Source organism: Specibacter cremeus (genome assembly GCF_003946885.1).
GTDB lineage: Bacteria > Actinomycetota > Actinomycetes > Actinomycetales > Micrococcaceae > Specibacter > Specibacter cremeus.
Genome location: NZ_RWKQ01000045.1, coordinates 235 through 41,058, shown reverse-complemented (window position 1 = coordinate 41,058; position 40,824 = coordinate 235). Strand labels below are relative to the sequence as shown.

Genomic DNA, 40,824 nt, shown 5'->3' with positions numbered 1-40,824 from the left:
TGCATGTATCCAGTCTTAACGACCAGGCGGCGAAGTCCAGCAGGCGCGCCTCAAGCCACCCACATTGTTCAGCACCGTCCTAGCACCGGCGGCTCAGCCCTTGAGCTTGCGCCAGCCGCCGGCCCGGTTGTTGGCGATGATCCGGCGGAACATGTCCGACAGCGCCGCGGCGTTCACCGGCTCACCCTGGTACACGGCGACGGTCCGGGCGGTCGTGTTCCCCTGCCCGCCCGTGATGATGCCCTCCGGATCGGGCACGATCGCCCCGTCGTACAGGAAGACGTTCACATGGTCCTTCGCCGCGAGCAGCGCACAGACGTTCCCGTCCAACACGAAGTAGGGCTGGACGGTGCGCTTGATGGTCTCGACCACGTCCGGGTCGGCCTCGTGGACCAGGTCGCGGACCTGCGCGCAGACCTGCCGCTGCCACGCCGGCAGCCCGGCGAGATAGGCGTCGACACGCGGATCACGGATGTAGTCCATGCGGTCAATCGTGCGCCGGGGACCACTCGAATGTCCATGGCAGCGCGCTGGTGTCGAGCCGGTGGCGGCCTCCCGCGGGCGCCTGCCGGCCCCCGGGCGGGTACGCCTCGTCCCCGGCCCACACGACGACCGCGCGCTCACGCCGGCCGTGCGGGCCGACGTCGTCCGTCAACTGGTAGCTGAGGTAGTCCACGACCGGCCCGGCCGCCGCGGCGGCCAGCGCCCGGGCCACGGTGGCGCTGCCGGCCAGGTGGTGCAGCGTGACCCAGGTGGGCGGGACGAGCAGCATGTCGCCGGCGGCGTGCCGGGCCAGTGCGCGGGCGGGCGCCAGCCACGCGGCAGCCTCATGCTCGCCGGAATTGAGGACGACGGCGGACCCGCTCGCCGCCGCGACGAAATACCAGGTGCGGAAGCGCCGATCGAGCCGGCGCATGGGCGTCCNAGTTCGACAGGTGCACCAAGGCCGAGGTGGGCACGTGCTGGCCCGTCTCCTCGGCCAGTTCCCGGGCCGCGGCCGTGCGGGCGGCCGCGAGGGCCGCGTCGGGTTCGGCGACAAGGTCGGCGGCCCGGTCGGCCGGGTCCACCTTGCCGCCGGGGAACACCCACGCCCCGGCGAACGAGCCATGGCCGGGCCGCTCGAGCATGAGGACCTCCAGCCCGGCGGTGCCGTCGCGCAGCAGCACCACGGTCGCGGCGTCCTCGAGCGGCGCCAGCTCCACGGGCACCAGAGGGGGGTTGTTGTCCATGGGCCAAGCCTATCGGCCGAGGGGCCCCGAGCGAGCGGAGCGAGTTCGGGGAGGCCGGTAGGCGCTATCGAGGTCGGGGAGGTTGCCGGGCCATCCAGGCGGCGGCGGCCGGCCANGTGCGGGCGCGTCGGGTCGATGGCGCCCATGTGGTCCAGTCCCGGGACGGCTCGGTAGTCAAGGCTGTCCCCGGCCTGCCGCGCGGCCGCGGCAAACGCCCGGGAGTGGTCCGCCGGCAACCAGATGTCGTCGTCGCCCTGGATGACGAGCAGGGGCCGGCCCAGCGGCAGCCGGCGAATGGGCGAGGCCCGGGCATACTCGGCCGGACGCTGCGCAGCGCGGGCACCCATGAATCCGAGTGCCGCGTCGTCGTCGATCCTCTCATCGTCGACCCGTACCACATCGGTGACCGGCGCCAGGCCGACGACCGCGTCCAGCAGGTCCGCGCACAGCAGCGCCAGCTGGCCTCCGGCGGAATGGCCGACGCCGACGACCGGACCGCGGGCCAGCTCCGGCCGCCGTGCCACGACCGCCGTGATGGCACCGCGGACGTCGGTGAGCGTGGCCGGCCAGCCCCCGCCATTGCCGACGCTGCGGTATTCGACGTTGGCGACGGCCCAGCCGCGGGCGTGCAGGTCGGCGGCCAGCGGGTCCATCAGCTCGGCCGTCCACCGGCAGCGCCAGTACCCGCCGTGGACGAGCACGGCCAGGCCGACCGGGTCCGGCCGCGGCGCGCGGATCTCGACAACCTGCGCGGCCGCGGCGCCATAGTGGAGCAGGTTGGCCGGCGGGGTGTCCATGCGTACTCCTCGTGGGGTCGGGGCCCGGCGGGCGCGCGTGTACGCGCCCGCCGGGCCGTCGTAGGGTTCAAGCATGAGCAACGAACCCACCGAACGCAACGAGTCCGGCGGCACGGCCGCCAACATCCGCGCCATCGAGGACACCGTGCAGACGGACTTCCGTGACAGGATGTCCTACGGGTCGTACCTGGACCTCGACCGCCTGTTGGCGGCCCAGCACCCGGTCAGCATGCCGGAGCACCACGACGAGATGCTGTTCATCATCCAGCACCAGACCAGCGAGTTGTGGCTGAAACTCGTGCTGCACGAGCTGGTGGAGGCGCGGCGCCTGATGGACGCCGACGAGTTGGGGCAGGCGCTCAAGTGCCTGGCCCGGGTCAAGGCGATCCTGCGCGTGCTGACCGAGCAGTGGAGCGTGCTGGCGACGTTGACGCCGCGCGAGTACGCCCAGTTCCGTGGCTCTCTGGGGTCCGCGTCCGGATTCCAGTCCTGCCAGTACCGGGCCGTGGAGTTCATCCTCGGCAACAAGCACCGCGGCATGTTGAAGGTGTTCGACGCCAACCCGGCCGAGCACGCCCTGCTCGCCGGCGTGCTCGCGGAGCCGACCGTGTACGACGCATTCCTGCGCCTGCTGGCGCGGGCCGGCTACCCCGTGCCGCGCGAGATCCTCGAGCGCGACGCCAGCGAACCGTGGACGTTCCGGCCGGCGCTCGTGCCCATCTTCGCGCAGATCTACGAATCGGAGGACACCGTATGGAGCCTGTACCAGGCGTGCGAGGACCTGGTGGACGTGGAGGACCTGTTCCAGGGCTGGCGGTTCCGGCACCTGCGCACCGTCCAGCGCACCATCGGATTCAAGCGGGGCACCGGCGGCTCCAGCGGCGTCGGGTTCCTCAGACGCGCCCTGGACCTGACGTTCTTCCCGGAGCTGTTCGCCGTGCGCACCGAGATCGGAGCGAGTTAGCGCGCCCTTGTCCGCCCGCGGCCGGCGGTGGCAGGGTGGGCTCATGGGAACCATGATCAAGGTCAACGGCAGCATCGACGCCTACCGGGCCGAACCGGACGGCGATATTCGCGGCACGGTCATCGTCATCCACGAGGTGTGGGGGCTCGTGGACCACATCAGGGACGTGGCGGACAGGTTCGCGGCGGCCGGCTACGTAGCCGTGGCCCCCGACCTGCTGACCCCGGCGGGGCTGGACCCGGCCGCGCTCGCGGACCTTGGGGCGGCGTTGGCCGACGAGGCGCGCCGGACCGAGGCCCAACCGCTCATGCGGGAGGCAACGGCGCCGTTGCAGGCGCCGGAGACGGCGGCGCGGGTCACGGCCGCCCTGTCCTCCGTGTTCGACGAGCTGGCGGCGACGCCCGAGGGCGACGGGCGCACCGCCGTCGTCGGTTTCTGTTTCGGCGGCACCTACGCCTACGCGCTGGCGGCCGCCGAACCACGCCTGGCCGCCGCGGTCCCGTTCTACGGGCAGGCCGGGTACACGGACGAGGAGGCGTCGGCCATTCACTGTCCGATCCTGGCGTTCTACGGGGTCGAGGACGCCAGGCTCAGGGCCGGGCTGCCGGCGCTGGACGCCCAGTTGACGCGTGCCGGCGTCGATTTCACGGCCGCGAGCTTCGACGGTGCCGGCCACGCGTTCTTCAACGACACGAACCCGATCACGTACCGGCCCGCGCAGGCCCAGATCGCCTGGGGGCAAACGCTCGAATTCCTCGCGGAGCACCTCGAATAGTGCGCCGGCCCGGACCGCTACCCGATGCGGACCAGGCGCAGCCGGCTCAGCAGGTAGACCAGCGCGCCGAAAACGAGTCCGACGGCGACAATGACGGCGCAGGTGATGGCCACGGCACCATACCCATTGGACGGGTCAAGGAACGGGTACGGCACCCAGCCGTCGGTGGCGCCGCGGATCAGCACCACCACCAGCCACACGGCCGGGTAGATCAGCACCGTCGGCAAGCGGCGGAACAGCAGCCGGGGCCGGTCGGCGAACAGGATCCAGTCGAGTGGGGCGTAGATCGGCAGCACGATGTGCAGCACGGTGTTCGCCCACGGGACGGGGGCCCCGCCAACGTCGCCGAGTGGCGCCAGCAGCGTCGCATAGACGATTCCGGTCACCATGATGTACGTCGTCGCGGCGGCCCGGAACTCGGTGCCGAGTGCACCGACGCGGACACGGCGCAGGCCCTCGAGGCCGGCCCACGCCAAGGCGAGGAGGATGAAGATGTTGGACTGGATGGTGAAGTACCCGAAGAAGTTGAACACGTTCGGCAGGCGGCCGGACGCGGTCATGGAGTGCTGGTACGTTGCGGCGATGGCCGCCACGGTCAGCGCGGCGAAGGCCAGCCGCAGCCAGGCCACACCCAGCCTCGCGCCCATGCGATTCGTTGCCTCCACAAGCTTCTCCCCTGCCGCCTGGCCGCCGCCCACATGATTGCCCACCTGCCAATAATGGCAGAGGCGGCCGCCTCCGGCGTGCATTTGACCGCTACCGTGGACTCAGACGGCACCCACTGGGCAAAACAGGGGGCCTGCGAGCACGGCACCAAGGAGGCCCCGGCATGCACATTTCGGTCATGCGCGGCGATATCACGGCATTGCAGGTTGATGCGATTGTCAATGCGGCCAATTCGTCCCTGCTCGGCGGCGGTGGCGTGGACGGGGCGATCCATGCGGCCGCCGGCCCCGATTTGCTGGCCGAGTGCCGCGAGTTGCGGCGGCACCGGTTCCCGGACGGGCTGCCGGCCGGGGATGCCGTGGCCACCGGTGCCGGGAACCTGCCCGCCCGGTGGGTGATCCACACGGTCGGCCCCGACCGGCACGCGGGACAAACGGACGCCGCCGTGCTGCGTTCCTGCTTCACCCGGAGCCTTGCGGTGGCCCGCGGGCTCGGCGCCGCCACGGTCGCGTTCCCGGCGATCGGCGGCGGCGCGTATGGGTGGTCGCCCGTCGACGTCGCGCAGGCCGCGTCGGAGGCGCTGTCCGCGTGGCGGGCCGACGTCCCGGACTCCGTCATCTTGGTCGCCTTCGACGCCGGCATGGAACGCGCGTTCCGCGGCATCGCCGCCCGACCGGCCGCCCGGCGTCGAACGTTCCCGTGATGGCCCCGCCCATTCGAAAGGCACGCAGTAGGATCGGCACATGATCCGACTACTGATCCGCGCCGGTATTTTCCTCGCCTCGGCGGCCCTCGGCCTGCTGGTCGCGTCTTGGGTTCTCGACGGATTCCGCCTGCGGGTGGGCGGGTTCGTCACGGCCATCGTGGTATTCGCCATTGCCCAGTCCGTCCTCGCGCCGTTCATTTTCACGATGGCGCGCAAATACGCTCCGGCAATGCTGGGCGGGATCGGCCTGGTCTCCACGTTCGTGGCCTTGCTGATTGCCTCGCTTTTCCCGGGTGGCCTTTCCATCGCGGGTGTCACGGCATGGATTCTCGGCACACTGATCGTCTGGCTCATCACGGCCCTGGGCGGCTGGATCCTGCCACTGGTCTTCCTCAAGGAGAAGGTGCGGCGCGCCGGCGAAAACAGTGCCGCGTAGCGTGCGTCCGGTGACGCTGCGCCCCGAGCACGACGGCGACGCCGTGGCCATACGTCGCGTCACCGTCGCGGCGTTCCCGACTTCCGGGGGCCGCGACGCACCAGATGCCGCACACCCTGGCTCAAGTCCCCAGATAATGCAGGTTTCACACCCGGAAACCTGCATTATCTGGGGAAACGAACGGCGGTGGCGGGGCGCGTCACCGGCCCACGACACGTTGGAAACCGGCACCACCTGGATTCTCGCCTACGCGCAGACGCGGGCGTGGTCCCTGACGACGTCGATCCATCTGTCCGCCACCAGCGACCACCGTTCCCGCAGTGCGGGCTCTGCTTCGACGAAGCGGGCGATGATGGCGGTTTCGGGGTCGATGCCGAGTCCGGCGAGCGTGTCACCACTCTCCAGGCTCCACTGGCGGGCCGTGCGTTCGACCGCCTCCAGGTGGAACTGCACACCCCACGCGTTCGGGCCGACCCGGAACGCCTGGTTGCGGCACCCGTCACTGGCGCACAATGAAACGGACCCTGCGGGCAGCGAGGTCACCTCGAGCCAGTGCCACTGGAGGGCCTGCAGCGGGCCGCCGATTCCGCCGAGCAGCGGGTCCGCGACGCCGTCGTCGGTCAGGCGCATGTCAACGAGTCCCACCTCCGGACCGGCGGCAATGGTGTCCACGGTCCCGCCGGCGACGTGCGCCAGCAGCTGCGCTCCGAGGCAGATCCCGAGCAGCGGCACGTTGTGCAGGAGCGCGTCCTGGATGAGCGTGCGCACGCCCGGCAGCCACGGGGCGCGGTCGTCGTCCACGGGGCCCGGCGAGCCGCCGAGGACGATGATTCCGTCGAATCCCGCGCTCGAGGCCGGCACCTCGCTGCCGGTCTCTGGCCCCACCAGCCGGGTCCGCACACCCGCCCTGGCGAGGCGTTCGCCGACCAGTGCGACGTCGGCGGTCCGTTCGTGTTCGACGATGAGGACGTTGAGTTTTGCCTCTTCGGCGGCGATCGCCACGCTAGAGCCTCCCTGCTTCGATGATTTTCTTGAGGAATTCCTTGGTCCGCTCCTGCGCCGGGTTGCCGAAGATCTGCTCGGGCGGGCCGATCTCGAGGACTTGTCCCTCATGCAGGAAGGCCACCCGGCTTGATACTTCCCGGGCGAATGACATCTCGTGCGTGGCCATGAGGATGGTCAGGCCGTCGTTGGCCAGGTCGCGGACTATGTTGAGGACTTCGGCCACCAGTTCTGGGTCCAGTGCCGAGGTGATCTCGTCCAGCAGCAGGACGTCCGGGTTCATGGCCAGCGCACGCACGATCGCCACGCGCTGCTGCTGGCCGCCCGATAGCTGGTCGGGGAACGCGCCCGCCTTGTGGTCGAGCCCGACCCGCTTGAGCAGTGCGAGCGCCTGCTCCTCCGCGTCCGCCCTGGACACGCCGAGCACCCGGATGGGCGAGAGCGTCACGTTGCCCAGCACGCTCATGTGCGGGAAGAGATTGAAACTCTGGAAGACGATCCCGACCTTGCGCCGCAGCGCGTTGACGTCGACCCCCTCGCCGGAGACGACGTCGTCCTCCAGGCGGATGTCGCCGTCGTTGATGCTTTCCAGGGCATTCACGCAACGCAGCAGCGTGGATTTGCCGCACCCCGAGGCACCGATGAGGCAGACGACCTCGTGCTTGTCGACGTGCAGGTCGATGCCGCGCAGGACGGTGTTCTCGCCATAGGACTTGACGACGTTGTTCAGTTCAAGAAAGGGCATGATTATCCTTGCAGCCTTTGCTTCTTCTCGTCTCGCTCCAAGAGCCGGTCAACGAACCGGGTCTGCGGGATCGTGATCAGGATGAAGAGAATCGCCACGACGGTGACGGAGGACAGGTTGAAATAGTTGCTCGCATACGTCTTGGCCTGGGTGAAGGCGTCCACCGTGCCGATGATCGTCACCAGTGCGGTGTCCTTCTGCAGGCCGATGAAGTCGTTGAGCAGCGGGGGGCTCACCCGCCGGAACGCCTGCGGGATGATGACGAAGCGCAGGGTCTTGCCGTGGCTGAGCCCCAGGGACCGGGCGGCCGAAACCTGCGACCAGTGGATGCTGGAGATGCCGGCCCGATAGACCTCGGCCACGTAGGCGCTGTAGGTCAGGGTGAGGGCGAAGATGGCCGCCCACATGGGGCTCATCCCGCTCAGGATGGGCACATTGGCCAGCGGCAGCCCGAACCCGACCAGGTAGATCACGATGATCGAGGGGACCGCGCGGAACACGTCCACGTAGGTCGTGGCAAGCCAGCGGATGGGCCGGCCCGCCTGTCCGGGGGCCATCCGGGCGATGGCGATGACCAGCCCGAAGACCAGCACGAACACCTCGGCGATGACGGCGATGATGATGTTGACGGTGAAGGCCTTCGACACGGCGCCGAGGCTCTTGGCCATGAAGGACACGTCAAAGAACGTGGATTGCACGGCATGGTTGTTCGCCAGCAGGAACAGCACGAAGACGCTCACGATGCTGACCGGCAGCGACGATCCGAGGGTGATCCACGCCGAGTTCGCTCCCCTGAACCGGAGCCGGCGGCCGCTGACCACGTCCCCGGAGGCCAGGGCCGCGGCCCCCGCCCGCGCGGCACGGTAGCCGCGGACCAGTGGAATGGCCGTGGCCAGTCCCAGCAGGATGAGCAGAAGTGCGACGGCGGCCAGCACTGCCGTCCACAGGCCCGGTTTGGCGGCGCTCACCAACAGGATCGCCGTGTACACGCAGAGGCTGGCAGCCAGCAGGAAGACGATGGTCGCGGCGAGCAGGACGGTGTTGGTGGCGTCCGCCGGTTTCGCGGCGGTTCCCCGTTCGCGGGCCGAGGGCGCCGGGGAGAGCAGCTGCGTCACTTGATGCTCCAAACCGGGATGGCGGCCGGGTCGACGCCGTAGGCCTGCGTGAGGTAGGTGGAGCTGAGCTTGTCGAGGGTTCCGTCCTTGCGCAGCTCCGTCAGGATCTCGTTGACCGTTGCAACGTTCTTCGAGCCCTTGGGGAACATGACGCCGTAGTGTTCATCCGTGGGGATCTGGCCGACGACCTTCAAGGCTCCCCCGGACTGCGCGGCCGCTCCCAGCACGATGCTCAGGTCCTGGATGCCGGCGTCGATCCTGCCCGCCGCGACGGCCGCCTGCTGCTCGGCGTCGCCGGGGAATACGGCGGGGGCTGTTTTGGGCTTGATCACGTCCGTGACGAGCATCTGGCCGACGGTGCCCTGCTTCACGCCGATCGAAGAACCGGCAAGCGTGCTCTCGGTGAGGGCGGAGTCCTTCTTGACCAGCACGCCGGCGGTGGACTGGAAGTACGGGTCGGAGAAGTCCATGACCTTCTTGCGCTCGTCGGTGATCGTGATCTGGTTGAGCGACATGTCGAAGGCGCCCGCCTTGCCGGCGACAAGACCGTCGAAGGACGAGTTCTGCAGCACGATGTTGGTGACGCCCGCCCGGTGGGCGATGTTGGCGAGCAGGCAGAAGTCAAAGCCGCTGCGAATGCTCTCCACGGTGTCGCCGTTGTACCAGCCGGGCGACGGGAGGTCCGCCTTGACGGTGATGGTTCCGTCCTTGATCAGGTCGAGCTTGTGGGTGCCGGCGGCCCCGGTCACCGCGCAATCGCCGTAGGAGGAGGGATTCCCGTTGGCGGAAGCGGCGCCATTGCCGCCGGAGCTGCAGGCGGCCAGACCAAGGGCGAGTGCCAGGGCGCCGGTCACGGCCACGGTTCGAGCGAGTCGCATGGTTGAGTCCTTTCGATGGCTACCTAAATCGATTTAAGTAGTTCGCATAGGATTCTATGAGAAGACACTAGGATCGTGTCAACTGGATCACACGAGGGAGAGATTTCCACCACATGAAGGAACCCGGGGAAGCCGGCCCAGAGTCGCCACGTGTCCGCATCAAGGACGTCGCGGTGGCCGCCGGCGTGTCGACGGCCACCGTGTCCCTCGCCTACAACAACAAGGGTGAGGTCGCGGCGGCAACGCGGAAAAAGGTCCTGGCCGTGGGCGAGGGCCTCGGATACCAGCCCAACCCGTCCGGGCGTGCGCTGCGGACGGGACAGACCCGGATACTTGGCGTCCTGGTCAGCTACCGCGACTCGCCGGTTTGGCAGGAGACGTACCTCCCCTACTACCGCGGCATCATCTCCGATGCCGCGATCGAGGCCATGGACCACGGCTACTCCGTGGTCGCCGCCTCACCCAAGCCGGGCAACCTCGCGGAGTCGATCGCGCAGCTAGACGGCGCCATCGTCGTCGACCCTCTCGACAACGACGCCATTGTTGACCATTGCGCCGCCCGCGGCATCCCGTTGGTTGCCGACGGCGGCTTCGTCGGAGGACGGCGCGCCGACAAGCAGATGGTGGTCCGTGGCGACGTCGAACGGTACGTGCACGACATCCTCGACCTCACCGCGCAACAGCACCACACCCGCACCGGCCGCCCCCTCGGCAGCGCCGCCCTCTTCACGGGATCCATCATCGACCGGTACACGGCGGACACCGAGGCGGCGTTCTCATCCTGGTGCGCGGCCAACGCCGTCGACGCGCGAGTCACCGCGCTCGAACCGGGCGGCGCGGTCACCGAAGTTGCCCGCCGGATCCTCGCCACGGACCGGCCAGAGGCCGTGTACTGCCTCAACGAGAGCTACTCCGGCGCCATCATCAGCGCGGCCAGGGCGCTCGAGCTGGGCATCCCCGACGACGTGCTGCTCTCCTCGGCCGCCACCTCGGAACAGGCGATCCGCGACCCACGCGTCAACTACGTGGAATCCGCCGATGCGGAGGGACCGGGACGGCGGGCCGTCCGCCTGCTCGTGAACTACCTGGAATCCGCGGTCCAGGAGGACGCAACGGTCGCGTTCCGGCTTCGACCGGCAGTTGCGCCGACCCCCTTGCGGTGACGGGGGGCACGGCGGGATCATTTTCCTAGTTTGCAAGCAGCCTTTGCAACGCACAATTTCACACGGCCAGGCCGCTCGTCGCTGGGTGGAGAGGTTTGACTCCAGGCATGCCGGCACCGCCGGCTCTTCCGTTGGGAGACACAGTGACCAGCTCCGTTTCCGCCGAGACCCACGAGGTCAGCGGCAAGGGCTTGAAGGGCGGGGCCCTCGGCCTCGTCTCCAGCGTCGTCGTGGGGGTGGCGTCGACGGCGCCGGCCTACAGCTTGGCCGCCAGCCTGGGCTTCATCGTCGTGGGCGGCAGCTTGGTGGCCGGGGTCAAGGCACCGGGCATCGTGCTGCTCGCGTTCATACCCATGTACCTGATCGCCGTCGCCTACGCCGAACTCAACAAGGCCGAGGCCGACTGCGGCACCACCTTCACCTGGGCGTCACGGGCGTTCGGTCCCGTCGCGGGATGGATGGGCGGTTGGGGCATCATCATCGCCGACGTCATCGTCATGTCCAACCTCGCGCAGATCGCCGGGGCGTACTCGTTCACGTTCGTCGGCGGGTTCGGGCTCCCCGCGGTCGCCGACCTGGCCGGCAACGTGCTGGCGACCACGATCGCCGGCCTGGCCTGGATCGCCTTGATGACCTGGATCTGTTACCGGGGCATCGAGATCTCGGCGCGCTTGCAGTATTTCCTGTTGTCGTTCGAGGTCATCATCCTGCTCTTCTTCGCCGCGTTCGCCCTGGTGCGGGTCTACTCCGGCAACGCCGAATCGTACTCGTTGATGCCGTCCTGGGATTGGCTGAATCCGTTCACGCTCGACTTCGGCCAGACCATCGCCCCGGCCATGCTGACCGGCATCTTCATCTACTGGGGGTGGGACACGGCCGTGTCCATCAATGAGGAGACGAAGGATCCGGACAAGACGCCCGGGCGTGCGGCCGTGATCAGCACCCTTCTCCTGCTGGCGACCTACGTGCTGGTGACGATCGCGACCGTCGCCTTTGCCGGCGTCGGCGACAAGGGCATCGGGCTGGCCAACCCGAACAACTCGGCCGACGTGTTCTCCGCCATCGGCCCCACCCTGTTCGGCGGCGGCGTGGTCGGGTCGATCCTGATGACGCTGCTGGGCTTCTCCATTCTCACCTCCGCGTCCGCGTCAACGCAGACAACGATCCTGCCCACCGCGCGCACGTCGCTGTCGATGGCCGCCCACAAGGCCATCCCGGAGCAATTCGCCCGCATGCACCCGAGGTTCCTGACACCCACGTGGTCCACCATCGGCATGGGCATCGTCTCCGCCGTGTTCTACCTCATCTTCACGTTCATCAGCCCGTCGCTGCTGCTGGCCCTGATCGGCTCCATCGGCCTGATGATCGCGTTCTACTACGGGCTCACCGGCTACACCTGCGCCTGGTACTACCGGAGGACCCTGACGGATTCCGTCCGGCACTTCATCATGCGCGGCCTGTTCCCGCTGGCCGGGGCGCTCATGCTGACCGCCGTCTTCATCTACGGCCTGTACAACTTCGCCCAACCCAACTGGCTGGTCGACGCGAACGGCAACAACGTGACGATCTTCGGCCTCGGCGCGGAGGCGGTCGTCGGGATCGGCGGCCTGGTGCTGGGCGTAATCCTGATGATCGTGTGGCGCATCCGCCGGCCGCATTTCTTCCGCGGCCAGACCCTGCCGAAGCGGGCACACGCCTGAGAGGTCTACCGCCCCACGGCGGCCAAGGCGCCGGCGAAGGCGGCCAGCACCTGATCCACGTGCGCCTGTTCGATGACCATCGGCGGGCGCATCTTGAGCACGTTGTCGTCCCGGCCGATCCGGCTGACCAGCACGCCATGCGCCTTCATGTGTTCGACGACGGCCGTCGCGTTCGCGGCCGACGGCGCGCCGTCGTCGTCGGTGATCTCCACGCCGAAGAACAGGCCCCGACCCTTGACGGGGCCGGCGATCGGCGATTCGTCGGCGATCTCCCGCAGCCGGTTCTGGATCAGGGGGCCGAGTGCGGCGGCGTTCTCGAGCAGCCCCTCCTCGGCCATGATGTCCAGCACGGCCTCCCCTGTAGCGGCCGAAACCGGGTTCCCCGCGAACGTGTTGAAGTACATGTTGTGGGAGCCGAACTCATCGAGCAGGGCGTCGGTGGTCACCACGCCGCCCAGCGGGTGGCCGTTGCCCATGGGCTTGCCCAGCGTCACCAGGTCCGGGGTGATGCCATGCAGGGCAAAGCCCCACATGGCGTCCCCGGAGCGCCCGAAGCCGGACTGCACCTCGTCGGCGATGACCAGGCCGCCGGCCGCGTGCACGCGATCGACCAGCCCCCGCACATAGCCGCGGGGAACCCTGGGCAGGCCTTCGGTGGAGAACAGCGGGTCAAACAGGACGGCCGAAAGCCCGTGTCCCTCGTCCTGTAGCGAGGCGATCGCCGCGTCGACCTGCCCGAGCGCCGCGGCGGTCAACTCCTCCTCAGCGCGGCCGTCCGCGTGCTCCAGGTCCGGGATGCGGATCGGGCGCACGTGGGCGCCCAGTCCCTCCCGCGTGGTCAGCCCCGTGGTCAGTTCGGCCAGGGAGGTGGTGTTGCCGTGGTAGCTGAAGTCGCTGACCAGCACACCGCGGGCCCCGGTGTGCTGGCGGGCGATGCGCAGGGCGAGTTCGTTGGACTCCGAGCCGGAGTTCGTGAAGAAGACCTTGTCCAGCCCCTCGGGGAACAGCGCCAGCAGCTTCTCGGCATAGGAGACCATGGGCTCGTTGAGGTAGCGGCTGTGCAGGTTCAGGGTGAGCGCCTGGGCGCGGGCGGCCTCGACGACGCGCGGATGGCAATGGCCCACGTGCGGGACGTTGTTGTAGGCGTCCAGGTAGCGCCGGCCGTCGGTGGCGGTGATCCACACGCCCCGGGCGGAGGCCAACGCCAGCGGCTCGCGGTAGAACAGGGGCGAGTACGTGCCAACCGTGGCCTGGCGGCGGGCAAGCAGGGAAGCGGCGTCGGAAGTCTGTGGCACGGTGGGTTCCTTCAGATAGGTGGCGGCGATGTCGAGGACCAGCGGCAGCACGTGATCGGCGATGAAGTCGGCGTCCGGCTGCCCCTCCCGGGCGGCGGCCCAGCCCAGGTAGCTGGCGCCCCGGGCGAGGCGCAGGGCAGGCCACAGCTCCAGATGCGCGGGGTCCAGCTCCCGCACCGACCGGTACCCGGCCAGCAGGGCGTCCGTGTACTCGGCGTACCGCGGGTGCGGCTGGTAGAAGAACAGCGCGGTGACAAGGTCGAACAGGTAATAGCCGGGGCCGAAGTCGTCGAAGTCGATGACCCGCAGCCCGTCCTCGCCGGCAAGCACGTTCTCCGGGGTGAAGTCGGCGTGGATGGCACCGTATCGGTCGGCCGCCGTGCCGAATGACTCGAGTTCGGCGCCGGCCGCGTCCAGGGCCCGGCGCAGCAACGCCCGTCCGGGGGCATCGAGGGCGTGCAAGGCCAGCGGGTCGCCCCAGAGCGGGGCCGGCCCGGTCAGTCCCGCGGCATCCCAGGCACCGCGCCCGGCACCGGCAGCGGGGCCGAGTTCCCGCGCCAGGTCGTGGAGTTCGGCGATCGCGACGCCCACGGCGTGAAACTGCTCCGGCTCCAGGGTGCTGGTGCCGGAGAGCCCGTCGTCGATCGCCCCGAGCGGTGCGGCGTTCTCGATCCACGCCTGGATGTCGATCTGGCCGGCCCGGCCCAGGCTGTCCGTGGTGCTGACGAAGAGCCGCCCATCCGTGGTTGCGAGGGCCCGCGGCACGGGCATCCCCCGCTCGGCGGCGGCGGCCAGGAACGCCATCTCCGCACCGATCGCGGCGTCGTCCCGAAGCCCGGGCCGGTGCAGGCGGACGGCCAGCGACCGGCCCGCCGCGTCCAGCCGGTAGACGAAGTTCTCCCGGTGCTTGACCAGTTCCAGCGTCACGCTGCCGGGATCGATGCCATAGGCCGGCAGTGCGGCCCGGACCAGGTCCCCGGCCTCGGCCGCCGTGATGCTGCGCAGCTCAGGTGCGGTGTCGATCAGGGCGTCCACGCCGGCAACTCGCTGTTGGCTCCGCACACTGGCTTCCTTCCGTCAATGGCCGCACGTCACCGTGCGGCGTGGGTTCAACTATAGGTAGCCCGGCAGGCGTTGAACTTGCATGTTAATGCACGGAGGTTGACGTTCCGCGCACCATCCAGTTGGACCCGGGGCGGTCAGCGTGCACTTGATGCACCCATGGCCTGCCTATCCCCTGCCGTTGCCGCTCCGATGGAACCCCGTTCCACCAGAACCGCCTTGAGCTCCTCGGGACTGGTCCGTGGCACTTGTCCGCGGATCCGCAGGATGACGGCGCGGGCGGCGGCGGCGCCGATGTCGTAAACGGGCTGTGCGATCACGCTCAGGGGTGGGCTGGTGAGCTTCGTCCAGGCAAAGTCGTCGTACATCAGGAACGACACATCGTCCGGAATGGACAGGCCAAGTCGCTGAATTGTCTCGATGACGGACAGTGCAATCAGCCCGTCCGAGGCCACGATCGCTGTGGCGCCGTCGGCAAGGACCTCCTCGGTGATGGCCGCGATTGACTCCGAATCGCCGGCGCCAAGACGTATCAGGTCCCGATTGAGGCACAGGCCAGCATGACGGAAGGCCAGATGCATGCCCAGGAGCCTTTCGGCGACCTGTGACGACGCCAACGGCATGCCCTCCCGATACGGTCCTTCGGCGTCGACCGTGGAGATGAAGGCGATACGCCGATGACCAACCGCGATCAGTTGTTCAGTCGATTCCCTGGCGACGTCGGTCATGTCTGGGGCGAACACATCGACATTGAGACCGTCCACCTTCCGGTCGAAGAGGACCAGCGGCCGACCGGCTTCGAGCACGCGCCCGAGATGTTCCGAGTCACCCCGGGACGCCGGGGCGACGATCAGCCCATCCACGCGCTTGTCCAAGAGCACCCGCACGGCATCGACTTCCGCCGCGACATCCTCGCTCGTGTTGATGAGGATGACGTCGAATCCAGCCGCCTTGGCGACATCCGAAATACCCCTCATGGCCAGGCCGAAGTGCGGGTTTTCGATGTCGCCGACGACAACCCCGAGTGTGTTGGACTTGCCCGTGTTCATGGTCCTGGCGAGTTCATTGGGGCGGTAGTTGAGATGCTCGGCGGCGGCCATGACGCGCTCCCGGACGTCGTCGCTGACTGCGCCGTATCCTCCAAGGGCCCGGGCGGCCTGGGCCTTGGACACGCGGGCTTCCCGTGCGACGTCGGCGACCGTGACGTCACGGCGCCTCGGTGTTGATTCGCTCATTCCTGCCTCTCATGGGGGTATTGACGCGCCTTGTGGCATCCATTACAGTTCTAGCAACCACTGTGAGTCCGGTCTCAATATTACAGGTTGAGACCGGACTCATCAAGGGACTTCGCAACTAGAGACCCCGCCCTGCCGGTCCGGCCCACGTGTTGCCGGCCGCCCCACCCCGTGATTGGAACACGCAGTGAAAACACCCCTCAAGCTCCGCTTCACCGCCCTGGCCGGTGCGGCCCTGGCGGCCGTGCTCGCCCTGTCCGCCTGCGGCGGCGGCGCGTCGTCGGCAACCTCCGCCGACAACCCGTACGGCCTCATCCAGGCGGGTACTGTCCGCGTTGCCAGCGTCGGCGATTCCAAGCCCTATACATTCACGGACGCCCAAGGGAATTTCACCGGCTTCGATGTGCAACTGTTCACCGATGTCGCGCACCGTGCCGGCATCAAGAATGTCGTCTTCACGGGCCAGGACTTCTCCTCGATCCTGCCGGCCGTCGCCAATGGCCAGTTCGACGTCGGGGCGGCCGCGATCGGCATCACCGACAAGCGCAAGCAAACGGTCGACTTCTCCAATGGCTACCTGGCCGGCTACCTGACTGTCATCACGACCAAGAACTCCGGCATCAAGGACGTCAACGGCCTGGCCGGCAAGCGCCTGGGCGTGGTCCAGGGCTCGCTCCAGGAGGCGTACGCCGTGAAGAACTTCCCCACGGCCAACCTGGTCCGGTTTCCCGACAACAACACGGCCATCGCGGCCCTCAACGCCGGCACCGTCGACGCGCACTTCCTCGACTACGAGGCCGCCAAGACATATGAGCAGCAGTTCGGGCTCGTCAGCGCCGCCGACATCCCCTCCTTCGACGCGCCGGCAGGCTTCGCCGTCGCCAAGGACAAGCCGGCCCTGCTCGCGGCCCTGAACAAGGGCCTGGCCGCCGCCATGGCGGACGGCACCTGGAAGACGCTCTACCAGAAGTGGTTCCCCGGCTCGCCCATGCCCAAGCAGTACCTCCCCAAGGCCGACCAGACGGCCACGGCCGCGCCCACCAAGTAGTGGCAGCGCGCGGGCCGGCCAAACCCACCGGCCGGCCCGCGCGCCCCTGCACCCAAGCCCCCTAATCCCTGAGAGCAACCCATGGACTGGCTCAACACGATCACCCGCACGTTCTTCGACTTCAAGGCCATGGCCGATGTATTCCCGCAACTCATCGGCACCGGCCTGCTCAACACCCTCATCATCTCGATTTCCGCGACCGTCATCGGCCTGGTGCTGGGCATGGTCGTGGCCGTGATGGGCATCTCCCCCTCGCGTTGGCTGCGCATCCCGGCCCGCATCTACACGGACCTGTTCCGCGGCCTGCCGGCCATCCTGACGATCCTGCTCATTGGGCAGGGCTTCGCCAAGCTCAGCCAGAGCATCTTCGGCCCCTCCCCCTACCCGCTCGGGATCATCGCGCTGAGCCTGATCGCCAGCTCCTATATCGGGGAGATCTTCCGCGCCGGCATCATGGGCGTCGACCGCGGCCAGCTTGAGGCCTGCCGCGCCCTGGGCATGAGCTACGCCAAGGCCATGGCCCTCGTGGTCGTCCCCCAGGGTATCCGCCGCGTCCTGCCCGCCCTGGTCAACCAGTTCATCGCCATCGTCAAGGACTCCTCCCTGGTCTACTTCCTGGGCCTGCTGGTGGGCGAGCGCGAACTGTTCCGGGTCGGCCAGGACGCCGCGGTCCTCTCCGGCAACCTGTCCCCGCTCGTCATGGCCGGCATCTTCTACCTGGCCATCACGGTGCCGCTGACCCACCTGGTGAACTACTTCGACAACCGGTTCCGCACCGGCCGCCGCCGCCCGTCCGCGCCCACCAGCGGGCTCAACGAAGTCAACGAACTGAACGCGGCCACGCCGCTGACCCCCGGGAGCAACACATGAGCACCACCACCCACACCCCCGTCGCAGGCCTGGACACCTACCGGGGGTCCAGCCTCGAGCTCCGGGATCTGACCATGGCCTACGGCGACATCGAGGTCCTGCGCAACGTCAGCATGACGATCGCCCCGGGCACGACGACCTGCATCATCGGCCCGTCCGGGTCGGGCAAGTCAACGTTGCTGCGCGGGATCAACCGCCTCCACGAGCCCAAGAGCGGGGACGTGCTGTTGGCCGGCGAAAGCGCCCTCGGGATCAAACCCGACATCCTGCGCCGACGGATCGGGATGGTCTTCCAGCACTTCAACCTCTTCCCCGACCACACGGCCCTGGACAACGTGGCGTTGTCCCTGCGCAAGGTCAAGGGCCTGTCGAAGGCAGAGGCAACCGCCCGGGCACGGGCGCGACTGGCCGAGGTTGGCCTGGCCGAACGCTCGGACCACCGCCCCCGTGACCTCTCCGGCGGCCAGCAACAGCGCGTCGCGATCGCACGGGCCCTGGCCATGGAGCCCGAGGTCATGCTCTTCGACGAGGCGACCAGCGCCCTGGACCCCGAACTGGTCAAGGGCGTCTTGAACCTGATGGCCGGCCTGGCCGCCCGCGGTATGACCATGGTCGTGGTGACCCATGAGATGGGCTTCGCCCGCAGGGTCGCCGACCAGGTCGTGTTCATGGACGAGGGAGAGGTCGTCGAGGCCGGCAAACCGGACCAACTCTTCGACCACCCCCAAAGCGACCGCCTCCGGCGGTTCCTGTCGGAGGTGCTCTGATGCCCACCCCCACCAACCGTGACCCGCAGACCCCGCTGCGTGCCGCCGTCGTCGGCTATGGGATCTCCGGACGCGTCTTCCACGCCCCATTGATCGCCGCGGACCCGCGCTACCGTCTGGCGGCCATTGTCACCGGCGATCCGGACCGTCGCCGCCAGGCCGCGAACAGGTACCCGAACACGCAGATCCTGGGCCGGCCCGGAGAGCTACTGGCCCAGGCCGGCGACTTTGACGTGGTCATCCTCGGCACGCCCCCGGCAACCCACTTCGAGCTTGCGGCCGCAGCGATCGAGGCCGGCCTGCACGTCGTGGTCGACAAGCCGTTCGTCGCCACCAGCACCGAAGGCCAGGAGTTGATCGCCCGGGCGGAGCGTGCCGGCGTGGTCCTTACGGTGTTCCAGAACCGGCGCTGGGACGCCGATTTCCTCACCCTCAAACGACTCCTGCGCGAAGGCGACCTCGGCGAGGTGCGCAGCTTCGAGTCTCGTTTTGAGTGGTGGCGGCCGGACGGGTTCGGCAACTGGCGCGATGAGGCAACGATCGCCCAGGGCGGCGGCATCCTGCACGACCTTGGCGCGCACCTGATCGACCAGGCCATCGACCTATTCGGGCCTGTGACCGGCAGCTACGGCGAGACGGACCGCGACACCCGGGAGCCGGCCGACGCAGACCGGGAGGCGTTCGTCTCGCTCCGGCACGCGTCCGGCGTCCGGTCACGGCTCTGGATGAACGGCCGGGCCGCCCAGGTGGGTGCGCGGTTCCACGTCCTCGGTTCCCGGGCCGGATACACGAAATGGGGGCTCGACGGGCAGGAACCGGCGCTGGACTCCGGCCTGACACCCGCCGACCCGGACTATGGCGTTGAACCCGAGGCCGCCTGGGGACGGATCGGCGTCGACGGGGCGACGACTCCCGTCCCGGCCGAACGGGGCGCATATCCGGAGTTCTACCGGCTGCTCGCCGACGCCGTCCTCGACGGGGGACCCCTTCCCGTCGATCCGGAAGAGTCCCTGGCCACACTCAGGATCATCGAGGCCATCCACCGCCACCCCTGACCATCCCGGCCCGGCCACATCGCCACGGGCCGCTTGGCCCAATTTCCACGAAAGAGAGCATCACCATGACTTCCGTTCCCGCCTCCACGCACGTCGCCATCATCGGCGGCGGCATCATGGGCGTGTCCACCGCCGTCCACCTGCTGCGCAACGGCGCCACCGTCACCCTGGTCACCGAGACCGAATTGGCCAGCGAGGCGACGGGCCGGTCCCTGTCCTGGCTGAACTCCGCCGGGCAACGCTCCCTGCCCTACCACAACCTGCGCATGGCCGGCGTCGACAGGTACCGGACGCTCTTTGCCTCCGACCCGGCCCGCGACTGGCTGCAGTTCGGTGGCGGCCTGTACTGGAGCACCGACAGCACCGGGATCGAAACCCGGCACCGCCACGACTACGAATCCGCGCACGGGTACGACTCCCAGCTCGTCTCCCCCGCCGAGATCCCCGTCGTTGCTCCGGCCGTCGCCCCCGTGGCCGTGCCGGCCGCGGCCATCTTCAATCCCGGCGAAGGCTGGGTCAGCCTGCCCGACCTGGTCGACTACCTCATGGACGAGTTCAAGGCCCGTGGCGGCGAACTCGTCCTCAACGCCGGCAAGGCCGCCGTCATCGTCACGGACGGGCGAGCCAGCGGCGTGTCGACAGCGGCCGGGCAGGTCTACACCGCCGACGCCGTCCTGGTCGCCTGCGGCGCCGCGACGCCCGAGGTGGTGGCCCCGCTCGGGGTGGGCATCGGCAACGCCTCCCCCGTCTCCATGCTCGTCATCACCGAGCCCGTGAACCACGGCATCACGGCCGTGATGAATACCCCCCGGGCCGCCGTGCGCCCCAATCCCGGCAGCACCCTGGCCCTCGACCATGACTGGTACGAGGACCGGTTCACCGAACACGAGGACGGCACGTTCAGCATCCCCGAGCAGGTCGTGCAGGAACTGGCCGACGAGGCCGGCAAACTGCTCGCCGGCAATCCCGGGCTCAAGCCGGCCAGTTGGAAGATCGGCCGCAAACCCATCCCCGGCGACGGCGAACCGGTCTTCGGAGAGCTTGAGAAGGTCCCCGGCTGCCACGTCGCGTTCACCCACTCCGGTGCAACCCTGGGCCTCATCGCCGGCGAACTGCTCGCCGGGGAGATCCTGACCGGGACCAAGCACCCCATGCTGGCCACGTTCCGGCCCGAGCGATTCGACCGCTGACGCGTAGCCAACGCCCAAACATGTAGGCCGGAGGGCGGCCTCGGACACGCCAGTGCCGAGGCCGCCCTCGTTCGTTTGCCCACGGATCGTGGCCTCCGGCACCGCTTTCACCGTGCACCGATCAATGAAAACCACCCAAAAAGTGCTTGCCTTCCAATTGCGGACGTGTCAGACTTGAGACATGTTGATACCGGTATCAGTCGGTATCACTTACCGAGAGGAAAAGAATTGCTTGACTTTGACGAAGATGAATTCTTCACCCAGACGAGCAGCACCGTGGCGCTGCGCCCGGCCATCGAGGAATTGGTCGCCAGGATCCAGGGAGGCGGCTACGAGAACATCTACTTCATTGGCGCCGGCGGCACGCATGCCGCGGTACTCCCCTACGAGCGCTTCTTCCAAACCCGTTCCACATTCCCGGCGCGGGCGGTAATCGGCAAGGAGTTCATCCTCGCCGCGGATCCGGGTTTCGGACCGACGTCGGTGGCCATCTTCGCCTCCGTTTCGGGCACCACGGAGGACATCCTGGAATCCATCGAATTCGCCCGCGACAGGGGTGCACTGACTGTCGGCTTCACCGGGTACGCGGAAAGCCCCTTTGCCGCCGCCGTCGAGGTTTCCCTCGTGTCCGAGCCGAAGGCGTGGCCCTTCGATGTCCAATTGCTGCTGTTCTCGGCGGCGTTCCTGTCCGCGCGGGGGGAGTTCGAGGGATACGAGAAGCTCGCCACGGAACTCCAGTCCTTGCCGGCCGCGCTTGTTGCCGTCGCCAAGAGTGCCGACGGCCGCGGCCAGGCTTTCGCACAGGCCCACGCGGCCACCGACTACCACTTCCTGGTCGGCTCCGGGAACCTCTGGGGTTTCACGTACCTGTATTCCATGTGCGTACTCGAGGAGATGCAGTGGCTGCGTACGACGCGTGTCCATGCGGCCGAGTTCTTCCACGGCTCGCTGGAACTCATTGAGAAGGACACCAGCCTCATCCTCTTCATCGGCGAGGATGAAACCCGGCCGCTGATGGAACGGGCCCGGGCCTTTGCGGAGCAGTACAGCGATTTCGTCACCGTTGTGGACACCCGCGACTTTGCGTTGCCGGGCATCAGCGAGGAGTTCCGTGGCCTACTCTCGCCCATCGTCGCGGACGCGGTCGTCGATCGGTTCAGCAAGCACCTGGCCCGGGCACGTGACCACTCGCTGGACATCCGCCGGTATTACCGGGTCGTGGCGTACTAGCAAGCGTCCCGACGGACCTGCGGCAACAATAATGGACAATCAACGGTGGGGAGGTGCCCGTGCGAGTGCTCGGGTTCGGGGACAACATTGTCGATCGATTCGTGGATCGGGGTATTGAGTATCCCGGGGGCAACTGTGTCAACTTTGCCGTCTACGCGCGGCAGCTGGGGGCCGAGGCCGCCTATCTGGGTGTGTTCGGCGACGACGAGCCCGGCCGGTTTGTCCGCTCGTGCATTGAGGCCGCCGGCGTGGGCACCGCCGAATGCGAGATCCGGCCCGGGCCCAATGGCCTCACCGAAATCCAGACCGTCGCCGGCGATCGGCGGTTCGTCCGGTGGAACGGCGGCGGGGTCACGGCCAGTGACCCCGTCCGCCTCCACGGCCTCGACTACGTCGCCACGTTTGACCACGTGCACTCCAGCGTCTACTCGGCCGTCGAGCCGGAATTGCGAACATTGCGCCAAACGAGGGGCCTGGTTTCCTTCGATTTCTCGACCGAGGAAGAATTCCGCACCGACGACTACCTCGGCGAGGTTTGTCCAGCCATTGACCTGGCGCTCGTCTCGTGCGGCGAGCTTGACCAGCAACGCCTCTGGTCGGAGCTTCGCCGCTTCAGGAGCCACGGCGCCGCACTGGTGCTGGGCACACTCGGCGAGCGGGGATCCGTGCTCTTTGACGGGAGGAAGTTCTTCCATTCCAGGGCCGCCCCGGTTGCCGGCACGTTCGTCGATACGATGGGGTGCGGCGATGCCTACCTCGCCGCGTTCGTCGTCGAGATGCTCGACGGCGGCTGGCGACGAGACATACTGCCCGGCACCTCGCTCATCCACCGGTCCATGAAGCGGGCCGCACGCTTTGCCGCGCGGCAATGCACCGTCGACGGCGCGTTCGGGTTCGGCCGCCAGGTGACACCCGAACCCGCGGCCTGAACTGCACGGACCGGGTCGGCCGATCTGCGAAGATGGGCACACTATGAGTGAACAGAACCGGGCCCCGTCCTCACCGACCATTTCCGAGGTTGCCGACGCGGCCGGCGTCGGCCGGGCGACCGTGGCGCGCACGTTGGGCGGCTACGGTTCGGTCAGTGGGCCGACCCGGGAGCGGGTCCTGCGTGCGGCCAAGCAGCTCGGCTACCGGCCCAATGCCATCGCCCGCAGCATGACCACCGGTGAAACCAAGACGCTCGGAGTGGTTCTCGCGGACGTCGGGAACCCGTTCTTCGCCGGCGTCCTCAAGGCATTCACCGACACCGTTCACCGGCACGGCTACGACGTTCTCGTCCTGAGCACCGACGAGAACCTGGCCAAGGAAGCCGACGCCGTCGGTGTGCTCGTCGACAAGCAGGTCGACGGTATTGTCCTGGCCTCCGCCGCGGGCCGCGACGCCCCGCCGGCACATCTTGAGCTGGTCCAGTCCCGTGGCATCCCGCTCGTCCTCGTCGACAGGCTGTTTGACGGCACCGACCTGGACACGGTGGTCATCAACAACCGTGAAGCCGCCTTCGAAGCGGTCTCCGAGTTGATCGGCAACGGTCACCAGCGCATCGGCTTCGTCTGGGGACCCGTGACGGTGGAGCCGGCAACGGGCCCCCGCCAAATGGAGGCGATCATCGCCCGCTCGCTCTCGAGCGACGGCGAACGCCTCCGCGGGTACCTTGACGCACTGGACAAGGCCGGCATCGAGTTTGACACGTCGCTGGTCACCCACGTCCTCAAGAACGAACAACAGGCGACCCGTGCCGTCTTGGGCATGCTGGCCCTCGTGGACCCGCCCACGGCGATCTTCGCCACGGAGTCCGACGCCCTGGTCGGAACGCTGCTGGCCCTGCGGCAGCGCGGCCTGACATACCCGGACGACGTGTCCCTGATCGGTTTTGACGACAGCAGTTGGGCCACCGTGATGTCACCGCCACTGTCCATGGTCGCCCAACCACTGGAACAGCTGGGCACCGTCACCGCCGAATGCCTGCTCGAACGGATCGCCGCCGACACGGCACCGGTGGCCACACACGTCCTGGAGGCAACGTTCGTGCCGCGCGCCAGTGTCGCCGCCCCCCGCCGCTAGTCCGGACGGACGGTCAACCCGGAACCGAAATCGCTTCAACCGGTCAATTCACATTCGCAGTGGAAACTCCTTCTGAAACTATTGATACCGGTACCACATATCGCTATAGTCGTTACAACTTGCCGGCGCGACTACCGGCTCAAACGATCCAACGGCGGGTCAGGAACCCTGGTTCCGGCGGACATGGAACTCCGCGCCCGACGATCATGACGGGAGATTAACGTGCGAAAATTCACACTGGCAGCGGCCTCGGCAACGTTGGCGCTCGCGCTTGCAGGGTGCTCCTCATCGGGGGGCGGCACCCAATCAGCCGATCTGGGCAGCGCACCTGACTACACCGGCTCGATCAGCATCCTCACGGCCTTCGCCGGGCAGCCCATGGGCAGCTACTTCGAGAACGTCATCAAGGCATACAAGGCCGAACACCCCAAGGTGCAGATCACCCTGTCCCAGGAGACGGACGACAACGCGGTCAAGGACAAGGAAAAGGTCCTGATCGCCTCGCAATCCCTGCCCGACATCTACTTCAGCTATGCGGGGAACTGGGGCCAGAACTTCGCCGAGAACGGCCTCGCCGCCGACCTGAGCGCCCAGATCGCACCGTCGACGACCTGGGGCAAGACGTTCGGCGCAGGGGCCCTCAACGCGTTCAAGTACAACGGCAAGTACTACGGCGTACCCCTGTACAACGATGCGAAGTTCATGGGGTACAACAAGGCGATCTTCACGAAGCTCGGACTCACCGTCCCCAGCAGCTTCGAGGAGTTGATCAGTGATTGCACGACCATCAAGGCCGCCGGCTACACGCCGATCGCCTTCGGCAACAAGGACGGCTGGCCCGGCCTGCACTACCTCCAACAGCTCTTCGCGTACAACGTCCCCCGGGCGACACTCGACAAGGACCTGCTGCCCAAGACAGCCACGTGGAGCGATCCCGGCTATGTCACCGCCATGAAGCAATTCAACGAACTCATCACCTCCTGCACCGGGGACGGCACCAATTCCAATGGCGTCACCTACACGACCGCCCAGCAGCAACAACAAGGCGGCAAGGCGGCCATGTACTACCAGGAGCTGGTGGAGTTCGACTCCGTCAACACCGGAGGCAGCCGATTGAACAAGGACGGCTTCGGAATCTTCCCGCTGCCGGCTCCGGCCGATGCCAAGGGTGACCCGACGACGCTGGAGGCCGCCCCCGAGGGGTACATGATCAACAACAAGAGCAAGAATGCCGCCCTGGCCCTCGACTTCATGAAGTTCGCCACCGGCCAGAAGAATGCCGCCGTCCTCTCCTCCCCGCCGTACGGGCAACCGAGTGCCGTCATCGGCGCCGTGACGGCGACCACATCCAGCGCAGCGGTCGCCGAAGGCAGTGCAGCCGTCAACAAGGCCCCGTCGACCGTCGTGTGGCTCGACATGGCCACCGTGCCCACGGTCGGGGACGCCTGGGTGTCGGCCAGCGAAGGACTCGTCTCCGGCGGGCTCAGCCCCGCAGATGCGTTGAAGGCCGTGCGGGCCGCGTCGGAGAAGGCCAAGTGACCACCGCACCAGCGTCCATCCGGCCGGCCGTCGCGCGCGACGTGAAGCCGGTGCGAAACCGCCAGCCGGTGCATTCCAGGGAGCGGTGGCGCAACATCGTGTGGCTCATCCCCGCACTGGCCGTGCTGGCCGTGTTCGTGTACTGGCCGCTGCTGCAGAACATCGTGTTCAGCTTCCTGAAGTGGAACATCTACAGCGGTGAGCAAACGTTTGTCGGAGGGGCCAATTACGCCGAGTTGGCGACCGACCCGATCTTCGGCAAGGCGCTGCTCAACAACGCCTGGTACGCCCTGATTTCCATCGTGGTCCAGGTGTTCGGAGCCCTGGCCCTGGCCGCCATCGTCGAGAGCGTCAGGAGCGAGCGGATGCGCAAGGCGTTCCGTTCCATCTACTTCATCCCGTCGGCCATCTCCCTGACCGTCGCCGGACTGTTGTTCTACTTCATCTACCAACCCCAGTCCGGCATGCTCGACGCGTTTCTCACCAGCATGGGCCTGGGCCAGTACGCACAGGCGTGGCTGGGTCATGAGAGCACTGCCATCTTCGCGATCATCGCGATGAGCCAGTGGCAGGGATTCGGCTACAGCGTTCTCCTGTTCTCCGTAGCCCTCCAGCGCATTCCCGTCGAGCTCTACGAGGCGTCGGCGATCGACGGGGTCGGACCGATCCGCCGGTTCTTCAGCATCTCCATGCCGCTGGTGCGGGAAATGACCGGCCTGATGATGATCGTGACGATCTCCGGGGCCTTCCAGGTGTTCAACGAGGTCATGGTCATGACCAGCGGCGGCCCGAACAACTCATCACAGGTCTTGGGGACGTGGCTCTACCACGCCGGGTTCCTCAATAACGACTTCGGATACGCCGCAGCCATCGGGGTGGCGATCTTCGTGATCACGCTCATCCTGGCCATCCTGCAATTGTGGATGTCCCGCAGCAGGAGGGTGGAATGGTGAGCGCGTCAGTGGCGGGCCGGCTGGTGCGCTCTGCCCTCGTCTGGATTGTCCTGGTCGGGCTGGCCGTCGTCGTGCTGTACCCGCTGATCTGGATGTTCCTCAATGGATTCAAGACCAACACCGAGCTTTTCGACAAGCCGTTCGCGTTGCCGTCCCGGTTCGGGTGGGAGAATTTCGTCGCCGCCTGGCAACAAGGCGTCGGCAAGTTCGTCCTCACGAGCGTCAGCCTCACCGTCCTTGCCACATTCTTCACGGAAGCCATCGGCGCGTGGGCGGCCTACGGACTCACCCGCGTGCGGATCCCGCTCAACCGCACGTTCACCGTCGTCGTCCTGGCCGGCCTCATGCTGGCGCCGACCGTGGCACTGGTTCCCCTCGTCAAGATGTTCCAGGGCTGGGGCCTGTATAACACGTTCCTTGGCCTGCTGATCCTGTACACCGCGTTCCGGGTACCCTTCACCGTGTTCCTGATGCGCGCCTACATGATGGACCTGCCGCTGGAGGTCGACGAGGCGGCCGCCATCGATGGGGCCTCCAGGGCCGCCGCCTTCTGGCGAATCACCCTGCCCATGAGCAAGCCCATCATCATCACCACCATCGTCCTGAACGTGCTGACCAACTGGAACGAATACCTTTTCGCCATGGTCTTCACCAGCGGCACCGGACTCCAGACGCTACCCGTGGGCCTGGCCGACCTGATGTCGAAAAACGGGACCCAGTACCCGCTCGTGTTCGCCGGCATGACGATGGCCGCCGTGCCGATGGTCATCCTCTTCTTCGTCTGCCAACGCTACTTCGTCCGCGGACTGGCCGGCGGCGTAGGGAAGTGAATGCCTGCACCTGCCGGTCCGGGCATGATCAAGGGAATGGCGCATGACCGCCCCGGAGTCGCGGTGCGCTCACCCTGCCCGCAGCAGCGGGATCTCCATCCGTGCCGCAAGCTCCTCAAAGGTGAGCCCAAAGGTTTCGCGGACGCGGACGCCGTCGTCGTCGATCAGGAACACCGCCTCATTGGTGTAGACGCGGGTCACGCAGCCCACGCCGGTGAGCGGGTAGGTGCACGCGGGAACCAGCTTGGCCGTCCCGTCCCGGGTGAACAAGGACATCATGACGTACACGTCCTTGGCCCCGGTCGCCAGGTCCATGGCCCCGCCGACCGCGGGTATCGCGTCGGGGGCGCCGGTGTGCCAGTTGGCCAGGTCGCCCGTGGTGGAAACCTGGAACGCGCCCAGGACGCACACGTCCAGGTGGCCGCCGCGCATGATGGCGAACGAGTCGGCGTGATGGAAGTATGACGCTCCGGGCAGTTCGGTGACCGGGATCTTGCCGGCGTTGATCAGGTCCGGATCGATCTGGTCCCCCACGGCCTCGGGGCCCATGCCGAGCATGCCGTTCTCGGTGTGCAGGGTGACGTGCTGGGCGGGCGTCAGGAAGTTCGACACCATCGTGGGCTGGCCGATGCCCAGGTTCACGAACGAACCGGGCGCGATGTCGCCGGCCACCAGCCGGGCGAGCTGCTCCCTGCTGAGAGTGGTGGTCATTGGTTTTCCTCCATGGTCGCCGGTTCCGGGTGTCCTGTATTGATTTGCACGATGGTGTTGACGTAGATGCCCGGGGTGACCACGTTCTCCGGGTCCAGCCGGCCGGTGTCCACGATGGTGGATACCTGGACGATGGACTTGCCGGCGGCGGCGGCCATGATCGGGCCGAAGTTCCGTGCCGTCTTGCGGTACACCAGGTTTCCCACGCGATCCGCGGTGAGCGCCTTGATCAACGCGACGTCGCCGGCGATCGGCGTCTCGAAGACATGCCCGCGGCCGTTGATGATCCGGGTCTCCTTTCCTTCCGCCAGGATCGTCCCGTACCCGGTGGGGGTGAAGAAGCCGCCGATTCCGGCCCCGGCGGCCCGGATGCGTTCGGCCAGGTTGCCCTGCGGCACGAGTTCGAGCTCGATCGTCCCGGCCCGGTAGGCGGCATCGAAGATCTGCGAGTCGGACTGGCGCGGGAACGAACAGATGATCTTCCGGACCCGCCCGGCACCGATCAGGGCCGCCAGCCCGGTCTCGCCGTTGCCGGCATTGTTGTTCACCACCACCAACTCCCGCGCCCCCTGCTCCAGCAACGCCTCGATCAGCTCCACCGGCTGCCCGGCCGGACCGAACCCGCCGATCAGGACCGTGGACCCGTCCGTGATGTCCGCAACGGCCTGCTCCGCCGTGTCCGCGATGGTCAGCATCCCCATCCCCTACTTCCCCTGATCAAGCGACGTGACGTTTTCGAGCACGACGGCCAGCCCCTGGCCGACGCCGATGCAGATCGCGGCCACCCCCCACCTCTCGCCGGTGGACTGCAGCCGGCGGGCGAGCGTGCCCAGGATCCGCACGCCGGAGGCGCCCAGTGGATGTCCGATCGCCAACGCCCCGCCCCACGCGTTCACGATGCCCTCCTCGATCCCCCAGGCGTCGATGCAGGCCAGGGACTGCGCCGCGAACGCCTCGTTGAGTTCGACGGCGGCCACGTCCTCCCAGACGATCCCGGCCCGGCGCAGCGCCTGGTTGGCCGCGTCCACGGGGGCGAAGCCGAAGAACTGCGGGTCCAGGGCGGCCGCGCCGCGGCCGGCGATGCGTGCCAGCGGCGGCAGGCCCAGCAGCGCGCCGCCGGCCTCGCCGCCGATCCACGCCGCGGACGCCCCGTCGCTCAAGGGGGACGCGTTCCCCGCCGTCACCGTCCCGCCGTCGGGGCCGTCGGAGACGGGCCGGAAGACCGTCGTCAACCCGGCCAGCACCTCGGGCGTGCTGCCGGGGCGGATGCTTTCATCCCGCGCGAGCGTGGTCCCCGGCACCGGCACCACGAGGTTGTCGTAGTGCCCGGCCGTCCACGCCGCGTCGGCCAGGCGGTGCGAGGCCGCGGCGAACGCGTCCTGGCGGTCCCGGCCGATGCCGTGCCGATGCCGCAACTGCTCGGTGGCCTCCCCCAGGCTGACCGTCCACGCGGCGGGCATCCGCGGGTTCACCAGCCGCCACCCGAGGGTGGTCGAGGCCAGGGCCAGGTCCCCCGCCGGGTAGGGCCGCTCCGTTTTCGGCAGCACCCACGGGGCCCTGCTCATCGACTCCACACCGCCGACCAGCACCAGGTCGGCCTCGCCGGTGTTGACCTGGCGGGAGCCGATGATCGCCGCGTCCAGGCTGGAACCGCACAACCGGTTCACCGTGGTGCCGGGGATGGTGGTGGGAAGTCCGGCCAGGAGGGTGGCCATCCGGGCCACGTTGCGGTTCTCCTCCCCGGCGCCGTTGGCGTTGCCGAAGACGACCTCGTCGATCCGGTCGGCATCGAGCCCCGGAGCCCGCTCGACGGCGGCCCGCACCATGGTGGCGGCCAGGTCGTCGGGTCGCACGGTCGCCAACCCGCCGCCGAACTTGCCGAACGGGGTGCGGATCGCGTCGTAGATGAATGCCTGCTGCACTGTACTCCTAGGGGGCTTCGGGCCCTCGGGGGCCGGACTGGGGATCGCTGCGGGGTTCGGCGGCAAGGGTGGAAAACACGCCCTGTGCCACCTTGAAGGCCGTGTTGGCCGAGGGGACACCGCAGTAAATCGCGGATTGGAGGATGACCTCCTTGATCTCGTCGCCGGTCATGCCGTTGGTCAGGGCGGCGCGCACATGCATCGCGAATTCCTCCCAGTGTCCGTGGGCGATCATGGCCGTGAGCGTGATGGCGCTGCGGGTGGTGCGGGGCAGCCCGGGGCGGGTCCAGATGCTGCCCCAGGCATACCGGGTGATCAGGGACTGGAAGTCCTCGGTGAAGTCGTCCATCGCGGCGGTGGCACGGTCCACATGCGCGTCCCCGAGCACCTCCCGGCGGACGGCCATGCCCTCGTCGAACACGTCCTGCTGCGCCCGGGAGAGATCCATGCTCGCCGGCCCCGGGCTTGCTGCCTCAGTCAATGACGGCTCCTTGCGATTGACAACGTACATTTCCGGGTGGATCCGGTGTGATGCTGGGTCCGGCTCACGGCGACCTCACAGCGATGTGAAGAAGTCGGTCAACAGCCCGGCGGTCTCCGCCGGCGCCTCGAGCGGCGCCTGGTGGGCGGCGGACTCAACCACCGCACACCGACCGTGGCGGACCCCGACGGCGATCGCCTCGGCCATGGCGGGCGGGCAGACACTGTCCTGGCCACCGGCGATGCCCAGCAAGGGGAGCTCGATGCGTCCCAGGCTGTCCCGGACGTCAAAGCCGGCCAGGGCCTCGCAGGCGTGGGCGTAGCTGAAGCGGTCGGCATCCTGGAGCGTATGCAGCAGCCGGGCCGACGCCTCCGGGTGGGCGTCGATGAATCCGGCGGCGAACCAGCGCTGGGCGGAGCCGGTGATTTGGGTCGGTGTGCCCTGGGTCCGGACGGTGTCGGCGCGATCCAGCCATGCCTGCGGTTCGCCTATCCGTGCCCCCGTGCAGATCGCGGCCAGGCCGGAGAACAGGGCCGGGTAGTCCAGCCCGAGCTGCAATGCCACGCCCCCGGCCAGGGACACGCCGGCGAAGTAGATGCTCCCGGCGGCCGGGATGTCCCCGGCCGCCCGCAGCGTGGACACGACCCGGGCAACCGCCGCGGCGAGTTCGGCCACAGAGAACGGGTCCTCGGCCGCGGGGCTGGCCCCGTGCCCGGGCAGGTCGATGCCAACCACCTGGAAGTCCGGCAGGAACGGCACCGCATCGTCCCACAGGGCCCGGACTCCCGTGCCCAGCCCGGCCCCGGCGACGAGCACAGGCCTGCCATGACCGGCGGACAGCAGGGTTGGGGTCAGTTCGGGAATGCTCATGCCCGCTCTCCTTGGCCGTAACGGTCGATGATCCGGTCGATCAGGGCGTCGTTTTGGCCCAGGTAGCCGGCCGGGTCCACCAACATGGCAAGATCCTGGTCACTGAGCAGGTCCTGAGGCACCGCGTCGCGCACGGCCGCGACCAGATCCGGGCCGCCGGCCAGGGACGCACTGACCAGGGCCTGGACCCGTTGGCGTCCCGCGCCCGGGCTCCCGCCATCCAGCAGCGGGGCCACCGTGTTCATGATGCGTTCGCTGAGCAGCGGTTCACCGCTGAGGCGCAGATTGGCGGCGAGGGCTTCCGGGTGCACCTGCAGCCCGGAGACGAGCTCGGCCAGTTTCGCGGCGGCGCCCCCGGCCAGGCGCAGCAGTTGCCGCAGCGCCTGCCATTCGGCCTGCCAGGACCCGTCGGGGCGTTCGTCCACGGCGGCCCCGGCCGCCGCCTGCAGCTGGACGAGGTGGCCCGGGGCTGCCAGCGCGGCGCTGCGGATCAGCACCGAGAGCACCGGGTTCCGCTTCTGCGGCATGGCCGAGGAGACACCGCGCCCTGCCGCCGGCGGCTCGGACACTTCGGCAATCTCCGGGCGGCCGAGCAGCAGCACGTCGTTGGCGACCTTTCCCGCCGCGGCCACGACGTCGGCCAGCGCGTGGGCCAGGCCCGTCACCGGGAGGCGGTTCGTGTGCCACGGCGCCACCGGCTCGGCCAACCCCAGCGTTTCCGCCAGCAGCGACGCCCACGCCAGCGGCCCGCCGTCGTCCGCTGCCTGCTGTTGCGCCAGCCCGGTGAGCGCGGCCATGGTTCCGGCTGCCCCGCCCCATTGCAGCGGCAGCGCCGCGGCGGCGGCATCGAGTCTTTCGCCAGCTTCACCGACCGCCGCAAGCCACTGGGCCGCCTTGAGGCCAAAGGTCGACGGCAGGGAGTGCTGTGTCAGCGTCCGCGCCGCCATGAGGGTTCCACGGTGGTCGTCGGCCAGGGCCGCCAGCGCCTGCCCGGCCGTGCGCAGGTCGGCGCCGATCACGGCCACGGCCCGCCGCGACATCAGCATCAGGGCGCTGTCGACGATGTCCTGGCTGGTGGCGCCCCGGTGCACCGCGGCGACTCCCTCCGGTGCCGACCCGGCGAGGGCCGCGCGGACGTCCCCGAGCAGCGGAATCAGCGGGTTTCCGCCGTGCTGGGCACGGGCCGCCACGGACGCGGCGTCATAGGCACCGGCCGTGAAGGCGTGGGCCATCGGCTCCACCAGGGCGGCCTCCAGAAGACCCGCATGGCCCTGCACACGCACCCACCCGAGCTCAACATCGAGCATCGCCTGCAGGAACGCCACGTCCGAGGTCAGCTCGGCAACCCGGGTCCCCGCCCAGACCGGGGACAGCAGGCCGTAGTCGCCAGGGTCGCGCCCCTGGCCCGATTCCACCATGGTCTACGCCCCGGGAAAGCTGAGGAAGACGGTCTCATCGTCCCCCTGGAGGCGGACGTCCCAGAGCAGGTCGCCGTTGGCCTCGCGGGTGGCGACCAGGGTGCGGCGCCGGTCCTCGGGCAGCGCGGCCAGCAGCGGATCGGCCGCGAGCGCGGCCGCGTCCTCCGGCAGGTAGACGCGGGTGTGCAGCTTGTTCATCAACCCGCGGGCGAGCACGACGACGGCGATGAAGGGTGCGCGGCCGGCTTCCGTTGCGCCGGGGTTGAGCGTGGTGAACGTGTAGTGGCCCTCGTTGTCCACCGCCTCCCGGCCCCATCCGGTGAACGTGTAGCCGTCCCGGACCAGCGATCCGCTGCGCTGGACCACCCGGCCGGTGTCATCCGGCTGCCAGATTTCCAGCAGCGCGTCGGGAATCGGGTTGCCGGCACCGTCGTAGACCGTGCCATGCAGGCGCACGGCCCCGGGGTGGGCCCGGCTGACCAGTTCCGAGTCCTTGTCATACGGCAGGGCGTAGCCGAAGAACGGCCCGACGGTCTGCCCGGGCGTGGCCGGCTTCATGGTGTCGCTCACTGGTCCGTGTCCTCTTCTTCCATCCACGTACGGTTGCTGCCGGTCAGCACGATGTCCCAACGGTAGCCGGTGGCCCATTCATGCGTTGTCACATTGTGGTCGTAGGTGGCCACCAGCCGGTCCCTGGCGTTCTGGTCCGTGATGGACTGGTAGATCGGGTCCAGGCCGAACAGCGGGTCGCCCGGGAAGTACATTTGGGTGATCATCCGCTGGGTGAAGTCCGTGCCGAACAGGGAGAAATGGATGTGGGCCGGGCGCCAGGCATTGGTGTGGTTCTTCCACGGGTAGGGCCCGGGCTTGATCGTGGTGAATTCGTACCAGCCGTCGTCGGTGGTCAGGGTGCGGCCCACACCGGTGAAGTTCGGGTCGAGGGGGGCCGGGTGCTGGTCGCGCTTGTGGATGTACCGGCCGGCGGAGTTTGCCTGCCAGATTTCCACCAGCTGGTTGCGCACCGGGCGGCCCTGGCCGTCGAGCACGCGCCCGGTGACCTTGATCCGCTCCCCCATCGGCTCGCCGTTGTGCTGGATGGTCAGGTCGGCTTCGAGCTCGTGGACGTCACGGTGCCCGAACGCCGGGGAGAACAGCTCGATGGTCTCCGGATCGACGTGGTGGAGGTCCTTGGTGGGATGGCGCAGGATGCTGCTGCGGTAGGGGGCGAAGTCCAGCCGCGGCTGTGTCGCTTCCGGGCCGCCGGCGGCCCGTTCCGCCGCATAGGCCCGGTGGATGTCGCCGATCTGCCGGGAGATCGACTCCTGTGTGTCGGCGGCGGCGCCGGACACCACGACGTGGCTGTCGTCGAAGTTCTCGTCGTCCAGGGGTTTCATTGCCTTGTCACTCCACATCGGTTGTCAGGACTCTGTTGTCGGGATGCGCTGTTGTCTGGATGCGCTGTTGTCGGGAGGGCGCTGTTCAGCCGTGGGACCAGCCGGTGTAGGCCTCGGCCAGGTAGGCCCGGCCGTAGGTGGAGGACACGACGCTGTCGAGCTCCCCGAGGGCGCGCTTGCGTTCAAAGCTGCTGGCCTCGCTGCGGGTGTGCAGCATGGAGGTCATCCAGTAGGAGAAGTTCTGCGCCTTCCACACACGCTTCAGGGCCGTCTCGCTGTAGCCGTCCAGCAGGGTCGACGACCCGGTGGAGTAGAAGGAGTCGAGGGCCTCAAAGAGCACCCTGACGTCCGCCAGGGCCAGGTTGAGGCCCTTGGCACCGGTGGGCGGAACCGTGTGGCCGGCGTCGCCGGCCAGGAACAGGTTCCCGTGCCGCAGCGGTTCGCAAACATAGCTGCGGAACTTCAGGATCATCTGCTCGAAGATGGGGCCGCGCTTGAGTTCCAGGCCGTCCGGTCCGTCCACGCGCCGCTGCAGTTCGTCCCAGATCCGCTCCTCGCTCCAGGCCGCGGCGTCCTCGTTCGGGTCGGCCTGGAAATACATGCGCTGGACCGTCTCATTGCGCTGGCTGATCAGCGCGAACCCGTGCGGGGAGTTGGCATAGATCAGTTCCGGGGCGCTGCGCGGCGCCTCGGTGAGGATGCCGAACCAGGCAAACGGGTATTCGATGAAATGGCCCTGGCGCAGGGTCGCCGGGATCGCGCGGCGGCACATGCTCGAGGAACCGTCCGCACCGACCACGAAGTCGCAGTGAAGTTCAACGCGCCGGCCCTGCACATCGGTGAACCGGATCTTGGGGGTGTCCGTAGTCAGGTCCAGCACCTCCGTGTCCGTCACGGAGAACCGGACATCGCCGTCGTCGCGCCTGCGGGCCGCGGCCAAATCGACAAACACCTGGTTCTGCGGGTACAGCCAGACCGATTCGCCCACCAGGGCGTCGAAGTCGATGCGGTGGCTCACCCCGCCGAATCGCAAATCGATGCCGTCGTGTTTGTCGCCGTCGGTGATGACACGGTTGGAGACACCCGACTCGGTGAGCATCCGCACGCTGCCGTGCTCCAGGATGCCGGCCCGGTGGGTGTTCTCGATGGCCTCGTGGGACCGCTTCTCCACCACCACATTGTCAATGCCCGAGGTCGCCAGCAGGTGCGAGAGCATCAGGCCGGCCGGCCCGCCGCCGACGATGCCGACCCGGGTCCTGACGATGTGGGGTGCTGCGTCCATGCGTGTCTCCTTCGACCAATGTGGTGTGGATCTCCGTCCACTGTGGCACCGTCTCCGGGGCCCCTCACCTGCTTTCTCAATGAATGAGAATTTGGGCGTTACCCGGGCGACTCCCCCATGGCCCGGGCGATCCCGCGGGCCCCGGTCATCAGGACGGGCAGAATGGCGTGCCGCTGAACCTCATTGCGGGCGACCACCACGCCCAACGCCGCGATGGCGACGCGGCCGCGTCCCAGTACCGGCACGTTGATGCCCGTCGTCTGCTCATCGACCAACCCGTCGAAGGCCGCGAACCCCTGCGCCCGGACCAGGGCCAGGACCTTCCGGAACCCTGCCGCACCCGTTTCCCCGGGCAGGGCCGCGTCCGGGTGGCGGCGCAGGTACGCCTCCTGGACGTGGGCGGGCGAGAACGCCAACAGCACCACGCCGGCGGACGTGCGGTGCACGGGCAGCCGGCCGGCAATGCGGGCCTGGTTGACCACGGAATCCCGGCCCGAGAGCCGCTCGATGAACAGCACCTCATCATCGCGCAGCACCGCCAGCTGGGTGTGCTGGCCCACCACCGCCTGGATGTCCTCCATGAAGGGCATCGCCGCCTCACGCAGGTCCAGGGCCGCCGAACTCCGGTTCGCCAGCTCCCAGAGTCCAAGCCCCAGCCTGAGCTTCCCGGCGGGGTCCTTGCGCAGGAAATCGCGGCCGACCAGCTGGTCAACCAGCCGGTAGGCCGTCGCCAGCGGGATCTTGGCCCTGGCGGCCAGGACGCCGACGGGCATCGCCGGCATGTCCGCATCGAAAGCGCCCAGGATGCGGGCGAGCCGATCCAGCGACGAGTCCCCGGACGTGGAATTAGCCATGCGGCCATGCTCCCATGGTCCGGCCGCGCAGTCCCTTCCGCCGGCGCTAGAATCGATCCACCCGGGGCGTTTTCTCCCGGCGGGCACGGGGAGGTGTGCATGGCAGGGGGCAGCCGTGACCCCGGACGGACGGTCACCTCGAAGGTCCTGGCGATCCTGGAGGTGTTCGAGCTGGTCAGACCCGGCCCGTCGCGTACTCGCTCGAAGACGCGCTGATGCGCGACGCCGACCGGCTCGCCACCGAAATCATTCCGGGACTGATCACCGCAGCGGCCGTGGACATGGGCACCACAGACCTGACCCGCTCCACCGCGCTGCTCCAGACGAAGGTGCTCCGATAACTCCCACACCCCACGACGGCACCGCCGCCACGACGTCAACGGGAGCGGCGCCGTCGTACTTCGGCCCGGCCATCGACGCCCGCGCCGCCCGTTCGGTTCCGGCCCCTGGCCGCGCATAGCCCCGACCGAGCGGGCCGCATACCTGCGGCGCATCGCCGATGAGGTGGAGCGGCGGGCCGAGGAGCTGGCGCTGACCAACACCCGGGAACTGGGCTAGCCAATTTCCCGGAGTTAGGACAGGGCGGTTGGCAAACCAGTGGGCAGTAGATGCTTGTTTCGGACCGATTTGAGCCTGTTGCAGAATGGGTGCCCTTGCCCAAAGGCCGAGCGACACGCCATGGTTTCAGAGGTGGAGCCATGGCGTGTCGCGCCACTTCGTAGCCGTCGGGCCCATTTAGCAACAGGCTCATTTTCCCGGATTTTCGACATCTGCTGCCCAGCAGTTGCGTCGTCGACACATACTGCACAGCAGTTATGGACCGGTGGTGCGCCGGGACCCCGTGGGCGTGTGCGCCCTGATTGCGCCGTGGAACTTCCCGATCAACCTCATGGTCATCAAGCTGGCGCCGGCGCTGCTGTCCGGGTGCACCGTGGTCATGAAACCGGCCTCCCCCACCCCGCTGTCGTTGCGGCTGATCGTCGACGCCGTCGCCGCCGCCGGGGTTCCGGCCGGCGTCGTCAACCTGGTCACCGGCTCCGGGCGGTTGGGCGACACCCTGGTCAAGCACCCGCTGGTGGACAAGGTCGCGTTCACCGGCTCGACGCCGGTGGGCCGGAAGATCGCGGCCGGTGCGCTGTTGCGCCCGGTCACGCTCGAACTGGGCGGCAAGTCCAGCGCGATCGTGCTGCCCGACGCCGACCTGGACGCGATGAGCGAGGTGCTGGTGCGTTCATGCATGCGCAACACCGGCCAGACCTGCTACATCTCGACGCGGATCCTGGCCCCCGCATCCCGGTACGACGAGGTCGTCGACATGGTCACGGCCACCATCGGTGCCGGCCGGCAGGGCGACCCGTTGGATCCCGACACCGTGTTCGGACCCTCGGCGACGGCCGCCCAGTTCAAGACCGTCATGGAGTACGTGGAATCCGGCCACGCCCAAGGGGCGCGCGCGACCACCGGCGGCCGCGCGGCGGTGCTCGGTGGCGGGCTCGAGGGCGGGTTCTTTGTTGAGCCGACGGTCTTCGCCGATGTGGAGGCGTCCATGCGGATTTCGCGCGAGGAGATCTTCGGCCCGGTGCTCTCGGTGCTCAAGTACCGCACGGTGGATGACGCGGTGGCCTTGGCGAACAACACCGAGTTTGGCCTGGGCGGACTCGTCTTCGGCCAAGACCCCGTTGCCGCGCTGGCCGTGGCGGACAGGGTGGACTCGGGGTCGGTGGGCATCAACTTCTTCGCCTCCAACCACTCGGCGCCCTTTGGCGGCCGGCATGACTCGGGCCTGGGCACCGAGTACGGGATCGAGGGCCTGAACGCCTACCTGAGCTACAAGTCGATCCACCGCCGGATGTGAAGGAGCCGTTTATTGGCGAATTCGTCCATGCCCAGCGGGCCCAGCTCCCTGCCGAAACCGGAACGCCGCACGCCACCGAACGGCAGGTCCGCCGTGTCGCCGCACATCGCGTTGACACCCACCATCCCCGCGTTGAGCCCCCGGGCCACCGTAAGTGCCCTCGGCTCATCGGTGCAGAACACGGCCCCGCCCAACCCATAAGGGGGGGTGTCGTTCGCCAGTCGAAGGGCTTCGGCATCGCTGCCCACCCGATGGACCACGGCCACCGGTCCGAACAATTCCTCGTGGTAGGCGCGCATGCCCGGTCTGACACCGGTCAGCACGGCCGGCTGCAGGTAGCTGCCCGGGCCATCCACCAGTCGTCCGCCCACATGGAGCGTGGCGCCCCGGTCCACGGCGTCGCGGACCTGCTCGGCCAGTTCGACGGCGGCCGCCCGGGACGCCATCGGGGCGAACGTGCCCGGCGGGCGGCTTCAGGCACATCATCCGCATCCAGGACGATATAGGGATCCGAGCCGCCGAGTTTGAGCACGGCCTTCTTCAGGTGACGGCCCGCCAACGCCCCGACGATGGCACCGGCCCGTTCGGAGCCCGTCAGCGACACCCCGTGGATGCGCGGATCGGCGATCAGGGCGGCCACCTGCCGGTGCGAGGCGAAGACGTTGGCGTACGCGCCCACTGGCAGGCCGGCGTCGACCAGGAGAGCCTCGATGGCCTGGGCCGAGCGCGGGCACCGCTCCGCGTGCTTGACCACCAGGGTGTTGCCGAGCATCAGGTTCGGCGCCGCAAACCGGGCCACCTGGTAATAGGGGTAGTTCCACGGCATGACGCCCAGCAGCGGGCCCATGGGCAGGGTCTCGATGACGGCCCGGCCGTCCGGACCGTCCTTGAGCGGCTTGGCGGCGGCCAGGGCCGGGCCATGGCCGGCGTAATAGGTGAAGATCTGCGCGCACAGGCGCACCTCGGCGAGGGCCTGGGAACGGGGTTTGCCCATTTCCTCGGTGATGATGGCCGCCAGCTGCCGCGCCCGCTCGGTAAACAACACGGCCACGCGGGCCAACACGTCGGCGCGGTGGTCGACGCCGGTGTCCCGCCACGGGTGGAAGGCCGTCTGTGCGCCGGCCACGGCCTCCTCGATCCGTTCGTCCGAGTCCGTGGCCACGCGTTCCAGGGTCTGGCCCGTGGCGGGGTTGAGCACCAGGTACCCCGGTCCCTCGTCCGGCCCTCCCGCCGCCTGGGGACGAGCCCGGCCGGCCGCCACGCTCATGCCGTCAACCGGTGGCATTCGGTGGCGTGCTCCCGCAGGCCGGCGGGCGTGCTGGTCCATGTTCGGCGCATGGCCCAGACCGACGCCGCCCCCACGGCCGACATCACCATCAGCGCCACCACAACGGGCCACGCGGACGGGATGGCCACCAGCAGCGCCACGGCACCGAGCGGCACGAGGCCACCGAAGATCAGGTTCGCAAACTGGTAGGAGATGGAGATGCCGGTGTACCGCACCGCCGGCGTGAACGCCTCGGCCAGGACCGAGGACACCGGGGCGAATGCGGCGGACTGGGCGATGCGCATGGCCACCATGGCCGCGGTGATCAGTAGCGCCGAGCCGGTGTTCAGGACCAGGAACTGGAAGGGGGCGATCACCAGCACGGCCAACAGTCCGACCATGACGACGAGGTGGGGCGTGCGACGGTCCCCCAACCAGCCGATGACGGGTGTGATGACCAGCTCCACGGCGGCCGCGATGGAGAGCCCGCTGAGGATGAGCTGGGCGTTCAGGCCCACGTGTTCGGTGCCGTAGGTGGTCAGGTAGGTGGTGACCATGTAGTACCCGCCGGTGCCCACGGAGAGGGTCAGCACACCCAGGACCAGCATCCCCGGGGCCGTGCGCACCACGTCCAGGACGGGGAGCTTGGAGCGTTCGGCACTGGCCAGCACCTGCTTCATCGCCGGCGTCTCATCCAGCGAGCGCCGGATGAGGAAGCCGACGACGACGAGGACCGCGGAGGCGAGGAAGGGCACGCGCCAGCCGAACGCCAGGAACTGCTCGTGGCTGAGGACGCTGTTCAGGAGGGCGAAGAGGCCGGTGGAGAGCAGGGCGCCCACGGAGGATCCCATCTGCGGGAAGGAACCGTAGAAGCTGCGGCGGTTGGCGGGTGCGTTCTCCACGGCCACCAGGACGGCGCCGCCCCATTCGCCGCCAATGGCCAGGCCCTGCACCACGCGCAGGCCGACGAGCAGGACGGCCGCCCAGCCGCCGACCTGGGCGTGCGTGGGCAGCAGGCCGATGGCGATGGACGCCACACCCATCATGACCAACGTGATGATGAGGGTCTTCTTGCGGCCGATCCGGTCGCCGAGGTGGCCGAAGACGATGCCGCCGAGCGGTCGAAGGACGAATCCAGCGGCGAACGTGGCCATGGCCGCCAGGGTGGCCACTGCCGGGGCCAGGTCCTTGGGGAAGAAGAGTTCGCCGAAGACCAGCGCAGCGGCGGTGCCGAAGGCGTAGAAGTCAAACCACTCGATCGACGTGCCGATGAGCGCGGCCCCGGCGGCCTTGCGCGACGTCTTGCGCTGCTCCGGCGTGGGCTGGCCTCCGCCGGCCAGGGTGTATTGGGTCATCTCTGTGCTTCCTTGAATCGACGCGGCCGAACGCGGGCGTCGGTTGGCGTCCAGACGGCGTCCACAAGCCGTGCGGGCGCGCCGGCCGCGGACCAAGTGGT

The 40,824-nt window shown here is 68.4% G+C and carries 39 protein-coding genes and 3 pseudogenes; 19 read left to right on the top strand and 23 right to left on the bottom strand.

All coding sequences use genetic code 11. The features are described 5' to 3' along the window. Positions 1-93: 93 nt before the first annotated feature. The 4 genes and pseudogenes from EJC77_RS16025 to EJC77_RS21170 form a co-directional block, all read right to left on the bottom strand. The gene (locus tag EJC77_RS16025; RefSeq protein WP_125614845.1) at positions 94-483 is read right to left on the bottom strand and encodes a DUF1801 domain-containing protein; all 390 of its coding nucleotides are present in this window, start codon (positions 481-483) and stop codon (positions 94-96) included. A 4-nt stretch (positions 484-487) separates the two neighbouring features. After that, a complete protein-coding gene (locus EJC77_RS20460; RefSeq protein WP_164520453.1) occupies positions 488-916 on the bottom strand; it encodes an NUDIX hydrolase in 429 nt (142 codons plus the stop codon). After that, positions 828-1,229 (bottom strand): NUDIX domain-containing protein, encoded by a 402-nt coding sequence (locus EJC77_RS16020; RefSeq protein ID WP_125614862.1) that lies wholly within the window; start codon positions 1,227-1,229, stop codon positions 828-830. The genes EJC77_RS20460 and EJC77_RS16020 overlap by 89 nt, the downstream gene beginning before the upstream one ends. Positions 1,230-1,426: 197 nt before the next feature. Continuing rightward, a pseudogene (locus tag EJC77_RS21170) lies at positions 1,427-2,026 on the bottom strand (alpha/beta hydrolase family protein); the annotation flags it as partial. A gap of 73 nt (positions 2,027-2,099) precedes the next feature. On the opposite strand from EJC77_RS21170, the gene kynA reads away from it, so the two are divergent. Next, the gene (kynA, locus tag EJC77_RS16010) at positions 2,100-2,990 is read left to right on the top strand and encodes a tryptophan 2,3-dioxygenase (RefSeq protein WP_125614842.1); all 891 of its coding nucleotides are present in this window, start codon (positions 2,100-2,102) and stop codon (positions 2,988-2,990) included. Between the two features lie 43 nt (positions 2,991-3,033). Beyond that, complete coding sequence (locus tag EJC77_RS16005; RefSeq protein WP_125614839.1) at positions 3,034-3,765, top strand: dienelactone hydrolase family protein; 732 nt, start codon at positions 3,034-3,036, stop codon at positions 3,763-3,765. Between the two features lie 17 nt (positions 3,766-3,782). Here EJC77_RS16005 and EJC77_RS16000 read toward each other — a convergent pair whose 3' ends face one another. Beyond that, the gene (locus tag EJC77_RS16000; protein ID WP_240630300.1) at positions 3,783-4,475 is read right to left on the bottom strand and encodes a Pr6Pr family membrane protein; all 693 of its coding nucleotides are present in this window, start codon (positions 4,473-4,475) and stop codon (positions 3,783-3,785) included. A 119-nt stretch (positions 4,476-4,594) separates the two neighbouring features. Here EJC77_RS16000 and EJC77_RS15995 point away from each other — a divergent pair, with 119 nt between their 5' ends. Together EJC77_RS15995 and EJC77_RS15990 are read left to right on the top strand one after the other, a co-directional pair. Beyond that, positions 4,595-5,134, top strand: coding sequence for an O-acetyl-ADP-ribose deacetylase (locus EJC77_RS15995; RefSeq protein WP_125614836.1), 540 nt, complete (start codon positions 4,595-4,597; stop codon positions 5,132-5,134). Between the two features lie 40 nt (positions 5,135-5,174). Continuing rightward, positions 5,175-5,573 carry a phage holin family protein gene (locus EJC77_RS15990; RefSeq protein ID WP_125614833.1) on the top strand — a complete coding sequence of 133 codons (399 nt, stop codon included), beginning with the start codon at positions 5,175-5,177 and terminating at the stop codon, positions 5,571-5,573. 246 nt (positions 5,574-5,819) lie between these two features. Here the strand turns inward: EJC77_RS15990 and EJC77_RS15985 are convergent, their stop codons facing one another. Genes EJC77_RS15985 through EJC77_RS15970 form a run of 4 tightly spaced genes read right to left on the bottom strand, consistent with a single transcriptional unit; the run spans position 5,820 to position 9,313 of the window. Then, on the bottom strand, positions 5,820-6,575 hold the full coding sequence (locus EJC77_RS15985; RefSeq protein ID WP_164520454.1) for a type 1 glutamine amidotransferase: 756 nt from the start codon (positions 6,573-6,575) through the stop codon (positions 5,820-5,822). Between the two features lies 1 nt (position 6,576). Beyond that, a complete protein-coding gene (locus tag EJC77_RS15980) occupies positions 6,577-7,320 on the bottom strand; it encodes an amino acid ABC transporter ATP-binding protein (protein ID WP_125614827.1) in 744 nt (247 codons plus the stop codon). A gap of 2 nt (positions 7,321-7,322) precedes the next feature. Beyond that, on the bottom strand, positions 7,323-8,435 hold the full coding sequence (locus tag EJC77_RS20785; protein ID WP_205787408.1) for an amino acid ABC transporter permease: 1,113 nt from the start codon (positions 8,433-8,435) through the stop codon (positions 7,323-7,325). Beyond that, positions 8,432-9,313, bottom strand: a complete 882-nt coding sequence (locus EJC77_RS15970; protein WP_125614824.1) for an ABC transporter substrate-binding protein — start codon at positions 9,311-9,313, stop codon at positions 8,432-8,434. Before EJC77_RS15970 ends, EJC77_RS20785 begins: the two co-directional genes overlap by 4 nt. Before the next feature lie 113 nt (positions 9,314-9,426). On the opposite strand from EJC77_RS15970, the gene EJC77_RS15965 reads away from it, so the two are divergent. Together EJC77_RS15965 and EJC77_RS15960 are read left to right on the top strand one after the other, a co-directional pair. Continuing rightward, entirely contained in the window at positions 9,427-10,476 is a 1,050-nt protein-coding gene (locus EJC77_RS15965; RefSeq protein WP_125614822.1) for a LacI family DNA-binding transcriptional regulator, read from the top strand. A gap of 143 nt (positions 10,477-10,619) precedes the next feature. Continuing rightward, positions 10,620-12,176, top strand: a complete 1,557-nt coding sequence (locus EJC77_RS15960; RefSeq protein ID WP_205787406.1) for an APC family permease — start codon at positions 10,620-10,622, stop codon at positions 12,174-12,176. 5 nt (positions 12,177-12,181) lie between these two features. On the opposite strand, the gene EJC77_RS15955 is transcribed toward EJC77_RS15960, so the two are convergent. After that, on the bottom strand, positions 12,182-14,533 hold the full coding sequence (locus EJC77_RS15955; protein WP_125614816.1) for an aminotransferase class III-fold pyridoxal phosphate-dependent enzyme: 2,352 nt from the start codon (positions 14,531-14,533) through the stop codon (positions 12,182-12,184). A 137-nt stretch (positions 14,534-14,670) separates the two neighbouring features. Further along, positions 14,671-15,768, bottom strand: a complete 1,098-nt coding sequence (locus EJC77_RS15950; RefSeq protein WP_125614813.1) for a LacI family DNA-binding transcriptional regulator — start codon at positions 15,766-15,768, stop codon at positions 14,671-14,673. A gap of 187 nt (positions 15,769-15,955) precedes the next feature. On the opposite strand from EJC77_RS15950, the gene EJC77_RS15945 reads away from it, so the two are divergent. The 11 genes from EJC77_RS15945 to EJC77_RS15895 all read left to right on the top strand — a co-directional run bounded on the left by EJC77_RS15945 (position 15,956) and on the right by EJC77_RS15895 (position 27,314). Further along, positions 15,956-16,816: an ABC transporter substrate-binding protein gene (locus EJC77_RS15945; RefSeq protein ID WP_420820329.1), complete on the top strand. Its 861-nt coding sequence runs from the start codon at positions 15,956-15,958 to the stop codon at positions 16,814-16,816. 81 nt (positions 16,817-16,897) lie between these two features. Beyond that, positions 16,898-17,686: an amino acid ABC transporter permease gene (locus tag EJC77_RS15940; RefSeq protein WP_125614808.1), complete on the top strand. Its 789-nt coding sequence runs from the start codon at positions 16,898-16,900 to the stop codon at positions 17,684-17,686. Continuing rightward, complete coding sequence (locus EJC77_RS15935; protein ID WP_125614805.1) at positions 17,683-18,453, top strand: amino acid ABC transporter ATP-binding protein; 771 nt, start codon at positions 17,683-17,685, stop codon at positions 18,451-18,453. The genes EJC77_RS15940 and EJC77_RS15935 overlap by 4 nt, the downstream gene beginning before the upstream one ends. After that, complete coding sequence (locus EJC77_RS15930) at positions 18,453-19,508, top strand: Gfo/Idh/MocA family protein (RefSeq protein WP_125614802.1); 1,056 nt, start codon at positions 18,453-18,455, stop codon at positions 19,506-19,508. Before EJC77_RS15935 ends, EJC77_RS15930 begins: the two co-directional genes overlap by 1 nt. Positions 19,509-19,573: 65 nt before the next feature. After that, positions 19,574-20,698 (top strand): NAD(P)/FAD-dependent oxidoreductase, encoded by a 1,125-nt coding sequence (locus EJC77_RS15925; protein ID WP_125614799.1) that lies wholly within the window; start codon positions 19,574-19,576, stop codon positions 20,696-20,698. A 228-nt stretch (positions 20,699-20,926) separates the two neighbouring features. Next, positions 20,927-21,928 (top strand): SIS domain-containing protein, encoded by a 1,002-nt coding sequence (locus EJC77_RS15920; RefSeq protein ID WP_125614796.1) that lies wholly within the window; start codon positions 20,927-20,929, stop codon positions 21,926-21,928. 101 nt (positions 21,929-22,029) lie between these two features. Then, positions 22,030-22,857, top strand: a complete 828-nt coding sequence (locus EJC77_RS15915; RefSeq protein WP_240630299.1) for a PfkB family carbohydrate kinase — start codon at positions 22,030-22,032, stop codon at positions 22,855-22,857. Positions 22,858-22,900: 43 nt separating this feature from the next. Then, a complete protein-coding gene (locus tag EJC77_RS15910; RefSeq protein WP_125614789.1) occupies positions 22,901-23,992 on the top strand; it encodes a LacI family DNA-binding transcriptional regulator in 1,092 nt (363 codons plus the stop codon). A 222-nt stretch (positions 23,993-24,214) separates the two neighbouring features. After that, positions 24,215-25,531 (top strand): ABC transporter substrate-binding protein, encoded by a 1,317-nt coding sequence (locus tag EJC77_RS15905; RefSeq protein ID WP_240630298.1) that lies wholly within the window; start codon positions 24,215-24,217, stop codon positions 25,529-25,531. Then, positions 25,528-26,484, top strand: coding sequence for a carbohydrate ABC transporter permease (locus EJC77_RS15900; RefSeq protein ID WP_240630297.1), 957 nt, complete (start codon positions 25,528-25,530; stop codon positions 26,482-26,484). Before EJC77_RS15905 ends, EJC77_RS15900 begins: the two co-directional genes overlap by 4 nt. Then, positions 26,478-27,314 (top strand): carbohydrate ABC transporter permease, encoded by an 837-nt coding sequence (locus tag EJC77_RS15895; RefSeq protein ID WP_125614783.1) that lies wholly within the window; start codon positions 26,478-26,480, stop codon positions 27,312-27,314. The genes EJC77_RS15900 and EJC77_RS15895 overlap by 7 nt, the downstream gene beginning before the upstream one ends. A gap of 69 nt (positions 27,315-27,383) precedes the next feature. On the opposite strand, the gene EJC77_RS15890 is transcribed toward EJC77_RS15895, so the two are convergent. From EJC77_RS15890 to EJC77_RS15845, 10 genes are all read right to left on the bottom strand, one after another. Continuing rightward, positions 27,384-28,025, bottom strand: coding sequence for a 3-oxoacid CoA-transferase subunit B (locus EJC77_RS15890; RefSeq protein WP_125614780.1), 642 nt, complete (start codon positions 28,023-28,025; stop codon positions 27,384-27,386). Then, entirely contained in the window at positions 28,022-28,720 is a 699-nt protein-coding gene (locus EJC77_RS15885) for a 3-oxoacid CoA-transferase subunit A (protein ID WP_125614777.1), read from the bottom strand. Before EJC77_RS15885 ends, EJC77_RS15890 begins: the two co-directional genes overlap by 4 nt. Positions 28,721-28,729: 9 nt before the next feature. After that, a complete protein-coding gene (locus tag EJC77_RS15880) occupies positions 28,730-29,947 on the bottom strand; it encodes a thiolase family protein (protein ID WP_125614774.1) in 1,218 nt (405 codons plus the stop codon). Positions 29,948-29,954: 7 nt separating this feature from the next. Beyond that, entirely contained in the window at positions 29,955-30,395 is a 441-nt protein-coding gene (gene pcaC, locus EJC77_RS15875; protein WP_125614850.1) for a 4-carboxymuconolactone decarboxylase, read from the bottom strand. Between the two features lie 108 nt (positions 30,396-30,503). Continuing rightward, positions 30,504-31,298 (bottom strand): alpha/beta fold hydrolase, encoded by a 795-nt coding sequence (locus EJC77_RS15870; protein ID WP_125614771.1) that lies wholly within the window; start codon positions 31,296-31,298, stop codon positions 30,504-30,506. Next, on the bottom strand, positions 31,295-32,716 hold the full coding sequence (locus EJC77_RS15865) for a lyase family protein (protein WP_125614768.1): 1,422 nt from the start codon (positions 32,714-32,716) through the stop codon (positions 31,295-31,297). Before EJC77_RS15865 ends, EJC77_RS15870 begins: the two co-directional genes overlap by 4 nt. A gap of 3 nt (positions 32,717-32,719) precedes the next feature. Further along, positions 32,720-33,274, bottom strand: a complete 555-nt coding sequence (gene pcaG, locus EJC77_RS15860) for a protocatechuate 3,4-dioxygenase subunit alpha (protein ID WP_125614848.1) — start codon at positions 33,272-33,274, stop codon at positions 32,720-32,722. Between the two features lie 8 nt (positions 33,275-33,282). After that, the gene (gene pcaH / locus EJC77_RS15855; RefSeq protein ID WP_125614765.1) at positions 33,283-34,110 is read right to left on the bottom strand and encodes a protocatechuate 3,4-dioxygenase subunit beta; all 828 of its coding nucleotides are present in this window, start codon (positions 34,108-34,110) and stop codon (positions 33,283-33,285) included. 85 nt (positions 34,111-34,195) lie between these two features. Beyond that, entirely contained in the window at positions 34,196-35,392 is a 1,197-nt protein-coding gene (locus EJC77_RS15850) for a 4-hydroxybenzoate 3-monooxygenase (protein ID WP_125614762.1), read from the bottom strand. 98 nt (positions 35,393-35,490) lie between these two features. Next, positions 35,491-36,246 (bottom strand): IclR family transcriptional regulator, encoded by a 756-nt coding sequence (locus tag EJC77_RS15845; protein WP_125614759.1) that lies wholly within the window; start codon positions 36,244-36,246, stop codon positions 35,491-35,493. 215 nt (positions 36,247-36,461) lie between these two features. On the opposite strand from EJC77_RS15845, the gene EJC77_RS21385 reads away from it, so the two are divergent. Together EJC77_RS21385 and EJC77_RS15835 are read left to right on the top strand one after the other, a co-directional pair. Beyond that, complete coding sequence (locus EJC77_RS21385) at positions 36,462-36,587, top strand: hypothetical protein (protein ID WP_276309086.1); 126 nt, start codon at positions 36,462-36,464, stop codon at positions 36,585-36,587. Positions 36,588-36,687: 100 nt separating this feature from the next. Then, positions 36,688-38,101, top strand: a pseudogene (locus EJC77_RS15835) (aldehyde dehydrogenase family protein); the annotation flags it as partial. Here EJC77_RS15835 and EJC77_RS15830 read toward each other — a convergent pair. Together EJC77_RS15830 and EJC77_RS15825 are read right to left on the bottom strand one after the other, a co-directional pair. Then, positions 38,074-39,368, bottom strand: a pseudogene (locus EJC77_RS15830) (aldehyde dehydrogenase family protein). The pseudogenes EJC77_RS15835 and EJC77_RS15830 sit on opposite strands and share 28 nt — an antisense overlap. Beyond that, positions 39,365-40,723, bottom strand: coding sequence for an MFS transporter (locus tag EJC77_RS15825; RefSeq protein ID WP_125614756.1), 1,359 nt, complete (start codon positions 40,721-40,723; stop codon positions 39,365-39,367). The pseudogene EJC77_RS15830 and the gene EJC77_RS15825 overlap by 4 nt, the downstream one beginning before the upstream one ends. Positions 40,724-40,824: the final 101 nt, after the last annotated feature.

What these genes read in the sequence shown, in the direction of transcription:
- EJC77_RS15950 (WP_125614813.1), bottom strand. Translation starts at nt 15,768, where the DNA reads ATGAGCGAATCAACACCGAGGCGCCGTGACGTCACGGTCGCCGACGTC.
- kynA (WP_125614842.1), top strand. Translation starts at nt 2,100, where the DNA reads ATGAGCAACGAACCCACCGAACGCAACGAGTCCGGCGGCACGGCCGCC.
- pcaH (WP_125614765.1), bottom strand. Translation starts at nt 34,110, where the DNA reads ATGAAACCCCTGGACGACGAGAACTTCGACGACAGCCACGTCGTGGTG.
- EJC77_RS15845 (WP_125614759.1), bottom strand. Translation starts at nt 36,246, where the DNA reads ATGGCTAATTCCACGTCCGGGGACTCGTCGCTGGATCGGCTCGCCCGC.
- EJC77_RS15870 (WP_125614771.1), bottom strand. Translation starts at nt 31,298, where the DNA reads ATGAGCATTCCCGAACTGACCCCAACCCTGCTGTCCGCCGGTCATGGC.
- EJC77_RS15980 (WP_125614827.1), bottom strand. Translation starts at nt 7,320, where the DNA reads ATGCCCTTTCTTGAACTGAACAACGTCGTCAAGTCCTATGGCGAGAAC.
- EJC77_RS15995 (WP_125614836.1), top strand. Translation starts at nt 4,595, where the DNA reads ATGCACATTTCGGTCATGCGCGGCGATATCACGGCATTGCAGGTTGAT.
- EJC77_RS15825 (WP_125614756.1), bottom strand. Translation starts at nt 40,723, where the DNA reads ATGACCCAATACACCCTGGCCGGCGGAGGCCAGCCCACGCCGGAGCAG.
- EJC77_RS20460 (WP_164520453.1), bottom strand. Translation starts at nt 916, where the DNA reads ATGCGCCGGCTCGATCGGCGCTTCCGCACCTGGTATTTCGTCGCGGCG.
- EJC77_RS15935 (WP_125614805.1), top strand. Translation starts at nt 17,683, where the DNA reads ATGAGCACCACCACCCACACCCCCGTCGCAGGCCTGGACACCTACCGG.
- EJC77_RS15930 (WP_125614802.1), top strand. Translation starts at nt 18,453, where the DNA reads ATGCCCACCCCCACCAACCGTGACCCGCAGACCCCGCTGCGTGCCGCC.
- EJC77_RS15965 (WP_125614822.1), top strand. Translation starts at nt 9,427, where the DNA reads ATGAAGGAACCCGGGGAAGCCGGCCCAGAGTCGCCACGTGTCCGCATC.
- EJC77_RS16025 (WP_125614845.1), bottom strand. Translation starts at nt 483, where the DNA reads ATGGACTACATCCGTGATCCGCGTGTCGACGCCTATCTCGCCGGGCTG.
- EJC77_RS15865 (WP_125614768.1), bottom strand. Translation starts at nt 32,716, where the DNA reads ATGGTGGAATCGGGCCAGGGGCGCGACCCTGGCGACTACGGCCTGCTG.
- EJC77_RS15885 (WP_125614777.1), bottom strand. Translation starts at nt 28,720, where the DNA reads ATGCTGACCATCGCGGACACGGCGGAGCAGGCCGTTGCGGACATCACG.
- pcaG (WP_125614848.1), bottom strand. Translation starts at nt 33,274, where the DNA reads ATGAAGCCGGCCACGCCCGGGCAGACCGTCGGGCCGTTCTTCGGCTAC.
- EJC77_RS15910 (WP_125614789.1), top strand. Translation starts at nt 22,901, where the DNA reads ATGAGTGAACAGAACCGGGCCCCGTCCTCACCGACCATTTCCGAGGTT.
- EJC77_RS15895 (WP_125614783.1), top strand. Translation starts at nt 26,478, where the DNA reads ATGGTGAGCGCGTCAGTGGCGGGCCGGCTGGTGCGCTCTGCCCTCGTC.
- pcaC (WP_125614850.1), bottom strand. Translation starts at nt 30,395, where the DNA reads ATGGATCTCTCCCGGGCGCAGCAGGACGTGTTCGACGAGGGCATGGCC.
- EJC77_RS21385 (WP_276309086.1), top strand. Translation starts at nt 36,462, where the DNA reads ATGCGCGACGCCGACCGGCTCGCCACCGAAATCATTCCGGGACTGATC.
- EJC77_RS15940 (WP_125614808.1), top strand. Translation starts at nt 16,898, where the DNA reads ATGGACTGGCTCAACACGATCACCCGCACGTTCTTCGACTTCAAGGCC.
- EJC77_RS15850 (WP_125614762.1), bottom strand. Translation starts at nt 35,392, where the DNA reads ATGGACGCAGCACCCCACATCGTCAGGACCCGGGTCGGCATCGTCGGC.
- EJC77_RS15925 (WP_125614799.1), top strand. Translation starts at nt 19,574, where the DNA reads ATGACTTCCGTTCCCGCCTCCACGCACGTCGCCATCATCGGCGGCGGC.
- EJC77_RS15990 (WP_125614833.1), top strand. Translation starts at nt 5,175, where the DNA reads ATGATCCGACTACTGATCCGCGCCGGTATTTTCCTCGCCTCGGCGGCC.
- EJC77_RS16005 (WP_125614839.1), top strand. Translation starts at nt 3,034, where the DNA reads ATGGGAACCATGATCAAGGTCAACGGCAGCATCGACGCCTACCGGGCC.
- EJC77_RS15970 (WP_125614824.1), bottom strand. Translation starts at nt 9,313, where the DNA reads ATGCGACTCGCTCGAACCGTGGCCGTGACCGGCGCCCTGGCACTCGCC.
- EJC77_RS15890 (WP_125614780.1), bottom strand. Translation starts at nt 28,025, where the DNA reads ATGACCACCACTCTCAGCAGGGAGCAGCTCGCCCGGCTGGTGGCCGGC.